The following is a 57437-nucleotide window of genomic DNA, read 5'->3' as shown; positions in this document are numbered from 1 at the left end:
TATCGCCGACCTCCTCGCCCGCCCCGAGCTGAACCTCTCGGTGACCTACGACGTCCCGGCCGCGCTGCTGGACCGTACTGTCGAGGCCGCGACCGTCTCCGACCTGCTGCATCCGGGCAAATGGCTGCAGGGCGGCGAGCTGCTGATGACGATCGGCCTGCTGCTGCCGATGGAACCGGCGGCCTGCCGGGCGTACGTCCGCGACGTGACCGAGGGCGGAGCCGCCTGCCTCGCGCTCGGCCTCGGCACCGGGCTCCCGCACCAGGAAGCCCCCGCGCCGCTGGTCGACGCGGCGCGCGAGACGGGCCTGCCGCTGCTCACGGTCCCCGACGAAGTGCCGTTCATCGCGGTCACCAAAGCCGTGTTCGACGCGCGCGCCGACGAGCAGCGAGCGGTCCTGCACCGGGCGTTCGCGACGCAGCGGCGGCTGACCGCGGCGGCCACGGACAGCGGGCTGCAGCCGATGCTGGAGGAGTGGACCGCCGCCACCGGCGTCGGCGCGGCGGTCCTCGATCCGCTCGGGCGGCTGCTCGCCACGGGCGGCGGGCAGCGGCCCCCGGACCCGGTGGCCGCCCGTGACCTGGTCGAACGGGTCGCCGCACGCGGTCTGCGCGGCAGCGCGTCCAGCACGGCCGACGGCCGGCAGACGGAGGTGCAGCCGCTCGGCGCCCGGCGGCTGCGCGGTCTGCTGCTGCTCACCGGCAGCCCCGACGCGGCGGCCCGCGCCGTGGTCCCCGGCCTGGTCTCGCTGCTCTCGCTGGAGCTGGAGCGCCGCCACCTGATGGACGAGCCGGAGCGGCGCCGCAGGTCGGCCCTGCTCGCGGAGCTGCTGTCCGACGAGGAGGGGCCGGCGGGCCGGGCGCGCGACATCCTGGCCGCCGTCGGGCTCCACGACGACCGGGTACGCGGCGTCGTCGTCGAGCCGCCGGCCGCCGGACCGGCGGACAGCGGCCCGCACGACATCGCCGCCGACCTGGCGCTGGCCGTGCCCGGCGGCCTGGTCCGGGTGGCGGAGAGCGGGCTCGTCGAGGCCGTGGTGGGCGCGGGCCTGGACGTGCGCGACGTACTCGGCCGGTTCGCGCCGCGCTCCCCCGCGGGCATCGGCCCGCTCGCCCCGCCGGACGCGGTACGGGTCTCGCTGCGGCAGGCGGCCGGGCTGCTCGGCGTCAGCCGGGCGAGCGGGGTGCCCGAGGAGGCCCGGCAGAGCGCGGCCAGCCGGCTGCTCCTGGACCTCGGCGACCGCCGTACGCTGCACGGTTACGCCGACGCCGTACTCGGCCCGCTCGACCTGACCGACCACGGCGAGGAGCTGCTGACGACGCTCGCGGCCTGGCTGGAGACCGGTGGCGGATGGGACGCGACCAGCCGCCGCCTCGGCGTGCACCGGCACACCGTACGCAACCGGCTCGACAAGGCGATGGACCTGACCGGGCGCCGTCTCGACGACCCCGACGACCGTTTCGACCTGTGGCTGGCCACCCGCATCCGGAGCGGCGGCGACCTCCCGCAGGGCGGCGCGGGGCGGGCCTGACGGCCGGGGCGGGAGGTTTCGACGACCGGGACGGGAGGTTTCGACGACCGGGACGGGAGGTTTTGACGACCGGGACATGAGGTCCCGACGGCCGGGGCGGGCGGCCCGACGGCCTCCGCCGGGCCCGGATGTGTCCAACAGCCCACCCCCGGCATGCCCACGCCCCGGCTTCCTGTCCTACCGTCAGATCATGCAGATCTCATGCTCCGAAGGAGACCGCGCCGCCGAGGCCGACCGGGAAGGGGCCGCGCCCGGCAGGCTGATGGCCATCAGCGACCTGCACATCCGCTACGAGGAGAACCGCGCGATCGTCGACCGGCTGCGGCCCGCCTCGGACGCCGACTGGCTGCTGGTGGCCGGGGACATCGGCGAGTACGTCGCGGACATCCGCTGGACGCTGACCGTGCTCAGCAGCCGTTTCGCCAAGGTGATCTGGGTGCCCGGCAACCACGAGCTGTGGACCCCGTCCAACGACCCCGTGCAACTGCGCGGGGTCCGGCGCTACGAGCACCTGGTGGAGATCTGCCGGGAGTTGGGCGTGCTGACGCCCGAAGACCCCTATCCGGTCTGGGAGGGCGAGGGCGGCCCGGCGGTGATCGCCCCGCTCTTCGCCCTGTACGACTACACCTTCCGCCCGCCAGGCACCCACACCAAGGAGGCGGCGCTGGCGGTCGCCGAGGAGGCCGGGGTGGTCTGCACGGACGAGTTCTTCCTGCACCCGGACCCGTACCCGACGCGGGAGGCGTGGTGCCGGGCCCGCGTGGCCGCCACCGAGGCGCGGCTCGCCGAGATTCCCGAGGACCTGCCCACGGTGCTGGTCAACCACTGGCCGATCGTCCGCAAGCCCACCGAGCCGCTGTGGCACCCGGAGTTCGCCCTGTGGTGCGGCACCGAGGCCACCGCCGACTGGCCGCGCCGCTTCCGCGCCGCCAGCGTCGTCTACGGCCATCTGCACATTCCGCGCACCATCGAGGTGGACGGCATCCCGCATGTGGAGGTGTCCCTGGGATACCCGCGCGAGTGGCGCCGCCGCAAGGCGGCTCCGGGACAGCAGGTGCAGATCCTGCCCGCGGTGGCGCGGGCGCCGCAGTTCTGACGGTGGCGAAGAGGCGGCTACGAGCAGTACGGCCGCCGGGCCGGCTCCGCGCCGGGCCCGGCGGCCCCGTGGTCAGCTCCCGTCCGGCGCCAGCCGCACCGAGATGGAGTTGATGCAGTAGCGCTGGTCGGTCGGGGTCGGATACCCCTCGCCCTCGAAGACATGGCCGAGGTGGGAGCCGCAGCGGGCGCAGCGGACCTCCGTGCGGACCATGCCGTGCGAGCGGTCCTGGAGGAGTTCCACGGCGTCGCTGTCCTTCGGGTCGTAGAAGGACGGCCAGCCGCAGTGGCTCTCGAACTTGGTCTCCGAACGGAACAGTTCGGCACCGCAGGCGCGGCAGGAGTAGACGCCCGCCGTCTTCGTGTCGGTGTACTCACCGACGAACGCGGGCTCCGTGCCGCCCTGGCGCAGGACCTGGTACTCCAGCGGGGTCAGCTCGGCGCGCCACTGCTCGTCCGGCTTGTCGATCTCGTACGGCATGAGTCCCTCTGCTTCCTATCGGCTCTGCAGGCGCGCGAGGATCTGCGGGCCGAGTTCGGTCACGTCGCCCGCGCCCATGGTGAGAACAAGGTCGCCGGGCTCCGCCATTCCTGCCACCACCTCGGGAATCGCGGACATGTCGGACTCGGCGGTCACCCGGGCGCCCTTGGCCTGGGCCGCTTCGATGATCAGGGCGCTGGTGACGCCCGGGAGCGGGTCCTCGCGGGCCGGGTAGATGTCCAGCACGACGGAGGCGTCGGCGAGGGTGAGCGCCTCGCCCATCTCCTTGCCCAGCTCCTGGGTGCGGGAGAAGAGGTGCGGCTGGAAGACGACCAGGACACGGGAGCCGGTGGCGGCGCCGCGGATGGCCTCCAGGTCGGCGGTCATCTCGGTGGGGTGGTGCGCGTAGGAGTCGATGACCTGCACGCCGGCCGCCTCGCCCTGGAGCTGGAGGCGGCGCTTGACGCCGGTGTACGTGCCGAGCGCGGAGGCCAGGTTGTGCGGCGGGAGGCCGAGCGCGGTGCCGGCGGCGAGGGCCGCGACGGCGTTCAGGGCGTAGTGCCGGCCGGGCACGGAGACGGTGAAGGTGAGGACCTTGCCGTTGGTGAGGACGACGGTGACCTCACTGGTCAGCCCCCGCTGGTTGATCTTGTGGACCCGTACGTCGGCGTCCTCGGCCTCGCCGTAGGTGACGATCTCGATGTCCAGGCGGCCGGAGAGGCGGGAGGTCAGCTCGCGGGCGCCGGGGTGGTCGGCGGAGATCACCAGGGTGCCGCCGGGGCGGATGCGGCCGGCGAAGGTCTCGAAGGACTCGTAGATCTCGTCCATCGAGGCGTAGTTGGCGTGGTGGTCCAGCTCCACGTTGAGGACGATGGCGACCTCGGGCGCGTACTTGTGGAAGCTGCGGTCGCTCTCGTCCGCCTCGGCCACGAAGATCTCGCCGCTGCCGTGCTCGGCGTTGGAGCCGGGGGCGTCCAGGTCGCCGCCGATGGCGTACGACGGGGACAGGCCCAGCGAGCCGAGGGAGACGGCCAGCATGGAGGTGGTGGTCGTCTTGCCGTGGGTGCCGGCCACGGCGATCGGGCGCAGGCCGTCCATCAGGGCGGCGAGCGCGTCGGAGCGGTGCACGACGGGGATGCCGCGCTCGCGGGCGGCGGCCAGCTCCGGGTTGTCGTCGCGGATCGCGGAGGAGACGACGACGCCGGTGGCGTCCTCGGCCAGGTGGGCGGCGGCATGGCCGAGGTGGACCGTGGCGCCGGCGTCGCGCAGGGCGCGGACGGTCGCCGACTCCTTGGCGTCGCTGCCCGCGACCCGGGCGCCGCGCTGCGCGAGGATCTTCGCAATGCCGGACATCCCGGCGCCGCCGATGCCGATGAAGTGCGGTCGGTCCATCGCGTCGGGGATGCCCGGGGACGGTGCCATGCGTCAGTCTCCTGCTCGTCGATCTCTGCGTCCGTACGGGCTCTCCGTCCGTACGCGCACGATTCTCGCACCCGGCACCGACAGCCCGTGCCGGGCGGGCCCCGGGGCGCCGGCCGGCGGGTGATCGGGCGGTCAGCGGTCAGCGGCGGATCAGCCCGCGCGCGGTGGCCGCGGCGACCGCCGACGTACGGGAGTCGACGCCCAGCTTGGCGTAGATGTGCACCAGGTGGGATTTGACGGTGGCCTGGCTGAGGAAGAGCTGCTTGCTGATCCGGGCGTTGGACAGGCCGTCGGCCACCAGCTTCAGCACCTCGGTCTCGCGCCGGGAGAGGGCCGTGGCGGGGGTACGCATCCGGTCCATCAGGCGCAGGGCGACGGTCGGCGCGAGGGCGGACTTGCCGGCCGCCGCGGTACGGACGGCAGCGGCCAGCTCCTCGGGCGGCGCGTCCTTGAGGAGGTAGCCGGTGGCGCCGGCCTCGATGGCGGCGAGGATGTCGGCGTCGGTGTCGTACGTGGTCAGGACGAGGACGCGCGGTCCGTCCTCGCGTGCGGTGATGGCGGCGGTGGCCTGCGAGCCGAGCATCCGCCCGCCGAACTGGAGGTCCATCAGGACGACGTCGACGTCCGGCCGGGCGGCCCGTTCGACGGCCTCCTCGGCCGTGGGGACGTCCGCGACGACCTCGAAGTCCGGCTCGGTCTCCAGGACGGCGCGCAGTCCGGCCCGTACGACCGGGTGGTCGTCGGCGAGGAGGAGGCCGATGGCGGCGGGGCGGGGGCCGGGGGCGGCCTCGGAGCCGGTACCGGGGGCGGTCTCGGAGCCTGGGGCCGGGCCGGTCCCGGGGCGGTAGCCGGTGCCGGGGCCGGTCTCGGGGCGGTGGGTCACGCGGTGGCCTGTTCGGGGTCGGGAGGGGTGCCGGGGGTGGGGGCAGGGGCCGCGGCCGGGGTCCGGGGGACGGCCGGTTCCGGGTACGGCAGGGTGACGGCGACCGCCGTGCCCTCGCCGGGCGCCGATTCCACGGCCAGCGTGCCGCTCAGCGCGCGGGCGCGGGCCCGCATCGCGGCCAGCCCGAAGCCGGTGCCTTCGGCGGCGCTGGAGCCCGGGGACGGCACCGCGTCGGGCGCGAAGCCCGCCCCGTCGTCCACCACGTCGAGGGCGACTTCGGTGTCCATGTAGGAGAGGGTCAGCTCGGCCCGGCCGGCGCGCGCGTGCTGGACGGCGTTGGCCAGTGCGGACTGCGCGATGCGCAGCAGCGCGACCTCGTGCGGGGTGGGCAGTTCGACGGGCGCCCCGGAGACCTGGCAATGCACGGCCAGGCCGGAGGAGCGTGCGGTGGTGGCGCACAGCCGTTCCAGGGCGGCGGGCAGCGTCCCGGCCTCCAGGTCGGGCGGGCTGAGCGCCCGGACGAAACGGCGGGCCTCGGCGAGGTTGTCGACGGCGGCCTGCCGGGCCTGCCGGACGTGGCCGAGCGCGGCGGCGTCGTACGGGCGCCGCTCCATCGCCCGCTCCGCGGCCCGCAGCAGCAACTGGATGCTGGAGAGCCCCTGCGCGAGGGTGTCGTGGATCTCGCGGGCCAGTCGCTCCCGCTCGGCGAGCACTCCGGCGGCGTGCTCGGCGGCCGCCAGGTCGGTGCGGGCGGCGGTCAGCTCCTCGATGAGGCGGCGGCGCTGCTCGCTCTCCCGGTAGAGGGCCTGGTAGCCGAGGACGACGGCGACGGCGACCGCCGCGCCCAGCGCGGGGCCGACGACCGTACCGACGGTGAGCGTCCGGGTGTGCCAGCCGAACCCGCCGATCGCGACGAGGGTGGTGATCAGGACGGCGGGCAGCGACCAGCGCAGCGGGAGCAGGTGGAGCTGGACGAAGAAGAGCGGGAAGGCGAGCCAGACACCGAGGGGTGTGAGGGCGAGCAGCACGGCCCACACCGCCATGACGGCGGCGAGCCAGAGCACCGCGGCGGCCGTGGAGGTGCGGACCGGCGGCAGCGTGGGGCCGACGGCGTACACGGCGAGCAGCAGGACGGCGGCGCCGACGACGGCCGGGGCGTCCGGGCTGTGGTCGGCGACGGCCCGTACGGCGGCGAGCGCCAGCAGGGCGGCCACCATCAGGTGCAGGCAGCCGCGCAGCACCCGCAGGGCGGGGGTCAGGGAGTGGGGAGTCACAGCCCTTCCAGGCTAGGCGCCCCGGCGCGTACCGGCATCAATCAAAAGGTGGAGGCCGGACCCGGCCTTTCGATCCGGGCGAACCACTCCGGGGCGCGATGTCCGGCGGCCCCGTTCCCGGCGACGGTGGGGGCAGCCGCCGGGCACCGGGCCCGGCGCCCCTCGGAAGGATGGCCCAGCCCCCGTGTTCGTCGCCTGGAGAGACCTGAGATTCGCCAAGGGCCGGTTCGCCCTGATGGGCACCGTCGTCGTGCTGATCACCGTGCTGGTGGGGCTGCTGTCCGGCCTGACGGCGGGTCTGGGCCGGGAGAACACCTCGGCGATCACCGCCCTGCCCGCCGACCGCCTCGCCTTCACCGCCCCGGCCGGCGGCGGTGACGACGTGTCGTTCACCGACTCGCACGTCGGTGAGCGGACCTGGGACGCCTGGGCCCGGGTGCCGGGCGTCCGGTCGGCGGAGCCGCTGGGGATCGGTACGGCCAAGGCCACGGCGGGTGACGGCGCGGGCGACGGCGCCGGAGAGCGGACCGCGGCGCTGTCCGCGTTCGGGGTCCGGCCCGGCTCGCACCTGACGCCCGCGGCCGGGCGGATCGCGGACGGCTCGGCGGTGCTGTCCACGAAGGCCGCCGAGGAACTGGGCGTACGGGCCGGAGGCCGGTTCACGCTGAACGGGCGGACGCTGACGGCCGCGGCGGTGGCGGGCGAGGCGATGTACAGCCACACGCCGGTGGTCTGGACGTCGCTGGACGACTGGGCGGCCGTGTCGGGCGGCACGGGCTCCGCGGCGGCCGGTCCCGGACACGACTCCGGAAGCGGTGCTTCCGGTGCTGCCGAGGCCCGGACGGCCACCGTGGTCGCCCTCACCACCTCCTCGGACGCCGATCTGTCCGCCGCCGACCGGAAGCTCGGCACCCGCACCGTCACGACCGGCGAGGCCCTGAACGCCATCGGCTCCTACACCGCGGAGAACGGCTCGCTCCAACTGATGCGCGGCTTCCTCTTCGCCATATCGGCGCTGGTCATCGGCGCGTTCTTCACGGTCTGGACGATCCAGCGCAGCGGCGACGTCGCCGTGCTCAAGGCGCTCGGCGCACCCACCCGCTACCTGCTGCGGGACGCGCTCGGCCAGGCGGTGGTGCTGCTGGTGACCGGTACGGGCGTGGGCACCGCGCTCGCGGCGTCGGCCGGCGCGGCCGTCGGCGACACCGTGCCGTTCGTCCTGGACCCGGCCACGGTCCTGGTCCCGGCCCTGGTCATGATCGCGCTGGGGGCCGTCGGCGCCGCGCTGTCCATCCGCCGCATCACCGCCGTCGACCCGCTGACGGCGCTGGGGAGCGCGCGGTGAGACCGGCGGGTTTCGCTGCCCGAACGGTATCCGTGAAGGCGCTTCCCTTCCCGGTCCGCTCTTCGCGGACCATTCCGTGAGCGCCTTTCCGGGCCGCCGGGCGTACGGCCTTCATCCTGCGGAAACCGGTGCCGGGAATTCCGGCGCGAGTCTCGACTCCCGTTCCGGTCCCGGTCTCGGGCCCCCTTCCGCTCCCGGTTCCGATTCCGGCCCCGGTTCCGCGCCCGGTCCCGGTCCCCATTCCGCCCCCGGTTCCGATTCCGGCCGCGTAAAAACCCGTACGGATTCCGCGGCCGCGAAAGACCGGGCCGTACAGCGTTCCCACGACCCGCACACCACCCGATTCCCTACTCGGCAACGGACAGCGACGGACCTCACCTCATGAAGACGAACCCCGCCACCATCCGGCCCCGCACGAGCCCCACGAGCGGAAGCACACCGTCCGCCGGCCTCGCCCTCACCGGCGTCACCCTCACCTACCCGGACGGCGCCGGCCGCCTCACCGCCCTCGACGACGTGCGCCTGACCGTGCCGCCGGGGTCCGTGACCGCCGTGGTCGGGCCGTCCGGCTCCGGCAAGTCCAGCCTGCTGGCGGTGGCCGCGACGCTGATCACCCCGGAGGCCGGCCGGGTGGTGATCGACGGTACGGACACCACCGGGATGAGCCGGGCCGAGCTGACCACGCTGCGCCGTACCCGCGTCGGCATGGTCTTCCAGCAGCCCAACCTGCTGCCCTCCCTGACGGCCGCCGAGCAGTTGCAGGTCATGGCGCACCTGGACGGCCGTGCGCCGCGCGCCGCCCGGCCGCGGGCCCTGGAACTGCTCGACGCGGTCGGGCTGGCCGACCAGGCGGCGCGCCGCCCGCACCAGCTCTCGGGCGGCCAGCGGCAGCGGATCAACATCGCCAGGGCGCTGATGAACGAGCCGGCCGTCCTGCTGGTCGACGAGCCGACCAGCGCGCTGGACCACGAGCGCGGCGCCGCGGTCCTCGACCTGCTCACCACGCTCACCCACCAGCGCGCCACCGCGACCGTCCTGGTCACGCACGACCGCGCCCACCTGGACGCGGTGGACGCGGTCGCGGAGATGCTGGACGGGCGGCTCAGTTTCCGGCGGGATCCCCCGTCGAGCCGTTAGCCGGGCCCTTGGCCGGGTTGTGCGCCACGTCCTGGGCCGGGTCGTCGGCCGCGTGCGAGAAGAGCTTCAGCACGGGCACGCCGACCTTGTGCCGGGCGCGGGAGGCCCAGTCGCGGTGGAAGAACTCCTCGACGAAGTGCGGGGCGGTCAGCACGATCACCTCGTCGGCGCCGGTCTCGTCGACGACCGACCGCAGCAGGTCCAGCGGGTGGTCCTCGACGACCTGCCCGATCGCCTCGGCGCCCGCGTCGCGCAGGGCGTGGAGGGTGTAGGACAGGGCGCGCTCGGCAGGCGGCTCCGCCTGGACGCCCTCCGGCTCGTCGCCTTCCCGTACGGCGTCCTCGAACTCGCCCAGTGCGACGTCGTCGATGGCCCTGAGCAGGCGGTCCTGATTGCCGCGCGGCTGCATGAGGACGACGAAGGAGACCTGGTCGTCGCCGTGCAGCGTGGTGACGAACTCCACGTCGGCGGGCGTCAGGGGCTTCTCGATCATCAATACGCTCGTGAACACGGCGGACGCCCTTCTTCTCATCTCGCGGCCCGCCCTGGAGCGAACCGACAGAAACCATCCTGCCCCGTCGCCACACGGGGCCTGTTGGCCTTTAGTGTGCCCAGCGGAAGCTAAGCGGAACGAATAATTCCGCCTTTTGTTCAGGACCGACGGTAACGGGTGAACAGGAAGCCGGCCTCCTCCAGCACGGACGCGAGTACGAATGTCTCCGGAACGGTCGTCAGCGGCGCGTTCATGATGCGTGACGCGTCGCCGGCGACCACCAGCGGTGCCAGCGAGAGGCACAACTCGTCGAGTGCCCCGCTTCCGGCGAACTGACCCAGGAGCCGCGGCCCGCCCTCCGTCAGCAGCCTGGTCAGGCCCCGCCCGGCCAGCGCGCCGACCACCCGCGACGGGTCGACGGCGGCCCCCTCACCGGCGAAGACGACCTCGGCACCGGCCTCGCGCGCGGTCCGCACCCGGTCCTCGTCGGCCCCGGCGCCGGTCACCACGACCGTCGGCACCAGCGGCTCGGTGAACAGCGGCTGCGCGAAGTCCAGGTCCAGGCTGGCGGTGACCACCGCGATGGCGGGGGCGGGCGCCTGCCCGGCGGCGGCCCGGCGCGCCGCGAACGCCTCGCGGGCGCGGGCCGGACGGTAGCCCTCCTTGCGTACGGTCTCGGCGCCGACGACCACCGCGTCCGCGAGGCCGCGCAGCACGCCGAAGATCCGCATGTCCGCGTCGCCGGAGAGCGGCTGCGAGCGGCCTTCGTGGTGGGCCGCGCCGTCCAGCGAGGAGACCATGTTCGCGCGGAGCCAGCCGGCGCCCTCGTCGAGACGGGGGTACGCGTAGGCGTCGGCCAGTTCGTCCAGGCTCCACCGGCGGTCGGCGAAATCGGCGGCACCGGAATCGGCGTCACCGGCCGTACGGAAATCGGCCGGGCCCGCCGTACGGGAATCAGCGGCACCCGCTGTACCGGAATGGGACGGGCGCGCCGTACCGGAAAGCGCCTGACCCGCCGTACCGGAATCCTGCGCCCCGGAAAGGGCTCCGGCGTCGGCCCCCGTCGCGGTTCCGGCAATGGCGCCCGGTTCCACCGCGAGAGCGGACGCGACCGCGGCGGAATTCTCGCCGTGCGGAGTATGCGGAGTATCCGAAGTGTCCGGGAAATCACCGGGCGGCACGGGCGGGGCGGGAAGGGGAAACAGGCGTCGCATACGCGGCAGTGTGACATGCCTCGCTCATCCGGCGGAGTCCTCCCGCACAGCGACTAGGCTGGACGGCTGTGTCGCCTTCCCAGCCCTCGTCATCCCAGTCCTCCCCCATAGCCGGACCGCCGGCCGACGGGGCCGGAGCGGCCCCGGCCGCGCTCACCGCGCGCGCGCCGCACGTGCCGGCCGACCGCCTGGTGGCGGAGATGGTCCCGCCGCCGCGGTTCCAGAGCGCGCGCTTCGAGACGTACATCCCGGACCCGAACCAGCCCAGCCAGGCCGCGGCCGTGGAGGTCCTGAGCGGCTTCGCCGCGGGCATCGGCGGCGGTTCGGACCCGGCCGGCGGCGGCAAGCGGCGCTGGTTCGGCCGGAGCGCCAAGAAGGCCGCGGCCCCCTCGGGCCCGCGCGGCGTCTACCTGGACGGCGGATACGGCGTCGGCAAGACGCACCTGCTGGCCTCCCTCTGGCACGCGACCCCCGCCGAGCCCGCGCTCAAGGCGTTCGGCACCTTCGTGGAGCTGACGAACCTGGTCGGCGCACTCGGCTTCCAGCAGACCGTGCAGACGCTCAGCGGTCACCGCCTGCTGTGCATCGACGAGTTCGAACTGGACGACCCCGGTGACACGGTGCTCGTCTCCAGCCTGCTGAGCCGGCTGGTCGAGGCGGGCGTCGCGCTCGCCGCCACCTCCAACACGCTCCCCGGCAAACTGGGCGAAGGCCGCTTCGCCGCGGCCGACTTCCTGCGCGAGATCCAGGGCCTGAGCGCCCACTTCCGGCCGCTGCGCATCGACGGCGAGGACTACCGCCACCGCGGACTGCCCGAAGCCCCGCCGCCGTTCGACGACGCGACCGTCACCCGCGTCGCCCACCGCACCCCCGGCGCCTCGCTCGACGGCTTCCCCTCCCTGCTGGACCACCTGTCGAAGGTGCACCCCAGCCGGTACGGAGCCATGTGCGACGGCATCACCGCCGTCTGCCTGACCGATGTGCGGGCGGTGCCGGACCAGTCCACCGCGCTGCGCCTGGTCGTCCTCGCGGACCGGCTGTACGACCGGGAGGTCCCGGTCGTCGCGGCGGGCAAGCCGTTCGACACGCTGTTCAGCGAGGACATGCTCAAGGGCGGCTACCGGAAGAAGTACTTCCGCGCCATCTCCCGGCTCACGGCGCTGGCCCGCGACGCCAAGCCGCTGGTGGAGGGGTAGCGCGGAGCCCGGCGGACGCGGCGGGCGGGACGGCGGCTCAGCCGCGGCTCCCGGCCGGTGCGATGGTTCCGGGTCGCGCGCGGCCGGTGCGGCGGTTTCCGGGCCCGCGCGCGGCCGGTTCCCGGCGGCCGACGTGCGTGGTACACACATGCGGGTCACATCACCTGTCCGCCAGCAGGGAGTTGCCCATGTCCGCGACACGTCGTCAGGTCCTGGCAAGAACCGGCGCGCTGGGCGTATCGATCGCCTTCGCCGGCAGCATCCCCGAGATCTTCGCCGGAACCGCCACCGCGCGGAGCGCGGGCCGGCACGGCTACGGCCCCCTGATACCCGATCCGGCGGGTCTGCTCGACCTACCCGAGGGGTTCCGGTACCGGGTGCTGTCCCGTGAGGGCGCCCCGCTGTCCTCCGGCGAGGGCCGGATACCGGGCAACCACGACGGCATGGCGGCCTTCCCCGGCCGGCACGGCCGCGTCCACCTCGTACGCAACCACGAGAACCGCAGCAAGTCCCGCGTCCCCGTGCCCACCGTCGACGGACTGACCTACGACCCGGCGGGCGAGGGCGGCTGTACGGCGCTGGAGGTGGACCGGCACCACCGTGTCCGGTCCGAGCGCGTCGCCATCGCCGGCACCTCCACCAACTGCGCGGGCGGGCCCACCCCGTGGCGCACCTGGCTGACCTGCGAGGAGACCGAGCTGCGGGCGGGCGAGGACGGGTACACCAAGGACCACGGCTTCATCTTCGAGGTCGACCCGTACGATCCGCGCCGCACCGGCGCCGTACCGCTGACCGCCATGGGCCGCTTCCAGCACGAGGCCATAGCCGTCGATCCGGAAACCGGCACGGTCTACGAGACCGAGGACGCCTTCGACAAGCCGTTCGGCCTCTTCTACCGGTTCCGGCCCGCCGAGCCGCTGGGCGGCCGGGGCTCCCTGCGGGCCGGCGGACGGCTCCAGGCCCTGCGTGTACCGGGCGTCAAGGATCTTTCCACCGTCCAGGAGACCGGCACCAGCTTCCGCCATGTGGAGTGGGTGGACGTCCCCGACCCGCTCGCACGGCAGACCCCCATACGGTTCCAGGACTTCGGGCCGCGCGGCATCACCCACGCGCAGAAACTGGAGGGCTGCTACTGGGGCGGCTCCAGCGTCTACTTCGTCTCCAGCTTCGCGCGGAGCAAGGACGGTTCGGCCGCCGACCATCACGGCCAGGTGTGGCGGTACGACCCGGCCGCGCGCCGCCTCACGCTGGTGGTCGTCTTCGGCCCGGACGCCGACGTGCAGTTACCCGGCGAGTCCCCCGACAACATCTGCCTGGCGCCCGGCGGCGGGCTGGTGGTGTGCGAGGACGGCGACGGGGCGCAGCACGTCTTCGGCCTGACCCGGCGCGGCACGGTGTACCCGGTGGCACGCGGCCGGCAGAACATCGGCACGCCGCAGAAGCCCGAGTGGGGCGAGTTCGCGGGGGTCACCTTCTCCCCCGATCACCGCACGATGTACGTCAACTGCTACACGCCGGGCACGACGTTCGCGGTCACCGGGCCCTGGGGGGACTAACCGGAACAGGCCGAGCGCTGGGCCTCCAGCCACTCGCAGTGCGGACACAGCAGCGCACCGGGCCGTTCGGCGGGGTACTCGGTGGGCTCACCGCAGTGCACACAGTCGGCGAGGGGCGGGCCGCTGTCCGCCTCTTCGTCCGTACGGCTCGTCTGCTCTTCTTCCGTGTCCGGCATACGTTCGATCCTACGCGCGGGCGTGCAGGCAGGCGTGCGAGTGGGCGTGCGGATGGGTGTGCGAGCTGGCGTGCGAGGGGGCGTACGGCCGTGGCCGGGCGCTCGTCAGCTACGGCGGGAGCTGAGGCGGCAGGCCAGGGCCGTGGCGGCGCCTGCGCTCAGCAGGCCGGCGAGCAGCGGCAGCCAGGGCAGGGTGATCGTTCCGTGGGCGGAGCCGGTGACCAGTCCGGAGACGGCGGCGTTCGCGGGCGAGGCGCTCCCGACCAGCAGCAGGAGCGCGGCGAGCAGTCCGGACACGATCGACCAGCCGGTGCTGCGCAGCACCGGCCAGTTGCAGAGCGCCCCGACGGCGGTGCCGAGCAGTACGCAGACCAGCCCGGCGAGCAGCCCGGCGCAGGCGGCGGCGAGCACGGGGACGGCGGTCCGGTGGTCGGAGGCGTGCGGGTCGGCGACGAGGGAGACGTACGCCGTACCGGCAAGAGCGAGGCCCGCCGCCGACAGGCTTCCCGTCAGGACCGCGGCGAGGTGCGCCGTGCCGGGTCCGGCTGCCGCCGCCGTGCAGGCGCGGGCGGCCGGCGGCTCGCTCGTGACGCAGATCCGGCACAGCCAGGCGGCGAGGGGCAGCAGCCCGAACGCGGCGACACCGTACGAGTCGAGGATCGGGCCGCCGCCCTGCACGCCCACGGCGAGCAGGGCGGCGTAGAGGAGGACCGGCGGCAGCCAGCGGTGCGACCGCAGGAGCAGGGCGAACTGGTAGCGGAGGAGCGGAATCACGGGTACCGGTTTTCGTCGTCGGAAGTCGGGCTGACCGCTGCGGGCCGGGCCGACGGGTCCTGCGTCGTTGCCGACGGTCCCGCCGGTGCCGGCGCGACCGCGCGGATGTGCCAGGGCGGGTGCGCCGCGAGCAGGGCGCGCAGCAGCGCGTCGGAGTGGGCGGCGGCAACGGTCAGCCGGACCGTCGTACCGTCCGGCCCCCGCGCGACGTACGGCCCGCCCGGCAGCTCGGCGAGGTCGCGAGCGGCGAGGTGTCCGGCCGCACCGGGAGCCGCCGCCTCGATGATCACCCGGGGCCCGGGCGGCAGCGCCCCGTCGTCCCCCGCCGAGCGCGCGTCCGTCCCCGCCCCGGCCGGGAGGCGGTCCAGGCCGTCGCCCGTGACGCGGTACCGCGCGTCGGCCGCGCCCGCCAGGCGCCGCGGGTCGTGGTCGACGAAGACGACCGTGCCGCCCGCCGCGACGCGCTCGGCCACCGCCCGGTCGAGGACGTCGCGGGCCGCCGGGTCCAGGCCCGTCCAGGCTTCGTCGAGGACGAGCAGTTCCGGGTCGGCGAGCAGGGCCTGGGTCAGCGCGACCTTCTGGCTGGTGCCCTTGGACAGCTCGGCGAGCGGCGTACGGGCGTGGCCGCCGGCGCCGAAACGTTCGAGCCAGTCCGTGGCGCGACGGGCCGCGGCGGGGCCGCGCAGGCCGTGGACCCGCCCGAGGTGGGTGAGGTAGCCGACGGCCGTGAACGGGAGGGCGGCGGGGAAGCGTTCGGGTACGTACGCGCTGCGCGGACGCCCGGTGACGCGGCCCTTGCCGGGCGCGTCGATCCCGGCCACGATCCGCAGCAGCGTCGACTTGCCGCTGCCGTTGGGGCCTTCGATCCGTACCAGCGAACGCCGCGGCAGTTCCAGGTCGATGTTCCGCAGTACCCACGGGCCCCGCGCCCCGTAACGCCGCCCGACCCCGTCCAGCCTCATCGGTCCCCCGGCCGTCATCCTCGTCCCAGCCCCCCGCTGTCCCCGCTGTCCCCGCTGCCCGCCCATCGCCCTCACTGTCAGTTCCCGGCCGCCTTCTCGGGGCGCAGTTCGCTGGGCCGTACGATCACGAAGCCCTCGCCGTCCAGCCGGAGTTGCACCGCCTCGCCGGAACCGCCGCGCAGCATCGAGCCGAGGCTCTGCGAACGGTGCAGCGAGGTCGTCAGCGACGCCGTCCAGCCGACCACCGCGTCGGTGTCCACGAACACCGGGGCCTGCGGCGACACGGGGATGACGATGGGGTTGCCCTCGCAGATCACGGCCAGCTTGCCCTGGCCGGTGAAGACGGAGTTGAACAGGCCGCCGCCGGTCATGCCCGCGCCCTTGACCGTGGAGATCTCGTAGGACAGGGACGGGTCGAAGCACAGCACGTTGCGGCCGTTGACCGTGAGGCCGTCGCCGGGGGCGATGTCGACGATGAAGCAGTTGGCGGCCTCGTGCGCGAACCAGACCTCGCCACGGCCGCGCACGGCCATCAGGGCCAGGCCCTCGCCGGTCACGGCCCGCTTGAGGAACTTGCCGACGCCCTGCCCCTGTTTCTCGAACCGCAGGTCGCCGCGGTAGGCGACCATCGAGCCCTGGCGCGCGAAGCACTCGCCGTCCACGGCGTACTTGATCGACTTGGCGTTCTGCAGGGTCATGCCGGGCGCGGAGGCCGGCGTGACCATGTTCTCGGAGGCGAAGAGGTCGCTGTGCATGAGGAGGATGATCACCCGGAACGTTCCGCTCCGCCAAGGCGCCGGCCCGCGCGGTGATGTTCCGAGCGGCTGGCACACTGGTCCGTGTGACCAGCACCGATCTCGCCGGGCCCGGCGATCCGACCGACGCCGCGGCCGACGCGCCCCGCCCCGCGGCGACCGGCCGCGACGCCGCCCCGCAGTACGTCCTCCCCCTCGTCGTCCGGATCGAGCGGGACGACCCGCCCGCCCGTACGGACGCGCTGGAGACCGCGGCACGGGCCGTGCTGACCCTGCTCTCGGACGAGCGGGCCACGGGCGACGGCGTATGGGCGGCGGCCGTACACGCCTGGGAGGACGCCCGGATCCGCAAGGTCGTACGCCGCGCCCGCGGCGCCGAATGGCGGCGCGCCGAGGCGCTGCCGGGCATCACGGTGCACGGCGAGAGCGCGGAGGTCCGGGTCTTCCCGCCGGTCCCGCTGGACGGCTGGCCCAAGGACCTGGCCCGCCTCCAGGTCTCCGGCACCCACCTCGACGACCCGCGGGAGCCCGCCGCCCCCGCCACCGGCGCCCCGGTGCTGTGGCTCAACCCGGAACTGGACATGTCGGCGGGCAAGTCGATGGCCCAGACGGGACACGGCGCGCAACTGGCCTGGTGGGCCCTGCCCGAGGCCGACCGCGCCGCCTGGCGCGCAGCCGGCTTCCCCCTGTCGGTACGCCCGTGCCCGCCCCACCGGTGGGCCGAACTGACGGCCGGCGGCCTGCCGGTGGTGCGGGACGCGGGGTTCACCGAGGTCGTGCCCGGTTCGTGCACGGTCGTCGCCGACCATCCGGCACTGCGGGCGCGGGGCTGAGCGCGGGGTTACGCGGCCGGAACCTCAGGTGCTGACGGTCGCGACGGGGTCGACGTCGTACGTGCGGGCGTAGCCGTTCTCGGTGCCGACGAGGAGGTCGACGACCTCGAAGTAGCGGTCCCAGAAGGGGGTTTCCCGCAGCGCGTCGATCAGGAGCTGGTACGCGGTGTGGTCGTCGGCCTCCCAGACCCAGACGTCGGTGACGCGGGTGGAGTAGAACTCCGTGTCGTAGAAGCGCGACCGGACGCCGGTCGTCTTGGCCTTGACCACCGGCATGACCTTGGTGTTCAGGGCGTCCACCCGCTCGTGCGGGGTCATGGCGAGCCACTCGGGCGTGGTCTTGATGAGCATGAAGGCGGTGACCACCGGTGCGGTTTCCTGTGCGGACATGACGGTTCCTCCGAAGTGGCAGAAGTAGCGGGACGGGCAGGTGAAGACGGTCGTGCACGCCACGGGTGACGGTCGTGCGGGCCGCCTGACGGCGGGCTTCGACGACCTCGTGGGGCGACCGGATCGGTACGTCCTCATCCTGTGGGCGGCCAGGCATTGCCACAATGGGAATGTCAGCAATGAATCATTGCCCGAAATGGAATCACGCTGGTGAACAGCCCTGACCCGGTCATCGACGCCAACCTCGCCGTCGCCTTGGACGCTCTGCTCGCCGAGCAGAGCGTCACCCGTGCCGCCGCCCGTCTGCACACCTCACCCGCCGCCATGAGCCGCACCCTGGCCCGTCTGCGCCGCGTCCTCCAGGACCCCCTCCTGGTCCGGGCCGGGCAGACGATGGTTCCCACGCCGCGTGCCCAGGCCCTGCGCGACGAAGCCGCCGCGGTGGTACGCCGCCTCGGCACCCTGCTCACCCCCGGCGCCGGCGTCGACCCCGCCGCCCTGCGCACCACCTTCACCCTCCAGACCGCCGACCTGGTGGGCGCGGCCCTGGCCCCCGGGCTGCTGCGGCTGGCCCGGCAGGAGGCGCCGGAGGTCTCGTTGCGGTTCCGGGCCGAGGAGCTGGAGGCGGGACCCGCCCTCCGCGACGGCCGGATCGACCTGGAGATCGGAGCCATCGACCACATCGCCCCCGAGACGCAGGTCGAAGAGCTGGTCACGCTCCGGATGGCGGCGGGCGTCCGGCCCGGCCACCCGCTCACCGAAGGGGAGCTGACCGCGGCCCGGCTCGCCGCCGCCGAACACGTCTCGGTCAGCCGTCGCGGCCGGTTCACCGGTCCTCTGGACACCGCCCTGGCCGAGCAGAACCTGCACCGCCGGGTGACCGCCGTCCTGCCCGGTCATGTGGCCGCGATGTCCCTCGCCGCGCGCAGCGACATCGTCTGCCTGGTGCCCACCGCGGCGCCCGGCGCCGCGCCTTCGCCCTTCACCGACGCAGCCACCGCCCTCGGGCTGCACCTCCTCGACATCCCCCTGGTCCTGCCGCCGGTGACCATCGGCATGGCCTGGCATCCCCGCCACGCCGCGGACGGAGCCCACCACTGGCTCCGCGACGCCGTCCGCCGGGCCGTGCGCGCCGGGTCCGGGCTCCTTTCAGGCCCGTAGCCAGGTGCGGCGGTTGCGGGCGACCGTGTAGACGCGTTCCACGCGGTCGGGGGCGAATACCCCGCCGAGCCGGCCGAGCAGGGGTACGTCACGTTCGTCGCGTATCACCCGTACGTCCCGCAGTGCCGGATCCAGCTCCACGTCCGCCGCGCCGGCGAAGGCCAGCACCGGCCGCGCCTCGACGCGGAACCGGCAGCCGCGGGTCAGCACGTACGCGGCGCGCCGGGCGTGCTGCCTGCTCTCGCGGACGTACGGCTGCGGCTCGCGTCCGCGGCCGGTGCCCACGGTGTCCTCCCCCACCCGCACCCGGGCCCCGCGGACGTGGTGGGTGTCGACGCACAGCACGCCGCCGGGCCCGATGAGCAGGTGCCCGATGACCGCGGCGGGCGGCAGCGGGATGGAGTGGATCACGTACCAGCCGCCCGCCGCCAGTTGGTCCAGGGCCGTGCCGACGGCCTGTTCGCCGAGGAGCTGCCGGTACCAGGCGTCCTGGGGCGGGCGCCGGCCGAGCAGGCGGGCGCACCACAGGGCCGCCCTGGCGCGCGGCTGCTCGGCGAGCCGGACCCGCAGGGCCTCGCCCGGCCGGTTCGGGGCGAGGTCGTCGTCCGGCGGCAGGAACAGCCGGTCCGGGTCGCTCGCGTACCGCGTCTCCTGCTTTCCCTCGTGTGCTCCGGGCCCGGGACGGAAGTCACTCATACCCATCACCCCCCGATGGCCATGGGAGCAGGCGCCCGGCCCCCGGGCAAGAGGTACGCAGCGGTGTGCAGGCGTACGAAGGGAGGCCGGGGAAACGTTGGCCGGAGGACGACGTACGGTTACGTCCTGTGTTCTCCTCTCTCCTTGGATTCACCGCGGTGGCCGTCCTGCTGACCGTCTCGCCGGGCCCCGACTTCGCCGTCGTGCTGCGGACGTCTCTCGGCTCGGGGCGGCGGTCGGCACTGTGCTCCGCGCTCGGCACAGCCGCGGGCTGCTTCGTGTGGGGACTGGCCGGAGCGGCCGGACTGACCGCGATGCTGTCGGCGTCGCAGGCGGCGTACGACGCGCTGCGCGTGGCCGGTGCGCTGTATCTGATGTGGCTGGGCTTCCAGGCGCTGCGCAGCGCCCGCCGCTCCTCGAAGGCGGCGCGCGGCACCGAGGCGGGCGCTCCCGTTCCGGAGGTGGGCGCCGCCTGTTCGGAGGCGGGCGCCGCCCTCCCCGAGCCCGGCCCGGCCGGCCGGCAGTCGCCGCTCCAGGCGTTCCGTACCGGTCTGCTGACGAATGTCCTGAACCCCAAGGTAGGGGTCGTGTACATGTCCCTGCTGCCGCAGTTCATCCCGCCGGACGCGCCGGTCGTGACCACGACACTGCTGCTGGTCGCCGTGCATGCCGTACTGGGCTTCGTCTGGCTCGGCGGAATCGCTTTCGCGGTGCACCGGGCGCGCGCCTTCTTCCAGCGCCCCCGCGTCCGCCGGCGCATGGACCAGGCCACCGGCGGTGTCCTGCTCGCACTGGGCGCCGCGGTCGGTGTCGAGACCGCGCGCTGAGCCGCCGGGTCTTCGAAGCCACCGCCGGGACCGCTCCGGGGCCACTCCGGGACCGCTCCCGGTGCCGCCGCCGGTCACGGCACGTCGCAAGCTCAAATCATGCTCTGAACCCGCGCCCTCCGGGGTTGGCCCGGTCCCGGCGCGGCGATGAGTACCGGACACCACGGGGGTGCACGAGTGGGAGGGGGAACCACCATGGACCGGCTCGGTACGGGCATCGGCTGGCGGCCCGAGATAGCCGACGGGATCGCGGAGCTGCCCGGCGTGGACTGGGTGGAAGTCGTCGCCGAGAACATCTGTCCAGGTCATCTCCCACCCGCCTTGCAGGCACTGCGCGCACGCGGCACGACCGTGGTGCCCCACGGGGTCTCCCTCGGGCTCGGCGGCGCCGAGCGCCCGGACGCCGGCCGGCTGGCCGCGCTCGCCGAACGCGCCGAGGCGCTGGGCGCGCCGCTGGTCACCGAGCACATCGCGTTCGTACGGGCCGGAGGCCCGCTGACCGCCTCCGCCGCGATGGAGGCGGGGCACCTGCTGCCGGTGCCCCGCACCCGCGACGCGCTGGACGTGCTCTGCGAGAACGTCCGGATCGCGCAGGACGCGCTGCCCGTACCGCTCGCCGTGGAGAACATCGCGGCGCTGGTCAACTGGCCCGGCGAGGAGATGACCGAGGGGCAGTTCCTCGCCGAACTGGTCGAGCGCACCGGCGTACGGCTGCTCATCGACGTCGCCAACCTCCACACCAATCATGTGAACCGGAACGAGGACCCGGCCACGGCACTGGACGAACTGCCGGTCGAGGCCATCGCGTACGTACACGTGGCGGGCGGCATCGAGCGGGACGGCGTCTGGCACGACACCCACGCCCACCCGGTGACCCGGCCCGTCCTGGACGTACTGGCCGAACTCTGCGCCCGTGTCACCCCGCCCGGCGTCCTGCTGGAGCGGGACGAGGACTTCCCGGCGACCGGTGAACTCGCCGCCGAACTCGACGCGATCCGCACCGTCCTGAAGGAAGCCCCGACCCCGGCCACTCTGCCCGCACCGGAACCGGTACCGACGCCGCGCCGGGTGCCTGGGACCGTCCCGGCGCCGGGCACCGGCACGGCCACCGCCACCCGGCAGCGCCTGGCCGTCGCGCAGACCGCGCTGCTCTCCGCGCTGGTCGCCGGGACCCCGGCGCCGGAGGGCTTCGACCGGCGGCGGCTGCACGTCCAGAGCCGGGCCCTGGCCGCCAAGCGGGCCTCCGTCGTCGCCAAGATCGCGCCGGAGCTGCCGGACATCCTCGGCGAGGACTTCCGGCCCGGCTTCCTCGCCTACGCACGGCACCGGCCCATGCGCCACGGCTACCGCCAGGACGCCATGGACTTCGCCGTCCATCTGCTGGCCGAAGGCCGGCCCGCCGACCCGGACGCCCGCCACCGGCTGACGCAGTGGTGGCGGGACCGCGCCGGTCCCAAGCCGCCGGGCGCCGGTCCGGCACGCCGACTCGCCCACGCCGTACGCCGCGCTCTCCACCGGAGGTGAAGGACATGCCCGCTCTTCTCGTGACCCTGGCGGTGGCCGCCTCCGCGCTGCTGCTCGTCGTCCGTACCGTCCGTATCGTCCGGGCGGCGCCCCGGCCCAAGTACCGCAGGGCGTCCCCGTACGAACTCTGGGAGATCGCCTTCCTCGCCGGCGGCCCGGCCCGGGTGGCGGACGCCGCGATAGCCGGGATGCACCAGGACGGCCGGCTCGCGGTGGGCGGGCCCGGGGTGGTGTCCGTGCGGCAGTCGGTGGCGTACGACCCGGTCGAGACGGCCGTGCTGGACTCGCTGGCGCGGACCCCGGACGGCTCGCTGGACACCCTGCGCCGCCACGTCATGCGGGCTCCGGCCGTCCAGGCCATCGGCGACCGGCTGGCGAAGCGCGGCCTGCTGCGGCACCCGCGCGCCGGCCGCCCCTGGCGTCTCCTCGCCGCCTGGCAGACCGGGATCTGTGCGGTGGGCCTTGTGCTCGTCCTGCTCCTGACCCTCACAGGAGCCATCGGCGGGAAAGGGGTGCCCTTCGTCATCCAGGTCCTGCCCGCGGCGATCCTCGGCACCGTGACCGGCCTGGTGTGCCGGAAGGCGCTGGGGCGGCGGGTCACGCCGGTCGGGGCCACGGCAGTACGGACGTTCCGTACCGTGCACAAGGCGGACCTGGTGAGCGCGCCGACCCAGTCCGCGGCGCTGGTCGTGGCGCTCGGCGGCACCGCGCTGCTGGTGGACGACGTGCTGCGCGACCAGCTCGACGAGGCGCAGCGCTCGGCGGTGGGTGCCTCCGCCGGGGCGTACTCCGGGTCCTCCGGCAGCTCGTCGCCCCCTTCCTCGAACGCGGCCTGCGGGTGGAACGTGCCCGACGACGACTCGCACACGTCCTGGTGCGGTTCTTCGTGCGGCGGCGGGTCGGGGTCGGGCTGCGGCGGGTCGTCGTGCGGCGGCGGGGGATCGTCGTGCGGCAGCAGCTCCGGGTCGAGCTGCAGCAGCAGTTCCTCCTCGTCCTGCGGTGGCGGTGGCGGCTGCGGTAGCTGAGCCGTGCGGTGCCGGTGGTGCCCGGCACCGCCGGCACCCGCGCCGCGCCGCACCCCCGGAGCCCCTGATGCGCCTGGCACCCCTGGGCAACCGGTCAACGTACCAGCGGCCAGCGGGCCTTGACGGGGCTTCCCCGAACGAGGGACGGGCTCGACGCAGGGCGCACTAGCGTGCGGTGCCGCACCAGGAGGCACCATGCGATCCGTAACCGGCACCGGTCTCGTCGTCGCCGCGCTCGCCGCGACCCTCGCCGCGCTGCTCTTTCCGATCTGGTCGTTCGCCGACCGGCCGGGCGCGGGCGGGGACGTCAACACCCAGACCGTCGCCACCTCGTTCGGCCCGCTGTCGGCGCTGGACCGGGACTTCGTCAACCGCGTACGGCTGGCGGGCCTGTGGGAGCTGCCCGCGGGCCAGCAGGCCCAGCAGCGCGGGACCGTGCCGGCCGTACGGGAGGCGGGTGACCATCTCGTCGACGGCCACGCCTCGCTCGACCGGCACGTACGCGAGGTGGCCGCGCAGCTCGGTCTCGGGCTGCCCGACCGGCCCAACGCCCAGCAGCGGCAGTGGCTGAGGGAGCTGAGCAGCGCGCGCGGGGCCGCGTACGACCGCAAGTTCGCGAACATCCTGCGGCTGGCGCACGGCAAGGTCTTCACCGTCGTCGCGCAGGTCCGCGCGACCACCCGCAACGCGCTCGTCCGCGCGCTGGCCGACGACGCCAACCGGACGGTCCTGGACCACATCTCCATGCTGGAGCGCACCGGATTCGTCGACTTCGACGCGATCGCCGAGGACGCGGCCACCGCTTCGCCGCCACCGAGCCCCTCGGCCCCGCCGCCTTCCCTCGACGCGGTGCCCGCCTCGTCGCCGACGCCCGTCACACCGTCACCGACGTATTCGCTGCCTCCACCCGCGACGCCACCCGCCACCGCCACCGGCGGTGCCACCAGGGCCCCGGCTCCCGCCGGACCCTCCGGCGACCGGCGTCAACACCCCTGAGAGAACGGGAAGAAGTGATCTCCCATGCCCGACCACCGGCACTCCGGAACCCCCGAGCCGCCGCGGCCGCCCCGCCCTTCGCCGCCACCGCGGCCGTCGCCGCCCGCCCCCCGGCCCCCGCGGCACCGGCGGCGGCTCGGCACCAAGCACCTCGTGCTGATCGCCCTGCTCGCCCTGCTCGGTTCGGCCGGCACCTTCGTCTCCGTGACCGGCAATGCCTCGGCTCACCACACCACTCCCCCGTCCGGGCCCCCACCCGTCGAATCGTCGTCCACCCCAACGTCACCCAGCGTGACACAGCCCACTGACAACGCCTCCGCGACCGCCTCCGGCACCGGTTCCGCCGGGCCGTCGAACTCCCCCGCCGACGCCCCCGACGGGCCCGCGGGACCCACCGGAACCAGCGCCACGACAAGCCCCGGCGGTTCCTCCGGCACCGGTCAAAGCGTCCCGGCAGCCGGTGACTTCGCCGACATCCGCTCCGTACGGCCCGGCCCGCCGCCCCCGCGCGGCGGACGCGACGCCTCCACCGGCACCTTCACCAGCAACTGCGGCCGCAACGAGAACGGACACCGGAACCCCGACAACTTCATCGTCACTCCCGGTGTCGCCAACGGCGCCCACCACCTCCACGACTACGTCGGCAACCGCTCCACGGACGCCTTCTCCACCGACGACTCGCTGCGCGCGGCCGGCACCACCTGCGCCCGCGGCGACAAGTCGACGTACTTCTGGCCCGTACTGCGCCGCCTGAGCGGCCGGGACGGCCCGAGCAGCGGCAACGGACAGGACCCGGCGGACGGAAACGTGGGCCAGGTGCTCACCCCCCGCTCCGTCTCGCTCACCTTCCGGGGCAGTCCCGCGGGCCAGGTCACCGCCATGCCGGAGGGCCTGCGCGCCATCACGGGCGACGCCAAGGCGTTCACCAACGGCACCGCCAACGCCCGGGCGCAGTGGACCTGCACCGGCTTCGAGAACCGGCGCCTGACCGACAAGTACCCGTTGTGCCCCGGCGGCAGCCAGGCCGTACGGCTGCTGGACTTCCCGAGCTGCTGGGACGGGACGAACCAGGACAGCGCCGACCACCGCACGCACCTCGTCTTCCCCGACCGGACCTCGGGCCGCTGCCCCACCGGCACGAAGGCCGTGCCGCAGCTCCAGATGCGGCTGACCTACGCCGTGCAGCCCCGACCGCGCGCCTTCGCCCTCGACAGCTTCCCCGAACAGCTTCGCAAGCCGGTGACCGACCACGCCGACTTCGCCAACTTCATGCCGCGCGACCTGATGGCGCGCGCGGTGCAGTGCATCAACTCCGGCCGCCGCTGCCAGTGAGGAACACGGGGCCGGGTCCACGCATGGCTGTACGAGCCGAACGGCCGTGACGTCCGCACCGCGCTCCACTCGTTGGGGGCATAGCTCCCGACACCGGAGCGCGGTGCTTTACAAGCCCAACCCACGCCCCAACCATCCCTTTTGTATGCCCACCGGGCGCCTCCATACGAAGGGACGGCTTGTGAAAGCAGTAGCGCTGTACGGCACCCTCGGGTCGCTGGTCCTGTCCGCCCTCGTCGCCGTCCCCGCGGACGGGACCACCCGGTCCGCCACCGCCGAGGCCCCGGCGCCCGCACCGCCCCGCATCGCCTTCGGCCGCTGCGCCCCCGAGGAGCACCTGCCGGCCGGTGTGGAGTGCGGCCGGCTCACCGTCCCGCTGGACTACGCCCGCCCCAGGGACAAGAAGATCACCCTCACCGTGAGCCGGGCCCGCGCCACCGGCTCCGCCAAGGAGCGCCAGGGCGCGCTCGTCTTCAATCCGGGCGGCCCCGGCGCGTCCAGCATGAACTTCCCGCTGTACGCGAAGGTGGACCGCTGGCGCAGGACGGCGCGGGCGTACGACTTCGTCGGCTACGCGCCGCGCGGTGTCGGGCGCTCGGCGCCGCTGTCCTGCCAGGACCCGGCCAAGTTCGCCAAGATCCCGAGCGAGAGCCCGCGGCACCCCTCCGAGGCGTTCAAGCGCAAGAAGGCCGCCGAGGCGAAGGCGTACGCGCAGGGCTGCGCACGCCACGCGGGGCCCGCGCTGCGCCACTACACGTCCGCCAACAACGCCCGTGACCTGGACATGCTGCGCGCCGGGCTCGGCGAGAAGAAGCTCACGTACATGGGCGCCTCCTACGGCACCTACTTCGGGGCGGTGTACGCGACGCTCTTCCCCGGCCACGTCCGCCGGATGGTCTTCGACAGCGTCGTCAACCCCGACCCCCGGCAGGTCTGGTACCGCAACAACCTCGACCAGAACATCGGTTTCGAGCGCCGCTGGCAGGACTGGGGCCGCTGGGTGGCCAAGCACCACAAGGTGTACCGCCTGGGTACGACTCCACAGGCGGTGCTGCGTGCGTACGACACCGTGCGGGAGCGGCTGCACCGCCGGCCCCTGGGCGGCAAGGTGGGGTCGGCGCAGTTGCAGGCGGCCTTCCTCAAGACGGGTTACAACGACGCGTACTGGCCGGTGCGCGCCGCGGCCCTCGCCGCGTACGTCAAGGGCGACCCCAAGCTGCTGCTCAAGCAGGCCACGCCGCTGCCGGGCGGTGAAAAAGCGGACGAGAACGGCAACGCTGTCTACACGGCCGTGGAGTGCAACGACGGACTGTGGCCGCGTGACCTGCGGGTCTGGGACCGGGACAACACCGCCAGCGCGCGCGTCGCGCCCTTCGAGACGTGGGACAACGCCTGGATGAACCTGCCGTGCGCCTTCTGGCCCCGCCACTCGCCGAGGGGCGCCGTCCAGGACCCCACCCGGTACGCGGAGGACGTGACCGACGTGGCCCTGCCGCAGGCGGGCGCGCCGCACCGCCCGGTCGACGTACGGACCGCGCCGGGCGCGCTGCCGCCGGTGCTGCTGCTGGCCGCCGAGCGGGACGGCGCGACGCCGCACTCCGGCGCGGTCGAGCTGCGGCGCCGGCTGCCCGGCGCGTCGCTGGTGACCGAGCGCGGCGCCGGGACGCACGGTGTCTCGTTCGGGACGAACGCCTGCGCCAACCGGCATGTGGAGCGGTACCTGCTGACCGGGCGGACCCCGGCCCGGGACACCTTCTGCGGGCCGCGCGCGGAACCCAAGCCGGTCATGCCCGCCAAGAAGCGCACGTAGCGCGGCGGGCCAAGCGGCACGACGGGCCGCTCAACAGGCGACGGGCAGGGTGCGGGTGCCGCACCCGGCCCGTCGCGCCGTCTCAGGCCAGCCCGGCGACCAGCTCGGCGACCGCCTTGCGGCGCCCGGTGTAGAACGGCACCTCCTCGCGGACGTGCATCCGCGCCTCGGAGCCGCGCAGGTGACGCATGAGGTCGACGATGCGGTACAGCTCGTCGGCCTCGAAGGCGAGGATCCACTCGTAGTCGCCGAGCGAGAAGGACGGCACGGTGTTGGCGCGCACGTCCGGGAAGCCGCGGGCCATCTTGCCGTGGTCGGCGAGCATCCGGCGGCGGTCCTCGTCGGGGAGGAGGTACCAGTCGTAGGAGCGCACGAACGGGTAGACGCTCACGTAGTCGCGGGCGACCTCGTCGGCCAGGAAGGCCGGGATGTGCGACTTGTTGAACTCGGCCGGGCGGTGCAGCGCCATGTTCGACCAGACCGGCTCCAGCGCGCGCCCCAGCTTGGTGCGGCGGAAGAGGTTGTACGCCTCCTGGAGCGCGTCGGAGCTCTCCGAGTGCCACCAGATCATCACGTCGGCGTCGGCCCGCAGGCCGGACACGTCGTACGTGCCGCGCACGACGACGTCCTTGGCGGCGAGCTGCGCGAACAGCGTCTCGACCTCGTCGGCGTACCCGGTGCGGTCCTCGGGCAGCGCGTCGCGCAGCTTGAACACCGACCAGAGCGTGTAGCGGATGACCTCGTTCAGGTCCTTCGCCTTCTTGCCGGCGTTCGGGGTCTTCTCGGGAGCGGCCCCGGTGGGGTTGGCGGGGGCGGAAGCGTCAGTCATGGGTCCCATTCTCACTCGCCCGTCGTGGCGGCTCGCGGCAGGGTGTCCAAGATGTCGTCCGCGGCCGTGCGCGCGGAGGCGATGCAGGCCGGAATGCCGACGCCGTCGTAGAGCGCGCCGCACACCCGCAGTCCGGGCAGCTTGCCGGTCTCGGCCCGGACACGGGCGACGCGCTCCAGGTGGCCGACGGGGTACTGCGGCAGCCCGCCGTCCCAGCGGGTGACCCGCTGCGCGACGGGCCGGGCGGCCAGCCCGACGGCCTCGCCGAGGTCGCGCAGCGACAGCTCCACCAGGTCGGCGTCGTCCCGCGCCAGGTCGGCCTCGTCGCCGTACCGCCCGACGGAGGTGCGCAGCACGAACAGGTCCGGGTCGCCGTCGGCGATCCAGCCCCACTTGTTGCCGGCGAAGGTGGACGCCTTGATCGTGCGGCCGTCGACCGGCGGCGCGAGGAAGCCGCTGCCGGTCAGCGCCGCCTCGACGTCCGCGCGGCGGAAGGCCATGGTCACCAGGGCCATGGAGGCGTACTCGACGGCGGACAGCTCGGTGGCGGCGGCCGGTGCCTCGGCGGCCAGCAGCCGGGCGGCGGCGGGCGCCGGTGCCGCCAGGACCACGGCGTCCGCGTCCAGCGCCGCCGGTCCTGCGCCGCCGTCCAGGACGACGCGCCAGCCCTCGGCGGTGCGCCGCAGCTCCCGTACCGGGGCGTGCGTACGGATCTCGCCGCCGGCGGCCCGTACCGCGTCGGCGACGGCGCCCGGCAGCGTGCCCACACCGCCGTCGATGCCCATGAAGACCGGTGCCGGCACCTGGTCGGATCCGGCGGCGCGCGCCGCCGTCCGCGCCTGGATGCCCCGTACGCCCTCGATCAGCGAGCGCTCGGCGCGGGCGGCCTCGAAGAGCTGGGGGACGGCGGCGCGCATCGAGATGCGGTACGCGTCGCCCGCGTACACACCGCCGAGCAGCGGTTCGACGAGCCGGTCGACGACCTCGCGGCCCAGCCGGGCGGCGACGTACTCGCCGACCGCCACGTCCGCGCCGACCTCCGTGCGCTCCAGCGCCTCGTCCTCGGCGATCCGGGCCATGCCCTCGGGGGAGATCACCCCGGAGGCCGCCAGCAGGTCCAGGTCGCCCGGTACGCCCATCACGTGCCCCTTGGGCATCGGCCGCAGCGCGCCGCGCGTCCACAGGGCGGCGGTGGCGGTCGTGGGCGGCTGCAGGCGGTCGCCGAGGCCCACGGCGCGTGCCAGGTCCACCGCCTCCGGACGCCTGGCCAGCATCGACTCGGCGCCGAGGTCGACCGGTACCCCCGCGATCTCTCCGGCGCGCAGCTTGCCGCCGAGCCGGCCGGACGCTTCCAGCACGGTCACCCGGGCCCCGCCGTCCAGCAGTCGGTGGGCCGCTGCCAGCCCCGAGATGCCCCCACCGATGACGACGACATGACTTCCGGACGTGCGGCCCGTACTGGTGTGCGCTGTGCTCATGCCCCCACTCTCTCAGAGTGCGTCCGGCGTCCGGACCGTGACCGCATCGCGACGCACGGACGGCAACCCGCGGCTCCCCCGCCACGTCGAAGTGGCAACAGCGGCACACCACTTCGGGGGTACGGGACATGGGCACAGCGGTCAGGTCGTACGGGACACGGCGGGCGGCCGCGGCAGCGCTGCTCGTGGCGTCCCTCGGAGTCGCCGGATGCGGGGCGGCCGGGCAGCAGGACAAGACCGGGCAGGCGAGCGCGGAGCGGAGGGACACCGGGGCCGCGCGGGGCGAGCAGGGCATGGTCGGGCCCAAGGCGCCGGGCGCCGCGGAGTCGGCCGGCGGGAAGGCCGGTACGGGCAGCGGCACCGGGAAGCCCGCGCCGGTCGCGACGGCGCAGATCATCCGTACGGCGTCGCTGACCGTCGAGGCCGAGGACGTACCGGAAGCGTTGGCCAAGGCCCGTACGGCGGCCAGGGGTGTCGGCGGCTACGTCGGGGACGAGTCCACCGACCGGGACGGCGAAGGGCGGGAACGCTCCCGGGTGGAGCTGCGGGTACCGCCCGAGGCGTACGACGGGCTGCTGGACCGGCTCTCCCGGCTGGGCACCCTCAAGAAGCGCCAGGTCTCGGCGAAGGACGTCACCGATCAGGTGGTGGACACCGGCAGCCGCATCAAAACGCAGCAGGCCAGCGTGGCACGGGTGCGGGCGCTGATGGACAAGGCCACCTCGATCGGCGACATCGTCACGCTGGAGTCCGAACTCAGCCGCCGCCAGTCGGAACTGGAATCCCTCCAGGCACGCCTGAAGTCGCTCCAGGAGCAGACCGGCATGGCGACGGTGTCGCTGGTGCTGCACGAACCGGACGCGGCGGCGGACGACGAGGGGACCTCCTTCGGGGACGCGCTCAGCGGCGGCTGGGACGCCTTCACGGCGGGGGTGCGGCGGCTTCTGGTGGCGGTCGGCGCGTCGCTGCCGTTCCTCGCGGCGGGGGCACTGGTGTACGTGCTGTGGCGGGTGCTGCGGGGACGGGTGGTGCGGGGGCGGCTGTCGCGGCGTACGCGGTCGCCGAAGGTTGCCGCGCGGGAGGACTCCACGGGAACCGCACGGGAGAGTTCCGCGGAGACCGCACGGGAGGGTGACGGACCGGGGGACCGTTGACAGCCGCGGGCGGCGGGCAAAGACTCGGGACGACAGCGCCGATCTTCGGGCGGACAGCTTCGGGCGGACAGCGAGGACAGGGCCGGATGACCGAGCAGGGTGCACGGGACACACGAGGCGCGTGGGGCGCCCGGGACGTCTACATCGTCGACGCCGTACGGACCCCGGTCGGCAAGTACGGCGGCGCCCTCGCGGGCACCCGCCCCGACGACCTCGCCGCCCACGTCGTCAAGGCCCTCGTGGAGCGCACCCCGGACCTCGACCCGGCCCGCATCGACGACGTCGTGTTCGGCGACGCCAACGGGGCGGGCGAGGACAACCGCAACGTGGCGCGGATGGCCGTGCTGCTGTCCGGGCTCCCCACCTCCGTACCCGGCGTGACGGTCAACCGCCTGTGCGGCTCCGGCCTGGAGGCCGTCATCCAGGCCGCCCGCTCCATCGCCCTGGGAGACGCGCACATCGTGCTCGCGGGCGGCGTGGAGTCGATGAGCCGCGCGCCGTACGTCTTCCAGAAGCCCGAACGGGCCTTTCCCGCCGGTCACCAGGAGATGTTCTCCTCGACGCTGGGCTGGCGGATGGTCAATCCGCGGATGGCGCCCGAGTGGACGGTCTCGCTGGGCGAGGGCGCCGAGCTGATCGCCGACAAGTACGGCATCGGACGCGAGCAGCAGGACGCCTTCGCGCTCGACAGCCATCGCAAGGCAGCGCGCGCCTGGGAGGAGGGCGCCTACGACGCCGAAGTCGTACCGCTGCCGGACGTGGACCTGGCGCAGGACGAATCGATCCGCGCCTCGACTTCCGTGGAAGCGCTGGCCAAGCTCCGCCCGGCCTTCCGCAAGGAGGGCGGCACGGTCACGGCGGGCAACGCCTCCCCGCTCAACGACGGCGCCGCGGCCCTCCTCCTCGTCGACGAGGAAGGGCTGCGGGCCACCGGCCGGGAGCCGCTCGCCCGCATCGGCGCGAGCGCGGTGACCGGCATCGAGCCGGAGCTGTTCGGGCTGGGCCCGGTGGAGGCCGTACGGCGGGCCCTGGACAAGGCGGGGCGCGACATCACCGACCTGGCCGCCTTCGAGCTGAACGAGGCGTTCGCGGCCCAGGCACTGGGCTGCCTCGCCCAGTGGCCCGGACTCGACCCGGACGTGGTCAACCCGCGCGGCGGCGCCCTCGCCATCGGGCACCCGCTGGGCGCGTCCGGTGCCCGGCTGGCCGGCGCGGTCGCCCACCAGCTCGCCGCGCGCGGCTCCGGTACGGGCCTGGCGGCGCTGTGCATCGGCGTGGGGCAGGGCCTGGCGCTCGTACTGGAACGCGAGTAAGGGGACGCGAGTCAGGGAACGCGGGGTTCGGGCCGGCCGCGGGCCGGGCCCGGCCGGACTCGCACCGCGTACATCGGGCCGGCCGCGGGCAGCGGGACCGGGCGGCACGGCCCGGGTATGGACGAGACGGCCCGGACATGGACGGCGCGGCCCGGACGTGGACGGCGCGGCCCCGCCGCCCCCGCTATCACCGATGCGGGAGGATGAACCGAACTGGTTCATTCCTCAACCGTTCCGACCGGAGGCCGCGCGCGATGCCCCTGCTCGACCTGGAACACCTGCCCCCGCTGCACGGCGGCACGACCACCGCGGTCGAACCGGCGACCGGCGAGGCCCTGGCCGCCTTCCCCCTCGCCGCCCCCGCCGACGTGGCGAGCGCCGCCGCCGAGGCCGCGGCCGCCCAGCGCGCCTGGGCCCGTACGCCGTACACGGAGCGCGCCGCGGTGCTGCGCCGGGCCGGGGACCTGATCACCCAGCACGCCGCGGAACTGTCCGAATGGATCGTCCGGGAGGCCGGCAGCGTCCCCGGCAAGGCCGGGTTCGAGATACGGACCGCCGCCGAGGAGTGCTACGAGGCCGCCGCGCTCGCCCACCACCCCCTGGGCCAGGTGCTGCCCTCCGCCGCGCCCCGCCACTCGTACACGACCCGGGTGCCGGCCGGTGTCGTCGGCGTCATCGCGCCGTTCAACGTCCCGCTCGTGCTCGCGATGCGCTCCGTCGCCCCGGCCCTGGCCCTCGGCAACGCGGTCGTCCTCAAGCCCGACCCGCGCACCGCGGTGTGCGGCGGCCACGCCGTGGCGGCGGTCTTCGCGGCGGCCGGACTGCCCGAAGGGCTGCTGCACGTGCTGCCGGGCGGCAGCGAGGCCGGGCAGGCCCTGGTCGGCGACCGGCACGTCCGGGTGATCTCCTTCACCGGCTCCACGCAGGCGGGCCGCAGCGTCGGCGCGCTCGCCGCCCGGCACCTCAAGCGGGCCCACCTGGAGCTGGGCGGCAACAGCGCCTTCCTGGTCCTGGAGGACGCGGACCTGGACGCCGCGATGTCCGCCGCCGCCTGGGCCTCCTTCTTCCACCAGGGCCAGATCTGCATGTCCTCGGGCCGCCACCTCGTGCACGCCTCCCTGTACGACGCGTACGTCGAGCGGCTGGCGGCCACGGCCGACGCGCTCGCCGTCGGCGACCCGTACCGCGAAAAGGTCCAGCTCGGGCCGCTCATCGACGGTGGACAGCGGGACCGGGTGCACGGCCTGGTCGAGGCGAGCACGGCGGCGGGCGCCCGGCTCGCGGCCGGCGGCACCCACCGCGACCTGTTCTACCGGCCCACCGTCCTGGCCGACGTGGACGACCGCGCGCCCGCCTACGCCGAGGAGGTCTTCGGGCCGGTCGCGCCCGTACGCAAGTTCCACACCGCCGACGAGGCCGTGGCCCTGGCGAACGACACGCGGTACGGGCTGGCGCTCGGCGTCGTCACCCGCGACACCGCGCGCGCCCTGGAGCTGGCCGACCGCATACCGACCGGCCTGCTGCACATCAACGACCAGACGGTCAACGACGAGCCGGTCGCGCCGATGGGCGGCTTCGCCGACTCCGGCACCGGCGCCCACTTCGGCGGCACGGCCAACCTCGACGCCTTCACCGAGACCCGCTGGACCACGGTCCGCGCCGCCCCGGCCGGGTACCCGTTCTGACCCGTAATCTGCGCCGTACGGGCGGATCGGCCGTCCGGACGACGGGCGGGCGCACGGCCGTACGGACCGCCGGTCGTAGGGACCGCAGGTCGTAGGAACGGCCGACACGGGCAACCGGTACGGACAGGTACCGGCACACGACGAAGGGAGCCTCCGCGATGGCGGAACGGCTGGTGGTCATCGGCGGCGACGCGACGGGCATGTCCGCCGCGTCCCAGGCCCGGCGGCTGAAGAAGCCCGGCGAACTGGAGATCGTCGCGTTCGAACGGGGCCACTTCGCCTCGTACTCCGCCTGCGGCATCCCGTACTGGGTCGGCGGGACGGTCGACGGCCCGGACGGCCTGATCGCCCGGACGCCGGAGAAGCACCGCGAACGCGACATCGACCTGCGGATGCGGACCGAGGTCACCGAACTGGACCTGGACCGCGGCCGGGTCCGCACCCGCGACCTGGACGGGGGCGGCACCGAGACCTGGACCGGCTACGACAAGCTGGTGATCGCCACCGGCGCGCGGCCGCTGCGCCCGCCCCTGCCGGGCATCGACGCGCCCGGCGTGCACGGTGTGCAGACCCTGGACGACGGGCAGGCGCTGCTGGACACCCTCCAGGCCACCGAGGGCGCCAAGGCGGTCGTCGTCGGCGCGGGCTACATCGGCGTCGAGATGGCCGAGGCGCTGGTCACCCGCGGCTACGACGTCACCGTCCTGGACCGCGGCGCCCAGCCGATGTCCACCCTCGACCCCGACATGGGCGAACTGGTCCACGAGGCGATGTGCGGGCTGGGCATCGAGACGGTGCGCGGCGCGGCCGTCACCGGCGTCCGCACCGACGGCTCCGGGCGGGCCTGCGCGGTGACCACCGAGGACGACGGCGAGTTCCCGGCCGACGTGGTCGTGCTGGGCCTGGGCGTACGGCCCGAGACCACCCTGGCCGAGCAGGCCGGGCTGCCGCTCGGCGACACGGGCGGGCTGCTCACCGACCTGTCGATGCGGGTGCGCGGCCACGACAACCTGTGGGCCGGCGGGGACTGCGTGGAGGTGCTGGACCTGGTCCTCGGCCGGACCCGGCACATCGCGCTGGGCACCCACGCCAACAAGCACGGCCAGATCATCGGCTCGAACGTGGCCGGTGACTACGCGACCTTCCCCGGCGTCGTCGGTACCGCCGTCTCCAAGGTCTGCGACCTGGAGATCGCCCGCACCGGGCTGCTGGAGGAGCAGGCCAAGTCGGTCGGCCTGCAGTACGTGACCGTCACCATCGACTCGACCAGCCGCGCCGGCTACTACCCGAACGCCCGCCCGATGCGCGTGAAGATGATGGCCGAACGGCGTACCGGGCGCCTCCTCGGCGTCCAGATCGTCGGCCGGGAGGGCGCGGGCAAGCGCGTGGACGTGGCGGCGGTGGCGCTCACGGCACGGCTGACGGTCGAGGAGATGACCGCGCTCGACCTCGGCTACGCGCCGCCGTTCTCCCCCGTGTGGGACCCGGTCCTGGTCGCCGCGCGCAAGGCGGCCGCCGCGGTCCGCGAGGCGGGCGGCTGACGGTACGGCGGGCCGCCCACCGGCGGCCCGCCCGTCAGGTCAGCGCGCCCGTCAGGTCAGCGCGCCGTCTGCTCGTGGACGTACTCGACGAGGCGGGTCAGCGCGGCCGGGTCGGTGTTCGGCAGCACGCCGTGGCCCAGGTTGAAGATGTGGCCCTCCAGGCCGGCGGCGGCGTCCAGCACCTCGCGGGCCTTGCCCGCCACGGCCTCGCGCGGCGCGAACAGCACCGCCGGGTCGATGTTGCCCTGGAGCGCCTTGCCGGGTCCGACCCGGCGGGCCGCCTCGTCCAGCGGCACCCGCCAGTCGACGCCCACCACGTCCGCACCCGCCTCGCCCATCAGGCCCAGCAGCTCACCGGTGCCGACGCCGAAGTGGATGCGCGGGACGCCGTACCCGGACACCGCCTCGAAGACCTTCGCGGAGGCGGGCATGACGGAGCGGCGGTAGTCGGCGGGGGCCAGCGCGCCCACCCAGGAGTCGAAGAGCTGCACGGCGCTCGCGCCCGCCTCGATCTGCACCTTCAGGAAGGCGGAGGTGATGCCCGCCAGGCGGTCGAGCAGGTCGGCCCAGAGCTGCGGGTCGCCGTACATCATCGCCTTGGTGTGCTCGTGGTTGCGGGACGGACCGCCCTCGACGAGGTAGCTGGCGAGGGTGAAGGGCGCGCCCGCGAATCCGATGAGGGGGGTGGCACCCAGCTCGCCCACCAGCATCCGCACCGCCTCCGCGACGTACGTGACGTCCTCAGGCTCCAGCGGGCGCAGCCGCTCCAGGTCGGCACGCGTACGGATCGGCCGCTCGACGACCGGGCCGACGCCCGGCTTGATGTCCAGGTCGATGCCGATGGCCTTCAGGGGCACGACAATGTCGCTGAAGTAGATCGCCGCGTCGACGCCGTGCCGGCGGACCGGCTGGAGGGTGATCTCGGTGACCAGCTCCGGCATCATGCAGGATTCCAGCATCGCGGTGCCCTCGCGGACCTTGCGGTACTCGGGCAGCGACCGCCCGGCCTGGCGCATGAACCACACCGGCGTGTGCGGCACCGGCTCCCGCCGGCAGGCCCTGAGGAAGGCCGAGTCGTACGTAGCGGTCTGCTGCTGGCCCGTCGGGCGGTCGTTGGCGCTCACGCACCAAATCTTCGCACGCGCGCGAGGGCGCCTCCGAATGGGCGACGCGCGCACCGGGTGTCCTCCCTCACCGAGCGGCTCCTTCCGCCTAACCTTCCGGGCATGGCTGCGGCTCACGAACACCTCACGGACAGCGCGGACAATGTCCCCATCCCCTTCCGTCAGGCGGTCGAGGCGCTCCGCGCGGCACGGCTGCGTCCCGAGATCGAGATCGAGCCGACGCCCGCGCCCAAGCGCCTCGCGCCCTACGCGTACGCGCTGGAGGCAGCGGTCGTCGAGCCGGGCACCGGCCCGGAGGGGGAGGACACCGACCTCGCCGACGGCAGACTGGTGCTGCTGCACGACCCGGCCGGGCACGACGCCTGGCAGGGCACCTTCCGCGTGGTGACGCTGGCGCGCGCCGAGCTGGAGCCGGAGATGGGCTCCGACCCGCTGCTGCCGGAGGTGTCCTGGTCCTGGCTGACCGGGGCGCTGGACGCCCGTGGCGTGCGGTACGGGGAGCCCAGCGGCACGGTCACCCGTGCCAGTTCGCACTACTTCGGCGGGCTCGCGGAGCGGGCACCGGCGACCCAGATCGAGATGCGTGCCTCGTGGACCCCGGAGGAGGGGCAGGGCGGTGTGCCGGACCTCGCGGCCCACCTCTGCGCGTGGTGCGACCTGCTGTGCCAGGTGGCGGGGCTGCCGCCGGTGGCTCCCGAGCCGTCACCGCGCGGCGGGGTCGTACCGCTGCCGCAGCGCCGGGGGCCGCAGGCGCGCTGACGCGCCCGGCGCGCCGTTGCGCCGGCGCGTGGATGTCGCCCCGCTCGTGGATACGGCGGGGCGTGGTTACCTCCGCTCGTGGATACGCCGGAGCGTGGACCGCCCGGCGCGTTGTTGCGCCGGGGAGCGCGCGCGGCCGTCCGCACCCCGTGCCGCCCGGCCCGACCGGGTGGCAGGTCCCGGCCTGCTCCGCGACGCTCGAACGCCTTCACGGCAACCTTCCGCCGCCAGGTCACTCCAAAGTCGATCAAGCGACCGATTTGACCGAAATGAACCAACTCAGTTGAGATCAAACTCTAAAGTCGACCCGGTTTGGTGCCGAAGAGGTCAGTGACCCTTCAAAGACGGAGCATTCCGACTCGCCCCCACATGTCGGCATCCGTCCCGCCACTCCCCCCAGGAGGCCCGGTGTCAGTTCTCCTCGAGCAACCTTCGAGCCTGGTCGCCTACCGCCCGAACAAGCCGACGGCCATGGTCGTCGTGGCCGACCCTCGCGTCCGCTCCACCGTCACCCGCCACCTGTGGGCGCTCGGCGTGCGTGACGTGATCGAGGCGTCGTCCATCGCGGAGGCCCGTCCCCGCGTCGGCAGCCCGCGCGACATCTGCGTTGCCGACGTCCACCTGCCCGACGGCTCCGGCCTGACCCTGCTGTCCGAGACCCGGGCCGCGGGGTGGCCCAACGGCCTCGCCCTCTCCGCCGCCGACGACATCGGCGCCGTACGCAACGCCCTGGCCGGCGGCGTCAAGGGATACGTCGTCACCGGCACCCGTACCAACCTCGGCCTGCCGGGCCGCCCCGGTGCCGCACCCATCGGCGCCAACGCCGCCCGGATGCACCGCCGCCCCCCGGGCGCCCCCGGCCACCCGGGCGGCTACCGCGAACTGTCCGGCCGTGAGGTCGAGGTGCTGCGACTGGTTGCGGAGGGCCAGTCCAACAAGGCCATCGGCGTCTCGATGGGCCTGTCGGCACTGACCGTCAAGAGCCACCTCGCCCGCATCGCCCGCAAGCTGGGCACCGGCGACCGGGCCGGCATGGTCGCCGTCGCCCTGCGCACCGGCATCATCCACTGACTCCCGACCCCGAACCCGCCGTCACGCCCGTCGAGGGAACGTTCCCTCGGCGGGCGCCGTGCATACACAGATACCCTTGCCTGGTGACCGACGCCCAAAAGACCGCAGAAGACTCGACACTGCGAACAACCGGAGACTCCCCTCCGGACACCCGCCCGGCGCCGGTCCCTCTACTGGAACCGCGCGAGGGCACCCCCGCCGTGACGGCGACGGCCGAGGAACTTGCCGAAGTCGTGTCGGCCTTCGCGGCCGGCACGGGTCCGGTGGCGGTGGACGCCGAGCGGGCCTCCGGCTACCGCTACGGCCAGCGCGCCTACCTCGTACAACTGCGCCGCGAAGGCGCGGGCAGCGTACTGATCGACCCGGTCGGCTGCCCCGACCTCTCGGCGCTGGGCGACGCCGTCGCCGACGCCGAGTGGGTCCTGCACGCCGCCACCCAGGACCTGCCGTGTCTGCGCGACATAGGCATGATCCCCGCCCGGCTCTTCGACACCGAGCTGGCCGGGCGCCTCGCGGGCTTCGCCCGGGTCGGCCTCGGCGCGATGGTGGAGAACGTCCTCGGCTACGCCCTGGAGAAGGGCCACTCCGCGGTGGACTGGTCCACCCGCCCGCTGCCGGAGCCCTGGCTGCGCTACGCCGCGCTCGACGTCGAACTGCTGGTGGACCTCCGCGACGCCCTGGAGGAGGAGCTGGACCGGCAGGGCAAGCTGGAGTGGGCGCACCAGGAGTTCGCGGCCATCGCCGCCGCTCCCCCGGCACCGCCCCGCAAGGACCCCTGGCGCCGTACGTCCGGCATGCACAAGGTGCGCCGCCGCCGGCAGATGGCCGTCGTACGGGAACTGTGGACCGCCCGGGACCAGGTCGCCCAGCGGCGCGACGTCTCACCGGGCAAGGTGCTCGGCGACGCCGCGATCATCGAGGCGGCGCTGAACCTGCCGCCCAACGCGCACGCGCTCGCCGCGCTCAACGGCTTCGGACACCGGATGGGCCGCCGCCAGCTCGAACAGTGGCAGGCCGCCGTGGACCGCGCCCGCGCCCTGCCGGACAGCGAGCTGCCGCAGCCCGGCCAGCCGCTGAACGGTCCCCCGCCGCCCCGTTCGTGGGCCGACAAGGACCCGGCCGCCGCGGCCCGGCTCTCCGCCGCCCGCGCCGCGGTGACCGCGCTCGCCGAGGAGCTGAACCTCCCGCAGGAGAACCTGATCACCCCCGACACGGTGCGGCGCCTGTGCTGGGAGCCGCCCGCCGATGCCGCCGAGGAGACAGTGGCCGCCGTCCTGGCCGGCCACGGCGCCCGTCCCTGGCAGATCGAACAGGTCGCCCCGATCCTCACCGAGGCCCTGCACACCACCGGAGCCTGATCCTCCGGGGGCGGACCGGGAACCCCGGCCCGCCCCCGCCAGCTCAGTCCCGGTCGACGTGCCCCGCCGGCTCAGTCCCGGTCGGCATCCTCTCGGCTCAGTCCCGGTCGACGTGCTCGCGCAGGACCTTCCGGTTGGCCGCGTCCACGTCGTACGTGGTCTTGTTCCAGTCGTTCCTGGTCACCACGTCCACCGACCAGATCTCCTTCTTCTGGTCGTTGGTGTCCAGCTCCACGGCCGTGACCGTGCCGCTCTTCTTCCCGGTCGCCGTGTCCGCCGCCTGCTGCGCCGTGACGCGGGCCCGGTCGAGCCGGTCCGCCAGTTCCTTCTTGTCGTCGGCGTCCTCGTTCTTGGTCTGCGGCTTGTCCGCCTCACCGGTCACCGCGTCGACCCGTACGGTGCTCTCCGTACCGTCCGAGGCCGCCACCTTCGCGTGCCACTCGGGCTTGCCGCCGGCTCCCCGCTTCAACTCCACCGACACCGGCTTCGAGTCCGCCACGGCCTCCGTCGCGGCCTTCAGTGCCTTGTCGTACGAGACCTTGGCCTCGGGGACGAGCGCCTTGCGGGAACGCTGGTCCTCGGTCATCTGCCCCGAGGCCCCGGAAGACTCCCCGTCCGACGGCGACGGCGCCGTGGCCGTGGCCGATGCCGAGGGCGAGCTCTCCTTCCCGCCTCCCCCGCCGTCGTCCCCGCATCCGGCCAGCAGCGCCCCCGCCGCCGCGACGGCGCACACAGCCCCGGCACCTCGAACACGCTTGGTCATACCACCGCTCCCATCCGTATCCATAGGGGCACGATAGGTCCGTGATGTTCCTCTTGCCCCCCGACACCGCGCACCCGGCCCACCTCACCACCCCGAGTGCCCGGCCGCCGTTCGCTCACGCACCGGGGGCGCCCCGCCCGCGCCCGGCCCCCGTCGGCGAAGTCGACATTGTGACCTTCGCCGCTTACCCCGGAGGGGCTGGGCAGCCCGGTTACCCGCAAGTAGCATGAGGGACGTGACGCGCCTCCGGGCGCGCCCGCAGCAGTGCCATCCCGCACCTGGAGGAGAGCCAACGTGCCTCGTACCGCTAGGGACGTCGTCTTCGTCGACGGCGTCCGCACCCCGTTCGGCAAGGCGGGCCCGAAGGGCATCTACCACGAGACCCGCGCCGACGACCTGGTCGTCAAGTGCATCCGGGAGCTGCTGCGCCGCAACCCGGACCTCGACCCGGCCCGGATCGACGAGGTCGCCCTCGCCGCCACCACCCAGATCGGCGACCAGGGCCTGACCCTGGGCCGTACCGCCGGCATCCTGGCCGGCCTCCCGCAGTCCGTCCCCGGCTTCTCCGTGGACCGGATGTGCGCCGGCGCCATGACCGCCGTGACGAGCATCGCCGGCGGCGTCTCCTTCGGTGCGTACGACATCGCCGTGGCCGGCGGCGTCGAGCACATGGGCCGCCACCCCATGGGCGAGGGCGTCGACCCCAACCCGCGCTTCGTCAGCGAGAAGCTGGTCGACCAGTCGGCCCTCTTCATGGGCATGACGGCGGAGAACCTGCACGACCGCCTGCCGCACCTCACCAAGCAGCGCGCCGACGAGTACGCCGTGCGCAGCCAGGAGAAGGCCGCCAAGGCGTACGCCGACGGCAAGATCCAGGCCGACCTGGTGCCGATCTCGGTGCGCCGCACCAACGCGGAGGCCGGCGAGACCGGCTGGGGCCTGGTCACCGCCGACGAGCCGATGCGGCCCGGCACCACGCTGGAGAACCTGGCGGGCCTCAAGACGCCGTTCCGCCCGCACGGCCGGGTCACCGCGGGCAACGCGGCCGGTCTGAACGACGGCGCCACCGCCTCGCTGATCGCCGCCGAGGACGTGGCCCGCGAGCTGGGCCTGCCGGTCAAGATGCGCCTGGTGGACTACGCCTTCGCGGGCGTCGAGCCCGAGGTCATGGGCATCGGCCCGGTCCCGGCGACCGAGAAGGCCCTCGCCAAGGCGGGCCTGACCATCGACGACATCGGTCTCTTCGAGATCAACGAGGCGTTCGCCGTCCAGGTCCTGTCGCTGCTGGACCACTACGGCATCGCGGACGACGACCCGCGCGTCAACCAGTACGGCGGCGCGATCGCCTACGGTCACCCCCTCGCCTCGTCCGGCGTGCGGCTGATGACGCAGCTCGCGCGGCAGTTCGAGGAGCAGCCGCAGGTCCGCTACGGCATCACGACCATGTGCGTCGGCTTCGGCATGGGCGGCACGGTCATCTGGGAGAACCCGCACTTCGAGGGAGCAGGCAAGTGACCACCACCACCGAGTTGCTGAAGGGCGCGGCCGAGCTGTTCCCGGACGAGGTCGTCACCCAGGCGCACGTACGGCACCTGGAGCTGCCGGGCGCCGGCGCCTTCGCGCTGATCACGCTGGACAACGGCCTGGACCACACCAAGCCGACCACCTTCGGCCCGCAGTCGCTGGCGAACCTGAACGCGGCGCTCGACCAGGTCGAGGCGGAGGCCGCGGACAACAAGATCGTCGGTGTCGGCATCACCGGCAAGCCGTTCATCTTCGCCGTCGGCGCCGACCTCAAGGGCGTCGAGCTGCTCAAGCGGCACGAGGACGCGCTGGCCATCGGCAAGGGCGGCCACGACGTCTTCAAGCGGCTGTCCGGCCTGGCCGTGCCGACCTTCGCGTACTACAACGGCGCCGCGATGGGCGGCGGCGTCGAGGTCGGTCTGCACTGCACGTACCGCACCGTCTCCAAGGCGCTGCCCGCCTTCTCGCTGCCCGAGGTCTTCCTCGGCCTGGTGCCCGGCTGGGGCGGCTGCGTCCTGCTGCCGAACCTGATCGGCGCCGACCGCGCGGTCTCGGTGATCATCGAGAACTCGCTCAACCAGAACAAGCAGCTCAAGGGTGAGCAGGTCTACGACCTGGGCATCGCCGACGCGATCTTCGAGGGCGCGGACTTCCTGGAGCAGTCACTGCTGTGGACCGCCTCGGTCCTCAAGGGCGACACCGAGGTCGTACGGGCCGACGTCGACCGCGGCGAGGCGTGGGACCAGGCCGTACAGCGCGGCAAGGGCATCGCGGACAGCAAGGTGCACGGCGCCGCTCCGGCCGCGTACCGCGCGCTGGACATCATCGCGGCGGCCAAGAACGGCGACCTGCGCCAGGGCTTCGACGCGGAAGACCAGGCCCTCGCCGACCTGATCATGGGCGGCGAGCTGCGCAGCGGCATCTACTCGTTCAACCTGGTGCAGAAGCGCGCGAAGCGCCCGGCCGGTGCCCCGGACAAGTCCCTCGCCCGCCCGGTGACCAAGGTGGGCGTGGTCGGCGCGGGCCTGATGGCCTCGCAACTGGCGCTGCTGTTCGCGCGCCGCCTGGAGGTGCCGGTGGTCCTCACCGACATCGACCAGGCGCGGATCGACAAGGGCGTGGAGTACGTCCACGGCGAGATCGACAAGCTGCTCCTGAAGGGCCGCGTCAACCAGGACAAGGCCAACCGCCTCAAGGGGCTGGTCAGCGGCCACCTCGACAAGGCCACCGCGTTCGGCGACGCGGACTTCGTCATCGAGGCCGTCTTCGAGGAGATGGGCGTCAAGCAGCAGGTGTTCGCCGAGGTCGAGGCGGTCGTGCCGGAGCACGCCGTGCTCGCCACCAACACCTCCTCACTGTCGGTCACCGAGATGGCGTCCAAGCTCAAGCACCCCGAGCGGGTCGTGGGCTTCCACTTCTTCAACCCGGTCGCGATCCTGCCGCTGCTGGAGATCGTGCGCGCCGAGCAGACCGACGACGCGTCGCTGGCCACCGCCTTCTCCGTCGCCAAGTCGCTGAAGAAGACGGCCGTGCTGGTCAAGGACGCCCCGGCGTTCGTGGTCAACCGCATCCTGACCCGCTTCATGGGCGAGATCCAGAACGTCATCGACGAGGGCACCCCCGTCGAGACCGCCGAGAAGGCCGTCGAGCCGCTCGGTCTGCCGATGTCGCCGCTGGTGCTGCTGGAGCTGGTCGGCCCGGCGATCGGCCTGCACGTCTCCGAGACGCTGCACGGCGCCTTCCCGGAGCGCTTCACCGTCTCGCCGAACCTGGCCGCCGTGGTCAAGGCCGGCAAGCGCGGCTTCTACGTGTACGACTCCGGCAAGCCGGAGCTGGACCCGGAGGTCAAGGCGCTGCTCAAGCAGGGCGACTCGGTGCTGACCGAGGAGCAGGTGCGGGACCGCGTCCTGGACGCCGTGGCGCAGGAGATCGGCCTGATGCTGGACGAGGGTGTCGTCGCCGAGGCGCAGGACATCGACCTGTGCCTGATCACCGGCGCCGGCTGGCCCTTCCACCTGGGCGGCATCACGCCGTACCTGGACCGCGCGGGTGTCTCGGAGCGCGTCAACGGCAAGAAGTTCCTGGCCCCGGGCGTGGCGAGCGTACCGGCGTAAGGCGGAACGTCCGCTTCACCGGCTGCCCTGGTACCGCTGTTCTCAGTGGTGCCAGGGCAGTTGTACGGGTACGGACGGCGTCCGGCCGTCGCGCAGATCCGCGAGCAGCGGCGGCAGCCCGTACGGGAAGACGGTCTCGGCCGTCGTCGCCAGTTCGTCCACGGGCCACCAGCGGTGGCCCGTGACGGAGGCGTGCTCGTGTTCCTTGAAGCCGCTGGTGTCGACCGGGTACGGAGCGACGCGGTGCAGGAAGAAGACGTCCTCGAACACGCCGCTCGCCCAGGGCAGTTCGGCGTATCCGGAGGTACGGGCGACCAGCGGCCCCAGCACCTCGGGCGCCACCCGCAGGCCGGTCTCCTCCGCCAGCTCCCGCGCCGCCGCCTCGCGCAGCGACTCCCCGTCGTCCACGCTGCCGCCGGGGGTGAACCAGCAGTGTCCGGCGTCCGGGCGGGCGGGGTCCAGGTGGCCGCGGAAGAGCAGCAGACTGTCGTCCGTGCCGAGGAGCAGGACGCGGGCGGAGCGGCGTACGGGGGCGGCGGGCCGGGGCGGCGTGGTGGTTTCGGGCATCCGGGCAGCGTAGGCCGGGGCCACGTCTCGCGGCAAAGGTTTTCCCTTGCTCCCGTGCCCAGTTGGACACCATGAGCGCTCCGGTGGCCGCGCTCGCTCAGCTCCCCTGCCCGGGCTCCGCCGGACCGCCGGCCGCGTTCCCCTCGCCGGTAGTCCGCCCCGTACGTCCGTCGGTCCGGCGGTTCATCCGGCTGTGGCCGCGCCCGTACGCGAAGTACACGACGAAGCCGAGCAGCATCCACACCCCGAACCGCAGCCAGGTCTCCGCGGGCAGGTTGAACATCAGCCACAGCGAGGCCAGGACCGACAGGGCCGGGACGAAGGGCACCAGCGGCGTGCGGAAGGAACGGGGCAGGTCGGGGCGGGAGCGGCGCAGGATGACGACGCCGAGCGCGACCACGACGAAGGCGAACAGGGTGCCGATGTTGACCAGTTCGGCGAGTTCGTCGATCGAGGTGAAACCGGCGACGACGGCGACCACGACGCCCAGCGCGACGGTCGAGCGGTACGGGGTGCCGAAGCGCGGGTGGACCTGCGAGAACAGCTTCGGCAGCAGGCCGTCGCGGCTCATCGCGAAGAAGACCCGGCTCTGGCCGAGCAGCAGGATCATGCAGACCGAGGTCAGGCCGACGGCGGCGCCGAAGCTGATCAGTCCGGCCCAGAACGGGTGCCCGACAGCCTTGAACGCGTCGGCGAGCGGGGCGTCCGTGGACAGTTCGCTGTACTTCTGCATCCCGGTGACGACGATCGACACGGCGACGTACAGCACCGTGCAGATGGCGAGCGAGCCGAGGATGCCGCGCGGTACGTCGCGCTGCGGCAGGCGGGTCTCCTCGGCGGCGGTGGCGACGATGTCGAAGCCGATGAAGGCGAAGAAGACGACCGCGGCGGCCGCGAAGACGCCCATCACGCCGAAGTCGGCCGGAGTGAAGCCGAAGACGAGCTGCGACAGCGGCGCCGCGAGGCCGTCGCTGCCCTCGGTGGCCCGGCTCGGCGGGATGAACGGGTCGTAGTTGGCGCCGGTGACGAAGAAGGCGCCCGCGATGATGACGAGCAGGACGACGGTGACCTTGATACCGACGATCACCGAGGTCACGCGGGACGACAGCTTCATCCCGACGACGAGGATCGCCGTCAGGACGAGGACCAGGACGCACGCGAGCAGGTCGAACCCGAAGGCGCCCTCGTGCGTGCCGGACAGTCCCTGCGGCAGGTGGATCCCGGCGGTGTCCAGCAGCGAGCGGACGTAGCCGGACCAGCCGACGGCGACCACCGCGCAGCCCAGCGCCAGCTCCAGCACCAGGTCCCAGCCGATGATCCAGGCGGGCAGCTCGCCGAGGGAGGCGTAGGAGAAGGTGTACGCGGAGCCGGCGACCGGCACGGTCGAGGCGAACTCCGCGTAGCAGAGCGCGGCCAGTGCGCAGACCAGGCCGGCGGCGACGAAGGAGAGGGCGACGGCCGGTCCCGCCGTCTCCTTGGCGATCTTTCCGGTGAGGACGAAGATGCCGGTGCCGATGACCACACCGACGCCGAAGACCGTCAGGTCGAGGGCGGAGAGGGACTTCTTGAGCGCGTGCTCCGGCTCCTCGGTGTCCCGGATCGACTCCTCGACCGTCTTGGTCCGGAACAGGCCGCCGCGGCGTCCCCGGACGGGGTCCGTGCCGCCGCCGTGCTCCGGTCCGCTTCCCGTGCCCCGTTGTGTGCTGCTCATGGGCCAACCTCCGCCTGGACAACCGTCGCGACTCGTGAACTGCCCGAGTCTGCGCAATGGTCGGGACGAGTACGGTGCGGCGGGCCTGCACGCGGCGGGGATTCACCCGATGGTACGGACGGGTGGATATGCCGACGGGCCGGTGGTTGCACCCGTTCGGGTGGCCCACCAGCCCATCGTATGACCGTTCAGCGATGTTTGTGCAGAGTTGCGCGCCGGGTTTGTGCCGCCTTGGGCGGCATGTATGCGTCCGGTGTGAACCGCCGGTACGAGCGGTCAGACGATCGTGCCGGCATGTCCACGGGACGCGCGCACAACCCCCACAGAAGGAACCGGCCCGGCCGGTTCCTTCTGCCGTCGGCGTCGGCCGCCGTCAGTCGCGGGCGGCCTCCGCCCGCCCGGCGCCGTCCGCGGCGGCCACCGACTCCGCCGAGTCCACGGACCGGTCCGTGTCCTCGTAACGGCCGTCGATCTTGGAGACGAGGCCGGTCACCTGCCGGGCGATGTCCGGCGCGGTGAGCCCGATCTCGGCCAGGATCTCCTTGCGCGAGGCGTGGTCGAGGAACCGCTCCGGGATACCGAAGTCCCGCAGCGGCACGTCCACGCCCGCGTCCCGCAGCGCCTGCGCGACGGCGGAGCCGACACCGCCCGAACGGCTGTTGTCCTCGACCGTGACCACGACGCGGTGCGCGTCGGCGAGGCCCGGCAGCGCCGCGTCGACCGGCTTGACCCAGCGCGGGTCCACCACCGTCGTCGAGATGCCCTGCTTGTCGAGCAGATCGGCGATCTCCAGGCACATCGGTGCCAGCGCGCCCACCGACACCAGCAGCACGTCGGGCCGCTCGACGCCCTCGCCGGGCTCGCGCAGCACGTCCATGCCACCCACCCGGCCCACGGCCTGCACGGCCGGGCCGACCGCGCCCTTGGAGTAGCGCACGACGGTCGGGGCGTCGTCCACGTCGACGGCCTCGCGCAGCTGGGCGCGGACCTGCTCGGCGTCGCGCGGGGCCGCGATCCGCAGGCCGGGCACGACCTGGAGGATCGACATGTCCCACATGCCGTTGTGCGACGCGCCGTCGGTGCCGGTGACACCGGCCCGGTCCAGGACGAAGGTGACGCCGCACTTGTGCAGCGCCACGTCCATCAGGACCTGGTCGAAGGCGCGGTTGAGGAAGGTGGCGTAGACCGCGAAGACCGGGTGCAGGCCGCCGGTGGCCAGGCCCGCGGCGGAGACGGCGCCGTGCTGCTCGGCGATGCCGACGTCGTAGACCCGGTCCGGGAACGCCTTGGCGAACTTGTCCAGGCCGACCGGCTGCAGCATGGCGGCCGTGATCGCGACGATGTCGGAGCGCTCGCGGCCGAGCTCGACCATCTCCTCGCCGAAGACGGAGGTCCAGTCGGCGCCGGAGGAGGCGATGGGCAGGCCCGTGTCGGGGTGGATCTTGCCGACGGCGTGGAAGCGGTCCGCCTCGTCCTGGAGGGCGGGCTGGTAGCCGCGGCCCTTCTCGGTGAGGCAGTGCACGATGACCGGGCCGCCGAAGCGCTTGGCGCGCTGCAGCGCCGACTCCAGGGCCTCGATGTCGTGGCCGTCGATCGGCCCGACGTACTTCAGCCCCAGGTCCTCGAACATGCCCTGCGGCGCGATGAAGTCCTTCAGGCCCTTCTTGGCGCCGTGCAGGGTCTCGTACAGCGGCCGGCCGACGACCGGGGTGCGCTCCAGCAGGTCCTTGCCGCGGGCGAGGAAGCGCTCGTAGCCGTCGGTGGTGCGCAGGGTGGCGAGGTGGTTGGCGAGGCCGCCGATGGTCGGCGCGTAGGAGCGTTCGTTGTCGTTGACGACGATGACCAGGGGGCGGTCCTTGGCCGTCGCGATGTTGTTCAGCGCCTCCCAGGCCATGCCGCCGGTCAGCGCGCCGTCCCCGATCACCGCGACGACATGATCGTTTTTGCGCAGTACCTCGTTGGCCTTGGCCAGGCCGTCGGCCCAGCCCAGCACGGTGGAGGCGTGGCTGTTCTCGATGACGTCGTGCTCGGACTCGGCCTGCGAGGGGTAGCCGGACAGGCCGCCCTTCATCTTCAGCTTCGAGAAGTCCTGCCGGCCGGTGAGCAGCTTGTGGACGTAGGACTGGTGCCCGGTGTCCCACAGCACCTTGTCCTTCGGGGACTCGAAGACCCGGTGCAGGGCGATGGTCAGCTCGACCACGCCGAGGTTGGGGCCGAGGTGCCCGCCGGTCTTGGAGACGGCGTCGACGAGGAAGGTACGGATCTCCCCCGCCAGCTTCTCCAGCTGCTCCGGTCCGAGTCGGTCCAGATCGCGCGGTCCCTTGATGCGGGTCAGCAGCGCCACCCGTGCCTCCTTGCTGTCGAGCTGGTTCGAGCGATTCGTGCTGCTTCGTGCAGATTCGCCTGGTTGTAGCTGGCTCTGGCTGGTCGAGCTTGCCGATCCGCCGAGTCTAATGTTCCGCTTGCGACGGCGGAGAACGGGCCGTGCGATGTATGTCACGCGGATGGCCGTTTTGCGGCTCTGCTCCCCCGGCGGTCGTGACCTTCGACCGAAAACCTGCCCTCAGGCGCGTATGCGACCCCGCGAACGGGGGCGGCCGGCGGCCTGACGCCGCTCTCGGGCCCGCCCGGACAGCCCGCCGTCACCCTCGCCGCACCCTGGAGACCGAAGGGCGCGGCGACCGCCGGGCCCCGCCCTTCCGACCGTCACTTACGGAACGGCCGCCACTGCGCCATCCGGGTGTGCGCCGACCGCCTCGCGCCACCCGCCCGGAACGCCGCAGGGTGTCGCAGTTGCCACAGTTGCCACCCATGAGGGCGGGTCGGCACGGGAAATATCGGCAAAGTTCCGTTTTGCAAATTTGACAGGGCATTCGCGGGGGTAGAGGTAGCGCTACCCCATCCGTATCAGTTAGCCTGCGGACAGTCATCTGTAACGGGGGGTTCCGGACGGGGCGACGGAACACACTTCTATGCGTAAGTCAATGCATTCACGCGGTGACCTCCCCAGGGCAGCCCCTTGGGTACTTGCGTCGCCAGGCGGATCGACCGACCTCGGCGCGCAGGTGCAGGAGGCAGAGTCGATTCCTATGAATCCCAGCAGACGTTTTTCCGGTGTCTCCTCGCAGCGCATCCACTGCACACTGAACGACCTGTTAAGGCTGCGCGTGAGCACCACCGTCGCGCCGCATGTAGAAACGTTTTTCGCACTGCGGTCGCTGTCGGGTCCCGGAGCGGCGGGACTGACCGAATGGCAGCTGAAAGTCTTTCCGAAGCTGGGCAGGAATCTGCCGCTGCTCAAAAAGCTGTCCCGCTTGTTCCCGTCCCCCGGCGCGCTGCTGCGGCTGCTCCAGGGGAAGGCTCAGGAGGTCCGGATCGCGCTGGTGCGCATCGGGGAGACGGTGGAGCGGCTGGCGGACGCCGTCCACGAGTTCTGGCGGGTCGCGGTGGCGCCGTACTGGTCACGTATCCGCGGCCGCGTCCAGGCCGAACAGGCTTCGCTGGAACGGACGCTGGCCGTCGGCGGCGTCGAGCACCTGCTGTCCAGTCTGCAGGGCGGCGGCCGCTGGTCGACGCCGGTGCTGGAGCTGCCGCACGAACGGGACGAGGACATCAAGCTCGACGGGCGGGGGCTGCTGCTGGTCCCGTCCCTCTTCCTGCCGCCGCGGCAGGGGCACCTGCTGGATCTGGCCGAGCCGCAGGGGCAGCGGCAGTTGCTGCTCTCGACCGGCCCGATACCCGACCCGGAGACGTTCTGGTCGGAGCCCGAGGAGGAGGGGCACGCCCTCGCGGCACTGGTCGGCGCCACCCGGGCCAGCGTGCTGGAGGCCCTGGTCGTCAGCCGCACCACGGGGGAACTGGCCCGCTGGCTGGGCATCTCGGGCCCGGGCGCCAGCCAGCACACGGCGGTGCTGCGCGGCGCCGGCCTGATCGCCACCCACCGCGACCGCAACACCGCCCGGCACGAACTCACTCCCCTGGGGCGGGCACTGCTGCGCGACCGGGGCGTCACCGGACTGGACGACCCGGCCGACGACTGGCTGAGCGGCCTGCTGCCCGAGCCGGCGCTCTGCCGGTGACAGCCGACCACGACCGCCGGCGGCACGGTGTACCGCCGGCGGTTTCCTCGTGTGCGCCGCTCAGGCGGGAATGATCCGGGAGCGGCTCGCGCTGTGCGTGTACAGCCGGCGGATGTCCCGGCTGATGTTGAGGCGCTTCAGCCAGCGGTCCTTTCCGTCGTAGCGGGCGGCAAAGGGTTCCCGTCCGTGTACCACCTGATAATTGTCGATGAATACTGCGTCACCGGGTTCGAGAGCGACCCGGCCCGCCGCATTGCTCAGGATTTCCTGAGTGGCAATGACGGCTTCGGCGGCCTCTGCGTCCTCTCCCGACATGAAGTCGATGTCGAACCGCAGATACGGCGCGTGCTCGGGCCCGAAAAGTACCGGCCCGGTCATTCCGGCGGCTGTGCCGCCGACCTCGTCGTCCGCGTTTCCGGCGAGTGAAGTCCCGGTGTGGGAGTCGTCCGGGTAAAAGCGGAATCTGGGCTCCCGCAACGTGTTGCGCAGGGATTCCGGGAAATCCAGGGAACTGACCCGGGTGACCGTGGTACCCACCGCGTCAGGATTGCGCAAGCAAAGCAGCGAGACGTAGTCCGCGCGGCACGGGTGGAAGACGTCCTCGGTGTGCAGCGACAGCGTCTTGGCGCTGCTGGCGCTGGTCAGCGAGGACTCCATGCCGGGCGCCGGGCAGACGTCGTGGACGATGCGCCCGTCCTGCTGACTCTCCCAGCCGAAGGGATCGCCCAGCGCGGTGCCGCACAGCAGCAGGGCCACTTCCTCACGGTGGCCCGCACCGGACTTCGCGGCGAGGTCCCACCCGCTCGGCGTGGGGGGAAGGCCGGGGTGGATCGGGAGACCGGACACGACGGTGACGTCCGACTCCTCGGCGCGCGCCTGTGCCAGGAACGCGCGCAGGCGCAGCGGCAGCGACGGCGCCGCCTCGGCGGCGTGGTCCATGGCCGCCATCGGGTCCCAGTTCTCGTCGGTGGCGACGATGCCGTCGATGAGGGCGTCGATGTTCTCCCGCTCCTCGGCGGTCAACACCAGCTTGTGCACTTTTTGCTTCTCCAGTCCTGCGGAAGGCCCGAACGCGGCGGTTCAGGCCGCCGGCTGCCGCACCAGGCTCGCGGGCCGCATGTCGGTCCAGTGGGCGTTGATGTAGGCGAGGCACGCCGCCCGGCTGTCCTTGCCGTGGACGGTCTCCCAGCCCGCGGGGACCTCGATGAAGTCCGGCCACAGGGAGTGCTGTCCCTCGTCGTTGACCAGTACCAGGTAGCTGCCGTCCGCGTCCTCGAACGGGTTGGCCATGGTGGTTCCTTCCGGATAACGGCCCGCCGGGAGCGTCGTCCGCGCGGGCGAAAGGGGGCGCCGGTCGGCGCCGGGTGGGGCGGAGCGCGGTCAGCCCGCGGCGGCCTGCCGGGCGGCGGCCAGCACCAGGTCGTTGGACTCGGCGGTGCCGATCGTCAGCCGGATGCCCTCGTCGGGGTACAGGCGCACCTGTACGCCCCGGTCCGCGCAGGCCGCGTGGAACGACGCGGCGCGCTCCGGCTCGTCCAGCCAGACGAAGTTCGCCCGGCTCTCCAGGACCCGCCACCCCTGGGCGCGCAACCCGGCCTGTACGCGGGCGCGTTCGGTGCTGATCTCGGTGATCCGCCGGTCCAGGTCCGCCTCGGCTCCGATGGAGGCCGCGACGGCCGTGTGGGCCAGTTCGCTGATGCTGTACGGCACGGACATGGCCCGTACCCGCTTGACGACCTCGGGTGCGGCGAGGCCGTAGCCGATGCGCAGCCCGGCGAGGCCGTACGCCTTGGAGAAGGTGCGCAGGCTCAGCACGTGGTGTCCCGCGCGCAGCAGGTCCAGTCCCTGCGGCAGGTCGTCGGCGTCGCAGGCGAACTCGGTGTACGCCTCGTCGAGGATCACCAGCACGTCCTGCGGCAGCGACGTCAGGAAGTCGTCCAGGGCCTGGCGCCCGATCACGGTGCCGGTCGGGTTGTGCGGGTTGCACAGGATCACCACGCGGGTCCGGTCGGTCACCGCCGCCCGCATCCGCGGCAGGTCCTGCTCACCGTCGGGGGTCAGCGGCACCTCGACGCGCTCCGCGCCCGCCATGTCGGCGATGATCGGGTACGCGTCGAACGCCCGCCAGGCGTACAGGACCTGGTCACCGGGTTCCTGGATGTACGCCTGCAGGGTCTGCAGGGCCACGCCGACCGAGCCGCTGCCGACCATCACGGAATCGACGGAGACCCCGCGCCACGCGGCGATGACCTCCATCAGGTCGTCCGCGTAGAACTGCGGATAGCGGTTGATTTCGGCGACGGAATCCGCCAGGGCCTTCCGTACCTCGGGCAGCGGCGGGTACGGCGTTTCGTTCAGTGCCAGCCGGTGCAGCGGCGTGGCGGTTTCAGTGGTGTGCGGCACTACATTCCATCCTCTTCACTCTGCCGTTTCCCGGTCAGGCGGAAACCGGCTCCAGCTGGAAGATGACGGTGCTCGAAGGCGTGCTGTACACATGCTGCTTGGTGCACTTCCAGCCGGCCTCTTCGAAGACCGACTCCCATTCCGCGTGGGTGGGGATGTACTGACCCATCAGCGCGTGTGCGGTCTCGAATCCCAGGGTGAACACGGGGAGTTCGGTCACCGGATTCGTGGTGTCCCGGTGGGTGTCGCACAGCAGGAAATACTTGAGGTTCGGGAGTTCGGTGCGGATGCTGCGCAGCAGCGCCACACAGTCCTCTCGCGGCCAGAAGTCGTGTCCCATGAGGTAGGACGTCATCAGCTCGACGTCCGCGAACTCCGGGTACTGGCTGAGCTTTCGGGCGTCGCCCTGGATCAGCTTCACCCGGTGCTGCATGCCGTTCTCGGCCAGTGCCTTCTCGCCGACCTCGATGGCGCCCTTGGCGATGTCGATGCCGACGCAGCGCACCGACGGGTCACGCTTGGCGAGCTGCACCAGCCGCTCGCCACTGCCGCAGCCGAGGTCGGCGGCGACCGAGAACTCCAGACCGTCGAGGGCGCCGAAGAACGCCTCGTCCATGAAGACCTCATTCACGTCGCGGCAGGCGATGCTCACCGCGGTGGAGTCCCGTCGGATGAAGTCGCCACTGCGTCCCGCGGTGTACGTCACCTCGCCCATGCGCTGGAAGAGCGAGCCGTATCCCTTCGTCAGCCACTGGAAAAGGCCCTTCGACCGGGAGAATTCCCCGAAGGTCGCGCCGCGGGTGACGCGGTCGCCGTCGACCTCCACCACCTCCGCGTACGTGAGCGCGCGGACCGTCGCCCGCAGCGAGGGCTCGTGCAGCTTCTTCTCCGCCGCGTACGCGGGAATGTCGAAGGCGTCGGCGCCGTCCAGTACCTCGAAGATTCCGATGTCCCAGGCCGCGCTCACCGCCCAGGTGGCGATGGTCGAATTGAACAGCTCCGCAGACTTTTTGTAGTCGGTGGTGTTCCCGGTGGTGTCCCCGGTGATTGTGCCGCTCATGCTGGCCATGTCCCCCGTTCTCTGTGAAGGTTCGCGAATTCGTCCGCGCTGTCGCAGCGGCCGGCCGGTCGGTCCCGTTACCCACCCGGCCGCTGCTTCCAGTTGCTTACTGTCGTGCGCCACCGACCGGGGCGCCACCTCTGTAAGCTGACGCGAAAAGAAGCAGGTCCTTCCGAGCATCCGCGACTGCTTCGCCCGGGTCCGTCCGCGCTGTCCGCGCGGCTGTCCGGCCGTGTTCCCGGCCGGGCGCGGAAACCGGGAGCGGAACGTGTCCCCGGTACGGCCGGGTGGAGTTTTCTCCACCCGGAAGACGGGATGTGGCGCCCGTGCGCACCCCGGCCCCGCACCGGTTGACTGGCGGCACGCCGTGGACACGACCGTGCACGGACCCCAAGGCCGAGGAGGAGAAGTGCCCGTCACCGGAGTCGGCGTCGAGCAGGCCGTGACACTCAGCGCGGTGGCCAGGCTGTACGGCCGCGGCAACAGCAAGGTTCCCGCCCTGCGCGGTGTGCACTGTGCCTTCGGCCGCGGGTCGTTCACCGCGGTGATGGGTCCTTCGGGCTCGGGCAAGAGCACCTTGCTCCAGTGCGCGGCGGGCCTGGACCGCCCCACCTCGGGCCGGGTGTTCATCGGCACCACCGACATCAGCGCGCTGTCCGAGACGGAGCTGACCAGGCTGCGCCGGGAGCGGATCGGTTTCGTCTTCCAGTCCTTCAACCTCATGCCGTCGCTGAACGCCCGTAAGAACGTGGCCCTGCCGATGCGGCTGGCCGGGCAGCGCCCGACCCGCGCACAGGTGGACACCGCGCTCCAGCAGGTGGGCCTCGGCGACCGGGGCGGCCACCGGCCGGCCGAGATGTCCGGCGGCCAGCAGCAGCGGGTGGCCATCGCCCGCGCCCTGATCAGCCAGCCCGACGTGCTGTTCGCCGACGAGCCGACCGGTGCCCTGGACACCAACACCAGCCGTGAGGTGCTGGGCCTGCTGCGGTCCGTGGTGGACCACGCGGGGCAGACGGTGGTCATGGTCACCCACGATCCGGTCGCCGCCTCCTGGGCGGACCGGGTGCTCTTCCTGTCCGACGGTGCGGTGCACGGCGAACTGATGGCTCCGACGGTGGCCGCGGTGAGCGAGCACATGGCACGGCTGGGTGGCTGACGGATGCTGTCCATCGCTCTTTCCACCCTGCGCACCAGATGGGCGCTGTTCGCCGGCACCTTCATCGCGCTGGCGCTCGGTGTCGCGCTGATCGCCAGTACCGGTCAGGTCCTCGACGCCACCCGGGGCTCCTCGAAGCCCAGCAGCCCCGGGCGTTACGACGCCGCGGCCGTCGTGGTCCGGGTCGGCCAGTCCTTCACGGTCGACTTCGGCTCCGGCGGCGGCGCGTACGACCAGCGCCAGACCGCCACCTCCCCGCACCGCCTGGACCACGCGCGGCGGACCGCCGAAGCGGTCCGCGGGGTGCCCGGGGTACGGCAGGCCGTCATCGACCGCTCGCTGCCCGCCCAGGTGGTGGCCGGGGACGCCGGGGACACAGCCGACCGCCCGGTCGGCCACGGCTGGTCCAGTGCCCAGCTCACCCCGTTCCGTCTCACCGAGGGCCGCGCGCCCGCCGGCGACGACCAGGTCGTGCTCGCCGCCTCGCTGGCGAAGCGCGCCGGCGCTGCCGTCGGCGACAAGGTCCCCGTGGTGACCCCGCAGGGCCGGCGGGAGATGACCGTCGCCGGGGTCGCGGCCCCGCCCGGCAAGGGCGGGGTGCCCGGTGAGGCCACCGTCTTCTTCTCCGACGCCACCGCGCAGCGGCTGTCGGCGGCCCCGGACCGTGCCGACGCGGTGGCCGTGCTCGCCGAGCCGGGTACGTCGGCCACCGAGCTGGCCGGCCGGATCAAGGCCGTACTCCCGGACAAGTCCCTCAAGGCCGGGACCGGCGCCGCCAAGGGCGGTGACCTGACCGCCGCCTCGCGCGCCGCGGCGCTCGGTGACGTCGCCACCCTGCTCGCCGTCATGGCGGTGATCGCCGGCTTCGTGTCGATCTTCGTGGTGTCGGGCACCTTCGCCTTCGCCATCGCCCAGCGGCGCCGGGAACTGGCCCTGCTGCGCACCATCGGCGCCGCTCCGCCCCAGGTACGCCGCATGATCATGGCGGAGTCGGCGGTGCTGGGCGTCGTCGCCTCGGCCGCGGGCTGCGGCATCGGGGTCGCCGGCGGCCAGTTGCTCGCCTCGGTGCTGTCCTCCTTCGGCATGGCGCCCAAGGACTTCGAGGTCCCCGCGTCCCCGCTGATCCTGCTGATCAGCTTCTTCGTGGGGCTCGGCGTGGCGCTGCTCGGGGTGTTCGCCGCCTCCCGCCGGGCCGCGAAGGTCCGCCCGGCCGAGACCATGCGGGACTCCGCGGTGGAGACCCGGGTGATGACGACCGGCCGCTGGATCACCGGCTCGGTGTTCCTGGGCATGTCGCTGCTCCTGCTGGTCATGCTGCCCCAGGCGGGCAGCGACGGTGCCGTGGTGATCTCGCTGGTGCTGACCGAGATCCTGGTCGTGACGATGGTGGCCTTCTCGCCGCTGCTCGTGCCGCCGCTGGTCCGGCTGGCGACCTTCCCGCTGGCCGCGGTCACCCACATCACCGGCTCGCTGGCCGGCGACAACGCCCGCGCCGCGGTGCGCAGGACCGCCTCGGCCGCCGCCCCCATCCTCGTCACGGTGGCCGTCGCCGGATCCATCATCGGCGTCACCAACGCGAGTTCGGCGACCACCGTCGCCGACGCGCGCAAGCACCTGAAGGCCGACGTGGTGGTCGCCTCCGGGGGCGGGGCGGGTCTGCCCTCCGCCGCGGTGCGCGAACTGTCCTCGGCCCCCGGTGTCCGGGCCGCCTCGCCGGTCTCCGAGACCAGCGGTTTCCTCGTCGGCTCCAGTTACGTGATGTCGAGCGGCATCGGCGCGGTGGACCCGAAGAACCTGTCCGGCGCTCTGCGGCTGGACCCGGTCAAGGGGTCGCTGGGCGATCTGCGCGGCAACACCGTGGCGGTGACGAAACTGGTGGCCGGGCAGTTGGGCTGGCGGACGGGTGAAGAGGTCGACGTCTACCTCGCCGACGCCACCAAGGTCCGGGTGAAGGTCGCCGCGGTGCTCAGCTCGTCGGCGGGGCTGCCCCCGGTGCTGTTCCCGCAGGACACGCTGGCCCGGCACGCGCCCGACACGATGACGAACGCCGTCTACCTGTCCCTGGAGCCGGGTGCCGGCCACGCCGCCGCGACGGCCGCCGCCCAGAAGGTCGCGGACGGGTACGGCGCGACCGCGCAGGACCGGGACAGCTGGCTGGCCGAGCGCGCCTCCGCCACGCAGGAAGAGGGCCGCATCCTGGTCCTGGTGCTGCTGGGCATGGCGATGCTCTACACCGGTATCGCCATCGCCAACACCCTGGTCATGGCGGCCGGGGAGCGGGCCGAGGGCATCACGCTGATGCGCAAGATCGGCGCGACCCGCGGGCAGGTGCTGCGCACCGTCGTGTGGGAGACGCTGACCGTGGTGGCCGTCGGCGGGGTGCTGGGCGTCCTCGCGGACGGGGTGACGATGATCGGGATGAGCCGGGCGCTGTCCGAGTCCGGTGAAGGCGCCGAATTCCCGGTGCCGTGGCTGGAGATGGGCTCGGTGCTGGCCGGCTGCCTGCTCGTCGCCATGCTCGCCACCCTCGTACCCACCCTGCTCCAGCTCCGCTCCTCCGGCCGTGCCGCCGAGGAGGACGAGGCGCCCAGCACGCAGGAACCGGTGCTGACGGGCGTGGGATGAGCCGCCCGTCCCCTCTTGACCAGCCGGTCCGGCAGCCCACGACCCCCGCGTGGAACCTGCCGGGCCGGCCTCCCGCCGGCGCCGTCCTGTCCCGGCGCCGGCCCGCGCCGGGGGGGGGCCCCCCCCGGGGCCCCCCCCCCCCCCCGCCGGCGTAGACAGGTGCGAACGTAGCGCACGACGCGCACTGGCGGCGCGTCCCGCGGAACCCCCAGCTTAGAAACCACACCACCGCCCG

General features: G+C 73.2%; 49 protein-coding genes (1 of these 49 only partly in view). 26 read left to right on the top strand and 23 right to left on the bottom strand.

Annotated features, from left to right (window positions below; all coding sequences use genetic code 11):
* Window positions 1–1531, top strand: partial view of a PucR family transcriptional regulator gene (locus AB0A97_RS20045; RefSeq protein WP_361151481.1) — the 3' portion only. It extends 11 nt beyond the left edge of the window; only the last 1531 of its 1542 coding nucleotides appear in the window; the start codon falls outside the window, past its left edge; its stop codon occupies window positions 1529–1531.
* A 262-nt stretch (window positions 1532–1793) separates the two neighbouring features.
* Window positions 1794–2627, top strand: coding sequence for a metallophosphoesterase (locus AB0A97_RS20040; protein ID WP_361151948.1), 834 nt, complete (start codon window positions 1794–1796; stop codon window positions 2625–2627).
* Window positions 2628–2699: 72 nt separating this feature from the next.
* Here AB0A97_RS20040 and msrB read toward each other — a convergent pair whose 3' ends face one another.
* The 4 genes from msrB to AB0A97_RS20020 all read right to left on the bottom strand — a co-directional run bounded on the left by msrB (window position 2700) and on the right by AB0A97_RS20020 (window position 6629).
* Window positions 2700–3107 (bottom strand): peptide-methionine (R)-S-oxide reductase MsrB, encoded by a 408-nt coding sequence (gene msrB / locus AB0A97_RS20035; protein ID WP_361151478.1) that lies wholly within the window; start codon window positions 3105–3107, stop codon window positions 2700–2702.
* 15 nt (window positions 3108–3122) lie between these two features.
* Window positions 3123–4529 (bottom strand): UDP-N-acetylmuramate--L-alanine ligase, encoded by a 1407-nt coding sequence (gene murC, locus AB0A97_RS20030; protein WP_361151475.1) that lies wholly within the window; start codon window positions 4527–4529, stop codon window positions 3123–3125.
* Window positions 4530–4668: 139 nt separating this feature from the next.
* Window positions 4669–5289, bottom strand: a complete 621-nt coding sequence (locus AB0A97_RS20025) for a response regulator transcription factor (protein ID WP_361151946.1) — start codon at window positions 5287–5289, stop codon at window positions 4669–4671.
* A gap of 119 nt (window positions 5290–5408) precedes the next feature.
* The gene (locus tag AB0A97_RS20020; RefSeq protein ID WP_361151943.1) at window positions 5409–6629 is read right to left on the bottom strand and encodes a sensor histidine kinase; all 1221 of its coding nucleotides are present in this window, start codon (window positions 6627–6629) and stop codon (window positions 5409–5411) included.
* 241 nt (window positions 6630–6870) lie between these two features.
* Here AB0A97_RS20020 and AB0A97_RS20015 point away from each other — a divergent pair, with 241 nt between their 5' ends.
* Both AB0A97_RS20015 and AB0A97_RS20010 read left to right on the top strand, forming a co-directional pair.
* A complete protein-coding gene (locus AB0A97_RS20015; RefSeq protein WP_361151473.1) occupies window positions 6871–8031 on the top strand; it encodes an ABC transporter permease in 1161 nt (386 codons plus the stop codon).
* A gap of 381 nt (window positions 8032–8412) precedes the next feature.
* Window positions 8413–9168 (top strand): ABC transporter ATP-binding protein, encoded by a 756-nt coding sequence (locus AB0A97_RS20010; protein ID WP_361151471.1) that lies wholly within the window; start codon window positions 8413–8415, stop codon window positions 9166–9168.
* Here the strand turns inward: AB0A97_RS20010 and AB0A97_RS20005 are convergent.
* On the bottom strand, window positions 9134–9661 hold the full coding sequence (locus AB0A97_RS20005; protein ID WP_361151469.1) for an indole-3-glycerol phosphate synthase: 528 nt from the start codon (window positions 9659–9661) through the stop codon (window positions 9134–9136). The two genes, AB0A97_RS20010 and AB0A97_RS20005, sit on opposite strands and share 35 nt — an antisense overlap.
* A 158-nt stretch (window positions 9662–9819) precedes the next feature.
* Window positions 9820–10755, bottom strand: coding sequence for a pyrimidine reductase family protein (locus tag AB0A97_RS20000; protein WP_361151466.1), 936 nt, complete (start codon window positions 10753–10755; stop codon window positions 9820–9822).
* A 227-nt stretch (window positions 10756–10982) separates the two neighbouring features.
* Here AB0A97_RS20000 and zapE point away from each other — a divergent pair, with 227 nt between their 5' ends.
* Both zapE and AB0A97_RS19990 read left to right on the top strand, forming a co-directional pair.
* Window positions 10983–12071 carry a cell division protein ZapE gene (gene zapE, locus AB0A97_RS19995; protein ID WP_361151940.1) on the top strand — a complete coding sequence of 363 codons (1089 nt, stop codon included), beginning with the start codon at window positions 10983–10985 and terminating at the stop codon, window positions 12069–12071.
* 188 nt (window positions 12072–12259) lie between these two features.
* Entirely contained in the window at window positions 12260–13627 is a 1368-nt protein-coding gene (locus tag AB0A97_RS19990; RefSeq protein ID WP_361151464.1) for an alkaline phosphatase PhoX, read from the top strand.
* On the opposite strand, the gene AB0A97_RS19985 is transcribed toward AB0A97_RS19990, so the two are convergent.
* From AB0A97_RS19985 to AB0A97_RS19970, 4 genes are all read right to left on the bottom strand, one after another.
* Complete coding sequence (locus tag AB0A97_RS19985; protein ID WP_361151461.1) at window positions 13624–13803, bottom strand: hypothetical protein; 180 nt, start codon at window positions 13801–13803, stop codon at window positions 13624–13626. The two genes, AB0A97_RS19990 and AB0A97_RS19985, sit on opposite strands and share 4 nt — an antisense overlap.
* A gap of 105 nt (window positions 13804–13908) precedes the next feature.
* Window positions 13909–14577: an ABC transporter gene (locus AB0A97_RS19980; RefSeq protein ID WP_361151458.1), complete on the bottom strand. Its 669-nt coding sequence runs from the start codon at window positions 14575–14577 to the stop codon at window positions 13909–13911.
* On the bottom strand, window positions 14574–15539 hold the full coding sequence (locus tag AB0A97_RS19975; RefSeq protein WP_361151456.1) for an ATP-binding cassette domain-containing protein: 966 nt from the start codon (window positions 15537–15539) through the stop codon (window positions 14574–14576). Before AB0A97_RS19975 ends, AB0A97_RS19980 begins: the two co-directional genes overlap by 4 nt.
* Before the next feature lie 77 nt (window positions 15540–15616).
* Window positions 15617–16294: an AIM24 family protein gene (locus AB0A97_RS19970; RefSeq protein WP_361151453.1), complete on the bottom strand. Its 678-nt coding sequence runs from the start codon at window positions 16292–16294 to the stop codon at window positions 15617–15619.
* An 86-nt stretch (window positions 16295–16380) separates the two neighbouring features.
* Between AB0A97_RS19970 and AB0A97_RS19965 the strand changes: the two genes are divergently transcribed.
* On the top strand, window positions 16381–17127 hold the full coding sequence (locus AB0A97_RS19965; RefSeq protein ID WP_361151450.1) for a peptidyl-tRNA hydrolase: 747 nt from the start codon (window positions 16381–16383) through the stop codon (window positions 17125–17127).
* Window positions 17128–17151: 24 nt separating this feature from the next.
* On the opposite strand, the gene AB0A97_RS19960 is transcribed toward AB0A97_RS19965, so the two are convergent.
* Window positions 17152–17517, bottom strand: coding sequence for a darcynin family protein (locus tag AB0A97_RS19960; RefSeq protein WP_361151447.1), 366 nt, complete (start codon window positions 17515–17517; stop codon window positions 17152–17154).
* Between the two features lie 210 nt (window positions 17518–17727).
* On the opposite strand from AB0A97_RS19960, the gene AB0A97_RS19955 reads away from it, so the two are divergent.
* The gene (locus AB0A97_RS19955) at window positions 17728–18678 is read left to right on the top strand and encodes a LysR family transcriptional regulator (protein ID WP_361151445.1); all 951 of its coding nucleotides are present in this window, start codon (window positions 17728–17730) and stop codon (window positions 18676–18678) included.
* On the opposite strand, the gene AB0A97_RS19950 is transcribed toward AB0A97_RS19955, so the two are convergent.
* Window positions 18667–19374, bottom strand: coding sequence for a nuclease-related domain-containing protein (locus AB0A97_RS19950; protein WP_361151443.1), 708 nt, complete (start codon window positions 19372–19374; stop codon window positions 18667–18669). The two genes, AB0A97_RS19955 and AB0A97_RS19950, sit on opposite strands and share 12 nt — an antisense overlap.
* 128 nt (window positions 19375–19502) lie before the next feature.
* Between AB0A97_RS19950 and AB0A97_RS19945 the strand changes: the two genes are divergently transcribed.
* From AB0A97_RS19945 to AB0A97_RS19920, 6 genes are all read left to right on the top strand, one after another.
* Entirely contained in the window at window positions 19503–20201 is a 699-nt protein-coding gene (locus tag AB0A97_RS19945; RefSeq protein ID WP_361151440.1) for a LysE family translocator, read from the top strand.
* 195 nt (window positions 20202–20396) lie between these two features.
* Window positions 20397–21725 (top strand): DUF692 domain-containing protein, encoded by a 1329-nt coding sequence (locus AB0A97_RS19940; RefSeq protein ID WP_361151938.1) that lies wholly within the window; start codon window positions 20397–20399, stop codon window positions 21723–21725.
* 5 nt (window positions 21726–21730) lie between these two features.
* Entirely contained in the window at window positions 21731–22750 is a 1020-nt protein-coding gene (locus AB0A97_RS19935; RefSeq protein WP_361151437.1) for a TIGR04222 domain-containing membrane protein, read from the top strand.
* Window positions 22751–22945: 195 nt separating this feature from the next.
* Window positions 22946–23746, top strand: a complete 801-nt coding sequence (locus AB0A97_RS19930) for a DUF4142 domain-containing protein (protein ID WP_361151435.1) — start codon at window positions 22946–22948, stop codon at window positions 23744–23746.
* Window positions 23747–23770: 24 nt separating this feature from the next.
* Window positions 23771–25078: a DUF1996 domain-containing protein gene (locus AB0A97_RS19925; protein ID WP_361151433.1), complete on the top strand. Its 1308-nt coding sequence runs from the start codon at window positions 23771–23773 to the stop codon at window positions 25076–25078.
* Between the two features lie 181 nt (window positions 25079–25259).
* On the top strand, window positions 25260–26888 hold the full coding sequence (locus AB0A97_RS19920; protein WP_361151431.1) for an alpha/beta hydrolase: 1629 nt from the start codon (window positions 25260–25262) through the stop codon (window positions 26886–26888).
* 82 nt (window positions 26889–26970) lie between these two features.
* On the opposite strand, the gene hemQ is transcribed toward AB0A97_RS19920, so the two are convergent.
* Together hemQ and hemG are read right to left on the bottom strand one after the other, a co-directional pair.
* A complete protein-coding gene (gene hemQ / locus AB0A97_RS19915; protein ID WP_361151428.1) occupies window positions 26971–27717 on the bottom strand; it encodes a hydrogen peroxide-dependent heme synthase in 747 nt (248 codons plus the stop codon).
* An 11-nt stretch (window positions 27718–27728) separates the two neighbouring features.
* On the bottom strand, window positions 27729–29195 hold the full coding sequence (gene hemG / locus AB0A97_RS19910; protein ID WP_361151425.1) for a protoporphyrinogen oxidase: 1467 nt from the start codon (window positions 29193–29195) through the stop codon (window positions 27729–27731).
* 128 nt (window positions 29196–29323) lie between these two features.
* Here hemG and AB0A97_RS19905 point away from each other — a divergent pair, with 128 nt between their 5' ends.
* From AB0A97_RS19905 to AB0A97_RS19890, 4 genes are all read left to right on the top strand, one after another.
* The gene (locus AB0A97_RS19905; RefSeq protein ID WP_361151422.1) at window positions 29324–30349 is read left to right on the top strand and encodes a DUF4349 domain-containing protein; all 1026 of its coding nucleotides are present in this window, start codon (window positions 29324–29326) and stop codon (window positions 30347–30349) included.
* An 86-nt stretch (window positions 30350–30435) separates the two neighbouring features.
* Complete coding sequence (locus AB0A97_RS19900; RefSeq protein WP_361151419.1) at window positions 30436–31662, top strand: thiolase family protein; 1227 nt, start codon at window positions 30436–30438, stop codon at window positions 31660–31662.
* 254 nt (window positions 31663–31916) lie between these two features.
* Window positions 31917–33347, top strand: coding sequence for an aldehyde dehydrogenase family protein (locus AB0A97_RS19895; protein ID WP_361151416.1), 1431 nt, complete (start codon window positions 31917–31919; stop codon window positions 33345–33347).
* Between the two features lie 158 nt (window positions 33348–33505).
* Window positions 33506–34888: an FAD-dependent oxidoreductase gene (locus AB0A97_RS19890; RefSeq protein WP_361151414.1), complete on the top strand. Its 1383-nt coding sequence runs from the start codon at window positions 33506–33508 to the stop codon at window positions 34886–34888.
* A 56-nt stretch (window positions 34889–34944) separates the two neighbouring features.
* On the opposite strand, the gene hemE is transcribed toward AB0A97_RS19890, so the two are convergent.
* Complete coding sequence (gene hemE / locus AB0A97_RS19885; RefSeq protein ID WP_361151412.1) at window positions 34945–36012, bottom strand: uroporphyrinogen decarboxylase; 1068 nt, start codon at window positions 36010–36012, stop codon at window positions 34945–34947.
* A 102-nt stretch (window positions 36013–36114) separates the two neighbouring features.
* Between hemE and AB0A97_RS19880 the strand changes: the two genes are divergently transcribed.
* The 3 genes from AB0A97_RS19880 (at window position 36115) to AB0A97_RS19870 (ending at window position 39200) form a co-directional block, all read left to right on the top strand.
* The gene (locus AB0A97_RS19880) at window positions 36115–36771 is read left to right on the top strand and encodes a DUF3000 domain-containing protein (protein ID WP_361151410.1); all 657 of its coding nucleotides are present in this window, start codon (window positions 36115–36117) and stop codon (window positions 36769–36771) included.
* A 408-nt stretch (window positions 36772–37179) separates the two neighbouring features.
* Entirely contained in the window at window positions 37180–37842 is a 663-nt protein-coding gene (locus AB0A97_RS19875) for a response regulator transcription factor (RefSeq protein WP_003985651.1), read from the top strand.
* 83 nt (window positions 37843–37925) lie between these two features.
* Window positions 37926–39200: a ribonuclease D gene (locus AB0A97_RS19870; protein WP_361151406.1), complete on the top strand. Its 1275-nt coding sequence runs from the start codon at window positions 37926–37928 to the stop codon at window positions 39198–39200.
* A 97-nt stretch (window positions 39201–39297) separates the two neighbouring features.
* On the opposite strand, the gene AB0A97_RS19865 is transcribed toward AB0A97_RS19870, so the two are convergent.
* Complete coding sequence (locus AB0A97_RS19865) at window positions 39298–39963, bottom strand: PepSY domain-containing protein (protein WP_361151404.1); 666 nt, start codon at window positions 39961–39963, stop codon at window positions 39298–39300.
* A 294-nt stretch (window positions 39964–40257) separates the two neighbouring features.
* On the opposite strand from AB0A97_RS19865, the gene AB0A97_RS19860 reads away from it, so the two are divergent.
* Together AB0A97_RS19860 and AB0A97_RS19855 are read left to right on the top strand one after the other, a co-directional pair.
* On the top strand, window positions 40258–41478 hold the full coding sequence (locus tag AB0A97_RS19860) for an acetyl-CoA C-acyltransferase (RefSeq protein ID WP_125044407.1): 1221 nt from the start codon (window positions 40258–40260) through the stop codon (window positions 41476–41478).
* The gene (locus AB0A97_RS19855) at window positions 41475–43601 is read left to right on the top strand and encodes a 3-hydroxyacyl-CoA dehydrogenase NAD-binding domain-containing protein (RefSeq protein WP_361151402.1); all 2127 of its coding nucleotides are present in this window, start codon (window positions 41475–41477) and stop codon (window positions 43599–43601) included. The genes AB0A97_RS19860 and AB0A97_RS19855 overlap by 4 nt, the downstream gene beginning before the upstream one ends.
* Before the next feature lie 42 nt (window positions 43602–43643).
* Here AB0A97_RS19855 and AB0A97_RS19850 read toward each other — a convergent pair whose 3' ends face one another.
* The 3 genes from AB0A97_RS19850 to dxs form a co-directional block, all read right to left on the bottom strand.
* Window positions 43644–44168 carry an NUDIX domain-containing protein gene (locus AB0A97_RS19850; RefSeq protein WP_361151400.1) on the bottom strand — a complete coding sequence of 175 codons (525 nt, stop codon included), beginning with the start codon at window positions 44166–44168 and terminating at the stop codon, window positions 43644–43646.
* A gap of 97 nt (window positions 44169–44265) precedes the next feature.
* A complete protein-coding gene (locus AB0A97_RS19845) occupies window positions 44266–45879 on the bottom strand; it encodes an amino acid permease (protein WP_361151397.1) in 1614 nt (537 codons plus the stop codon).
* Between the two features lie 373 nt (window positions 45880–46252).
* On the bottom strand, window positions 46253–48223 hold the full coding sequence (gene dxs / locus AB0A97_RS19840; protein ID WP_361151395.1) for a 1-deoxy-D-xylulose-5-phosphate synthase: 1971 nt from the start codon (window positions 48221–48223) through the stop codon (window positions 46253–46255).
* 745 nt (window positions 48224–48968) lie between these two features.
* Here dxs and AB0A97_RS19835 point away from each other — a divergent pair.
* On the top strand, window positions 48969–49958 hold the full coding sequence (locus AB0A97_RS19835) for a hypothetical protein (protein ID WP_361151392.1): 990 nt from the start codon (window positions 48969–48971) through the stop codon (window positions 49956–49958).
* Window positions 49959–50018: 60 nt separating this feature from the next.
* Here the strand turns inward: AB0A97_RS19835 and AB0A97_RS19830 are convergent, their stop codons facing one another.
* From AB0A97_RS19830 to AB0A97_RS19815, 4 genes are all read right to left on the bottom strand, one after another.
* Window positions 50019–50996, bottom strand: coding sequence for a TauD/TfdA family dioxygenase (locus AB0A97_RS19830; protein WP_361151389.1), 978 nt, complete (start codon window positions 50994–50996; stop codon window positions 50019–50021).
* Window positions 50997–51038: 42 nt separating this feature from the next.
* The gene (locus AB0A97_RS19825) at window positions 51039–51248 is read right to left on the bottom strand and encodes an MbtH family protein (protein ID WP_030999949.1); all 210 of its coding nucleotides are present in this window, start codon (window positions 51246–51248) and stop codon (window positions 51039–51041) included.
* Between the two features lie 90 nt (window positions 51249–51338).
* On the bottom strand, window positions 51339–52361 hold the full coding sequence (locus AB0A97_RS19820) for a histidinol-phosphate transaminase (protein WP_361151387.1): 1023 nt from the start codon (window positions 52359–52361) through the stop codon (window positions 51339–51341).
* 34 nt (window positions 52362–52395) lie between these two features.
* Complete coding sequence (locus tag AB0A97_RS19815) at window positions 52396–53421, bottom strand: class I SAM-dependent methyltransferase (RefSeq protein WP_361151384.1); 1026 nt, start codon at window positions 53419–53421, stop codon at window positions 52396–52398.
* Window positions 53422–53830: 409 nt separating this feature from the next.
* Between AB0A97_RS19815 and AB0A97_RS19810 the strand changes: the two genes are divergently transcribed.
* Window positions 53831–54577: an ABC transporter ATP-binding protein gene (locus AB0A97_RS19810; protein ID WP_361151382.1), complete on the top strand. Its 747-nt coding sequence runs from the start codon at window positions 53831–53833 to the stop codon at window positions 54575–54577.
* Window positions 54578–54580: 3 nt separating this feature from the next.
* The gene (locus tag AB0A97_RS19805; protein ID WP_361151380.1) at window positions 54581–57202 is read left to right on the top strand and encodes an FtsX-like permease family protein; all 2622 of its coding nucleotides are present in this window, start codon (window positions 54581–54583) and stop codon (window positions 57200–57202) included.
* Window positions 57203–57437 lie beyond the last annotated feature (235 nt).

The organism is Streptomyces sp. NPDC045470, assembly GCF_040646595.1.
In the GTDB taxonomy this organism is placed as follows: Bacteria; Actinomycetota; Actinomycetes; order Streptomycetales; family Streptomycetaceae; genus Streptomyces.
The sequence above is the reverse complement of the archived record's forward strand: the minus strand, read 5'-3'. Positions and strand labels throughout refer to the sequence as shown.

Coding starts and splice junctions, on each gene's coding strand:
- AB0A97_RS20040 (WP_361151948.1), top strand. CDS start 1,794: ATGGCCATCAGCGACCTGCACATCCGCTACGAGGAGAACCGCGCGATC.
- msrB (WP_361151478.1), bottom strand. CDS start 3,107: ATGCCGTACGAGATCGACAAGCCGGACGAGCAGTGGCGCGCCGAGCTG.
- murC (WP_361151475.1), bottom strand. CDS start 4,529: ATGGCACCGTCCCCGGGCATCCCCGACGCGATGGACCGACCGCACTTC.
- AB0A97_RS20020 (WP_361151943.1), bottom strand. CDS start 6,629: ATGGTGGCCGCCCTGCTGGCGCTCGCCGCCGTACGGGCCGTCGCCGAC.
- AB0A97_RS20010 (WP_361151471.1), top strand. CDS start 8,413: ATGAAGACGAACCCCGCCACCATCCGGCCCCGCACGAGCCCCACGAGC.
- AB0A97_RS20005 (WP_361151469.1), bottom strand. CDS start 9,661: ATGATCGAGAAGCCCCTGACGCCCGCCGACGTGGAGTTCGTCACCACG.
- AB0A97_RS19990 (WP_361151464.1), top strand. CDS start 12,260: ATGTCCGCGACACGTCGTCAGGTCCTGGCAAGAACCGGCGCGCTGGGC.
- AB0A97_RS19985 (WP_361151461.1), bottom strand. CDS start 13,803: ATGCCGGACACGGAAGAAGAGCAGACGAGCCGTACGGACGAAGAGGCG.
- AB0A97_RS19975 (WP_361151456.1), bottom strand. CDS start 15,539: ATGAGGCTGGACGGGGTCGGGCGGCGTTACGGGGCGCGGGGCCCGTGG.
- AB0A97_RS19970 (WP_361151453.1), bottom strand. CDS start 16,294: ATGCACAGCGACCTCTTCGCCTCCGAGAACATGGTCACGCCGGCCTCC.
- AB0A97_RS19960 (WP_361151447.1), bottom strand. CDS start 17,517: ATGTCCGCACAGGAAACCGCACCGGTGGTCACCGCCTTCATGCTCATC.
- AB0A97_RS19950 (WP_361151443.1), bottom strand. CDS start 19,374: ATGAGTGACTTCCGTCCCGGGCCCGGAGCACACGAGGGAAAGCAGGAG.
- AB0A97_RS19940 (WP_361151938.1), top strand. CDS start 20,397: ATGGACCGGCTCGGTACGGGCATCGGCTGGCGGCCCGAGATAGCCGAC.
- AB0A97_RS19935 (WP_361151437.1), top strand. CDS start 21,731: ATGCCCGCTCTTCTCGTGACCCTGGCGGTGGCCGCCTCCGCGCTGCTG.
- AB0A97_RS19930 (WP_361151435.1), top strand. CDS start 22,946: ATGCGATCCGTAACCGGCACCGGTCTCGTCGTCGCCGCGCTCGCCGCG.
- AB0A97_RS19925 (WP_361151433.1), top strand. CDS start 23,771: ATGCCCGACCACCGGCACTCCGGAACCCCCGAGCCGCCGCGGCCGCCC.
- hemQ (WP_361151428.1), bottom strand. CDS start 27,717: ATGACTGACGCTTCCGCCCCCGCCAACCCCACCGGGGCCGCTCCCGAG.
- hemG (WP_361151425.1), bottom strand. CDS start 29,195: ATGAGCACAGCGCACACCAGTACGGGCCGCACGTCCGGAAGTCATGTC.
- AB0A97_RS19905 (WP_361151422.1), top strand. CDS start 29,324: ATGGGCACAGCGGTCAGGTCGTACGGGACACGGCGGGCGGCCGCGGCA.
- AB0A97_RS19900 (WP_361151419.1), top strand. CDS start 30,436: ATGACCGAGCAGGGTGCACGGGACACACGAGGCGCGTGGGGCGCCCGG.
- AB0A97_RS19895 (WP_361151416.1), top strand. CDS start 31,917: ATGCCCCTGCTCGACCTGGAACACCTGCCCCCGCTGCACGGCGGCACG.
- AB0A97_RS19890 (WP_361151414.1), top strand. CDS start 33,506: ATGGCGGAACGGCTGGTGGTCATCGGCGGCGACGCGACGGGCATGTCC.
- AB0A97_RS19880 (WP_361151410.1), top strand. CDS start 36,115: ATGGCTGCGGCTCACGAACACCTCACGGACAGCGCGGACAATGTCCCC.
- AB0A97_RS19865 (WP_361151404.1), bottom strand. CDS start 39,963: ATGACCAAGCGTGTTCGAGGTGCCGGGGCTGTGTGCGCCGTCGCGGCG.
- AB0A97_RS19850 (WP_361151400.1), bottom strand. CDS start 44,168: ATGCCCGAAACCACCACGCCGCCCCGGCCCGCCGCCCCCGTACGCCGC.
- AB0A97_RS19845 (WP_361151397.1), bottom strand. CDS start 45,879: ATGAGCAGCACACAACGGGGCACGGGAAGCGGACCGGAGCACGGCGGC.
- AB0A97_RS19835 (WP_361151392.1), top strand. CDS start 48,969: ATGAATCCCAGCAGACGTTTTTCCGGTGTCTCCTCGCAGCGCATCCAC.
- AB0A97_RS19825 (WP_030999949.1), bottom strand. CDS start 51,248: ATGGCCAACCCGTTCGAGGACGCGGACGGCAGCTACCTGGTACTGGTC.
- AB0A97_RS19815 (WP_361151384.1), bottom strand. CDS start 53,421: ATGAGCGGCACAATCACCGGGGACACCACCGGGAACACCACCGACTAC.
- AB0A97_RS19805 (WP_361151380.1), top strand. CDS start 54,581: ATGCTGTCCATCGCTCTTTCCACCCTGCGCACCAGATGGGCGCTGTTC.